This window comes from Flavobacterium cerinum, from assembly GCF_004028155.1.
Taxonomy (GTDB): Bacteria; Bacteroidota; Bacteroidia; order Flavobacteriales; family Flavobacteriaceae; genus Flavobacterium; species Flavobacterium cerinum.
Window position 1 is genome coordinate 57,672 of the sequence record NZ_SBII01000002.1, and the last position, 57,671, is coordinate 115,342.

Below are 57,671 nucleotides of genomic sequence, written 5' to 3' on the forward strand. Positions count from 1 at the left end.
TACATTTGTATATGATAAAGATGCAAAAGGAACGTTTTGGGATAAAATGGTACCGTTAGGTGCTATGTGGGGAGATGATCCAACTGTAAATAGTCCTGTTAAACGTCCTTATCCTAAATTAAAGGAAACAGTAATTAATCCTAAAGCACCTTTTTATAGTACAGAAACCTTAGGTTGGGGAGGACGATTAAGCGGTCCTAATGATGGAGCGGTTGCAGAATATGCTGTTGATATTACTACAGGTGAAAAATATTCTAAACTACCATTATCATCTTGTATGAGTTGTCATAGTCCTGCTCAGTATAAATTTAAATCATTTTTGTTACCGTCACTACCACCTACCTCAGATACTTTACATGTTTATTCACCAGGAAGCAAGGAGTGGAATAGATGGTTTAGAAGTGATTCTGGTAATGTACCTTTTGATTCTGGTGAAATAGCATTGGACTATGATATGGTTATGGCATTTAAATCGATTAAAGCATATTCAAAAGCACAAAAGCCTGCAGCGCAAAAATCATCAGAAAAAGCAGTACTATCTGCTGAAGATAATATATCTGAAAAAAACATGGATGCTTTTGAAAAATACAGATCACGTACTGAAAGAAAATAACAACGACATTAATTTCGGTTAATATTTTGATTGTAAACTGCTCTTCTGATATAATTATCAGAAGAGCTTCTTATTTTAGGTCATTAGATTTATATCTTAATAAAAACATACATTTGTAGTGTATTGACTATTTACAAAACATAATTTTATGGATTATGATAAATTTATTTTCTGCCTCGAAGCTGTTCCCGATGTAGAGATAGAAACTACTACCGAAGTTGTTAAAAATTTAGAGCAGCTTGCCTTTGATCAGGGAATAGACAGTATTTATAAAACCTGTGATTCTATTGAAGGACTGGAAGAGAGCCAGAATGTGTTGCTGTATGAAGACCATAATTTTAAAAATTATGAGATTATTTATCTGGTAATGCAAGGCGAAGGGAATAACATCTGCCTGAATAATTACTACTATAGTATTGAAGAAATTGCAGAACTTTTTGAAGGGAAAATGACGGGTAAGATCCTGCATTTTGCCAATGAAAAGATTCTTGATTTATCACCCGAAGAAGCGCAATACTTTTTAGATGTAACCGGTGCACGTGCCATATCGGGATACGGAACAACATTCAGGAACATAACCAGCAGCAATCTTGATAAAGCTTTTTTTAGCTTGTTTGAGGATGAAGATGATGTGTTAGAAATTGTAGAAGAGTTACACCAAAAACATTATGCTCTTTGTAAGCTTCTGGATTTCAGACTGTATTATTAATGTCGAATTTTATAGTTTTTAATTCGGCAAAAAACTCATCTTTAGTGTATGCTTTTTCCTATTTTTCTATTTCAAAGGGAATTTTACTTTTTTCCAGTTTAAAAATATCTCTTCTGTCCGGCAGGTCTTTATTAAATACTGATTTAAACGAGACCAAATCTTTAATAGTTACCGGTGTTCCTTTGTATTCTGAGTTAGGATATGATCCCGTTATATATTTCCTGATATCGTCATCTAATTTTATCTTACCATCTAAAACGGCTTGTGCCATTAATGTTCCTGTAAATATTTTAGTTACAGAGGCAATTTCAAACAAGGTAGTGTTGTTGGCCTTATTTCCTTTTCCTTTGTCAATTTCACCATAATGCCTGGTATAGGTTTTACCGTCTTTTACAATTCCAATGGAAACGGAATTTGTTTTGGATTCCTTTAGCAATGCTTTAGCATTTTCATCCATAACTGCATAAATCTGCTTTTCTGTTAGCATCTTGTTTTGTTGTGCTAAGCAAGAGTATCCTATGCTCAATAAAAAAATAAAAAATATCTTTTTCATGCAGGTACGTGTTTCTCATAAAGACGGTAATAATTTTACTATGTTACGTATATAAACTATTTTAAATACAAAAGCCCCTAACGAGTAGAGGCTTTTGTATTGCAAAACTATAGATGTTTAGTTCTTCATAATTTTTTTAGTGAAAGATGAACCTTCAGTAGTAGTGCCTTTAAGGAAATAAGTTCCTGTTACTAACTCGCTGATATCAATATTCTCACTGTTAGCAGTCGTTAAAACTTTTTGACCTGTAATAGTATAGATTGCTGCTTCTGATAATTCTACATTGGCTGGCAACACTATAGATACAGTGTTTTGCGCTGGATTTGGATATACTGAATAAGATACATTTTCAAAAGGCTTTGTGCTTAAACCCCCTGTTGTAATTACAAAATTATCATAGTATGCACTTCCGCCATAGTTGTTGTGTAGCATATTAATACCGGCAGCATTTAGCTTTGTAAAATTTTCAATGGTATTTTGCAGTACATTGTTAACGTAGTACTTGATCTCATTTGTAGTAACATGGATTTTAATATTAACCCATGTGTCTGGAGTCCATTCGGCTTCTGCATAATCAAACCCGTAATCGGCATTTTTGATTACGTAGATCATTCCTCTGTTTTCGATCCCTACGCCGGCTACAGGTACATATTCTTCATCAGCATTAATAGCAAATATTGTAAATTCAAAATCAGCGCCATTCTTTTCAGTAGCTAATACATCATAAGAAATAGTAAAATTGGTATAATCCAGAGGTGCTGCAAAAGTTTTAGAAGCTCCAAAAATTGGCATCCACTGATCGCCGAAACTAGGCTCATAAGCATTTTTAAAAGAAAAAGTACCAGTAGAAGCTTTCTCGTTACTGATTACCTGATTTAAAAGAAAGCCATCAGCTCCTTCTGTAACTTCCCAATTATTTTGTTGATGTAGGGTGCCTAACTGATATCCTTCTGATGTTTCAAAAGAAATCGATTGCTGTGCAAATGCTGCTGTTGACACTACTGCCAATACTAAAGAGTAAATGTTCTTCATTTATTTAAAATTTAAATATTTATACAATATTATTGATTCATTACTGGCTTGGCGAATATTTTTTGTTAATTAACATTCGTATATTTTCTTGTTAAGTATTGATATTACTGGTGTTTTTATTAATTAGAGGTTCTGAGAAACGTAATGATTTAATATATGGTCGTTTGGCTATTTTAGCACTATTTTAGATAAAATGTAAAATGGCTGCAAGTAGGCAGCCATTTTATAAAAACTATTTCCATCATTTGCGGTTTATTAAAATATAACTAGAACTTATTTCAATTCGAATATTGCCTGTATCTCTACACTCGATGCGAGAGGAAGAGAAATAGCGCCTATTGTGGCACGGGTATGCATACCGCTTTCGCCAAAAATTTCAACCAATAGGTTAGAGGCTTCATTCATAACTACTGCATGACGGGTATAGTTGTCATCGGTATAAAAAAAGCCTGTAAGCTGTACTGCCTGTTTTACGTTGTTGAGGTCACCTCCAGCCGCTTGCTTCAGTATACTTAATATATTAAGCAAAGTTTGTTTTGTTGCTTCTTTGGCCTGTTCTTCGGTAACCTGAGTTCCTATTTTACCAGGGTGTTCTATCTTACCGTTTTTTAAGGCTACCTGATTGATGAATACCAGATTCCCCGAAATTTTATACAGCTTATAATTACCTACTGGTTTTGGTGTTTCGGGAAGAGTTATATTTAATTCTTTTAAACGTGCTTCGATGTCTATTTTAGGTGTTTCCTGAGTAACTATATTATTGTTGGTTTTTCCAAGAGATGCCTGTACAAGATTATACCCTTTTGCGGCTTTTGCTAAAGCATATCCTTGTAGGGATGCAATGTGAAGTTCACCTTTAGACGGACGTTCAGACCCTGGTGCGCCAGCCAGAGATGTGGTGCCAAAAGCAGTATTACCCTGCGGTATGGTTTTGTCAATTTCTCCTGTACCCATGATGCCTGTAGGAACTAATAGCATTCCGTGGATGGCGAGAGTATTCCAAAAAGACAATATAGCTGCTTCACGTCCTGCACCGCTCCCAGCCGACATAAAGACACTTGCCGGTTTTCCTTCCAGTTTATGGTTTGTCCATAAGTCGATAGTCTGATCAAGGAAATTACGCATATCGGTACTCATGTTTCCAAAATGGACAGGAGACCCAAACGCAATACCATCATAATCTTTCAGCTCATCTGCAGTAGCATAAGGAATAGTGTCGAAAGGTTTTGCATCTTTATCTGTTCTTGGTTTTACATGCGGAACCTGTTTTAGTACAGCTGTAGCACCGGGGAATTTTTCAATGCCTTCTGCGACTGCTTTTGCCAGTTTATAAGTGCCACCGTTAGTAGTATTAAAAAGTACTAATACGCATATGTTTGATTGTTCTTTATTCATGGCTTTTTGTGCTTTTAAAAGAGGACTGTTAAACAACGTCAATGCTATAACTAAGTATTTTGCAAGATTTAAGATCATGAGATTTATAATTCTAAAATTTTAATTATACAAAGTTAGATATTACAAAATGTCGGATAATGTCTATATTTGACATTAACATGTTAATTAACGACAATGGAAACTTCCCGATTTTGCCACCTCACTGTTGATGAGATTAAAAAAACAGCTTATGTGTGGCATGAGCCCGACTGGAAGTTTACCAATGAGTGGCATTCGCATAAAATGGGACAGCTCATTTTTGTGGAAAAAGGAGTTCAGTACCTTTATACCCCAACCAAAACATATCTTTTACCTACGCATCATTGTGCCTGGGTACCATCAGGAATGATGCACAAAACATTTGCTCCGTCTGGTCAGGTGTACCTGCGCTGCATTTTTATAAATGATGTGCCTGAAGATCCATTTTTTAATGAACTCACTATTTTTCATACGCCCAAGATTATACAAGAAATGGTATTGTATACTGAGCGATGGTCACGATTGGAAAACTATGATGCTGGAGAGTTTGATTTTATAAAAGCACTCATAGGAATATTGCCTGCAACTTTTAAATCATCTATACCACTAATACTTCCGGCACCACAAAACCCAAGGATCGTAAACATCATCAATTATCTTACAGCAAATATAGGAGAGGATATTAAGATAACAGAACTGGCAGATCATTTCAATATGTCGGCACGTACAATGGAACGCCTGTTTAAAAGTGATCTTGGAATGAATATCTCTAAGTATATTAAACTGTTTAAGATTATCAAGGCGGTAGAATTGCTTTCTGTGCCCGGTGAAAATGTAAAGAGCGTGGCCGGTAAAGTAGGGTATAACAGCGTTTCTACCTTCAGTAATACTTTTAGCAGTGTGCTGGGTATTCGGCCAAATGATATGGTCGTGAAATAATAACCGTGTTTACTTTGCTTCTTTCCAAAATGGTTTTGCTTTCAGATTTTTTGGATTCCAGTTTCTTTCATTTTTAAAATAGTTCTGTAAGGTAATTACAGTATTTGGATCACCTAAAAGATAAGCAATACCCTCACCTTCAAAATCAGGAAGCAGTGACACTATTTTATTTTTTATAGTTTCAGGGTCTAACGGATTGATTACATAATAATCTAATGGAAAGCTGTCATCTATATCGGGGAAAATATCCCGTTGATTATAGGTATAGATGAAACTAAATACTTTTTTGTTTAGAGGAAGATTGCGATTGATCTCATACAAATGAGATAGTGATGTAATGTCTCCTATCATCAGGTAATAATCAGCACTATCATCTAATAATAGTTTTCCTCTTGGTGGTTTAAAATATACTGTGTCGCCTTTTTCAAGTGTCCTTACCCAGTTGGCACCTTTTCCATTGGAGAAAGTACAAATGGCTACATCAATAATTTGATGTATAGGTTCGTAGTTCCAAATGGTGTATTTCCTGTCGTCTATGTTTGGCTGTGTATTAGGGTCACCCAGAAAAATGTCCATAGTAAAGCCTGGAATATACTCTAATTGTTTAAAGTCGTCACTTTGTATCCTTAAGTGATAGACATGTCTGTTAACCTGATGTATATGTATTAATTTTCCTTGCTGTATACTGATGATATCTTCGTGCATAATTATTCATTTAATACAGCAAAGATTGCTATACTAGGAAAGACAAACATTGATATAGGTCAAAATCAGATCTTTGATTTTAATCTGCTTAGTGTTTCCTGAGAAATGTTGAGGTAAGAAGCAACCATCTTATTAGGAAGACGTTGTACTACATCCGGTTTCTGGCTCAGCAGCTGTTTGTAACGCTCTTTGGCATCCATAGTGATGAACGACATCAGGCGGTTTGTATTGGTAACATAAGCCATTTCCAAATAATAGCGGTAGAACTTTTCCCAGGAAGGTATTGTTTCCAACAGATAATGAAAATCATCCTGAGTTATGTACAGTAGCTCGGTTTCTTCCAGAGCCTGAATAAATTCCAAAGAAGGCTCTTTGGTAATAAAACTTACCATTCCGGTAGCAAAGTTATTTTCAAAAGCGAGATAGCGTGTAGCGTCGTGTCCTTCTTCGTTAATGAAGAATATGCGTAAACAACCTTTGCCAACGAAGAACATCCGTTGGCTGGTTTGCCCATGAGTAACCAAAAGTTCGTTTCTTTTTGGTGTCAGTGGCTTGAAATAAGATAGTATGGTTTTCAGCTCATCGTCTGTGACCGTTATCTTATTTCGTATGTAGTCTTCAATTTGATCGTACATCGGCTATGGTATAATCCTGAACAAATTTACGATAATGAATAATATCAGCGATATAGAGTACAATGAGTTGATGCGTTTTTGCAAAAGTAATGATCTCCGGCAATCGTGCCATCGAGCCATCTTCATTCATTAGTTCACACAATACGGCCTGTGGTTTTAGTCTGGCTAGCTTTACCATATCTACGCTGGCTTCGGTATGCCCGTTCCTTGCCAGTACGCCTTTATTGTTAGCACGTAAAGGAAAAATATGACCCGGTCTGGAAAGATCTTCCGGTGTCGCATAATCGTTACAGGCAGCCTGTATGGTTCTTATCCTGTCGGATGCCGAAATGCCTGAGGTTACACCTTCTCTTGCTTCTATACTTACTGTAAAAGGAGTCTGGAAATTACTGGTGTTTTCTTCCACCATGTAAGGTAAGTCTAAGGCATCTGCTTTTTCATTGGTTAGGCATAAACATACAATACCGCTGCATTCCCTTATCATTAAAGCCATATCTTTTACGGTCATGTTTTCGGCAGCAAAGACCAGATCGCCTTCGTTCTCTCTATTCTCATCATCGGTTATTATAATTCCTTTTCCTGCTCTTAGCGCAGCGATGGCATTTTCTACGCGTTCTTTACTGTCTCTTCCGGAGAAGGATAACGGACTGATTAAATTTTCGATCATTATTTTGAAGAGATTAGCTTTTCGGATAATTTTCTTGCATTCGGGATAATAAGGAATGCGGCAACATAAGCAACCGGAAGCATTACCGTCCAAGCTTTAAGAAATTTAAGGAACCAATCCTCGCCAAAACCATAGTTACGCATCAGTCCTACAAAAGCCATGATGAGTGTCATCGGTAGTACAACCAGTAATGTGTAGATGTACTTAAAATACTTTTTTTTCATTTTTATGGATATTTATTATTGATGATGCAAAGTTGTACCATCCTTGGGGGGTAAACATTGATGTAGGTCAAAAAACGATTTGGGCATGATATTGCTTTTCTTTTCTTATTTTTGATAAAAAAATATGAGGAAAATATTACTTTTCTTAGTGTTGCTGCCACTCTCTGTATTTTCACAGAATTGTTCCTGTGAAGACAATTTCGAATGGCTTAAAAAAACATTCGAAGAAAACGATGCCGGATTTCAATATGTTATAGACATGAAGGGAGATGGTGCCTATACTCAGCTTAACGATGAGTACAGGAAGAAAGTAAAGGCGATTACTAAAGACGATGAATGTGTGAATACACTAAAAGAATGGTTGTTGTTTTTTAGATCAGGACATTTATCGTTAAATGTTGCTGGGAGTAGAGGGAATACTGAACTGCCGGATGCTAAACAAATCATTGAGAAATATAAAGGTTGGGAACAATATTCGATCTCAGAAAAAGAGTTTAAAAAATACCTCTCATTACTAAAAGAACCTGGCTTTGAAGGGATATGGATAAGTGAACCTTATACGATTGGGATAATTAAACGTGAGAAAGAATACATAGGTTTTGTAATGAACAGTAATGATCCTTATTGGAAAAATAACCAAATTAAGCTTAGAATTAAACCAAACAAATCAGGAGACGGGTTTGAAGCGGTTTATTATATGAAAGATCATTCTATAATGAATGTCAGGAAAATAGATAAAGTTGGGAATAACACTATGTTCTTTGACTGGATATCTTTTAAGAGGCTATATCCAGAATATACCGATACTAAATCTGTAAAAGAGTATCTTGAACTTAATACATCTTCAAATCCAGTTGCAAAACAGATTTCTAAAAATACATTTTTACTGCGGATACCTTCTTTTTCTGAGAAGAAAAGAAAAATGATTGACAGTCTTATTGTTAGTAATCGCGATATGATCTCAAGATGTGAAAATCTTATTATTGATATAAGAAATAATGGAGGAGGCAGTGATAGCAGTTTCCAGAAGTTGATCCCTTATTTGTATACAAACCCGATTCGATCTATTGGAGTGGATTATTTATCAACACCGCTTAACAATAAGAGAATGGACTATTTTATTGCTTCGGATGATTTCACAGAAACTGATAAAAAATGGGCACGTAAAGGCTTAGTCAAGCTAAATAATAACCTTGGTAAATTTGTGAACCTTGAGGACAGCGATGAAGTACAGGTAAGTAAATTAGATAAGATTTCGGAGTATCCAAAAAATGTAGCGATTCTTATTAATGAAAATAATGGCAGTACAGCTGAAGAGTTTTTACTATTAGCTAAACAAAGTAAAAAGGTGAAGCTTTTTGGAACAACAACAGCTGGTGTCTTGGATATTTCGAATATGAATTTTGTAGATTCTCCTTGTAAGACATTGCAGTTGGGTTACGGACTTTCGCGAAGCAGAAGAATACCGGATATAGCTATTGATACAAAAGGGATTCAACCGGATTATTACATTGACAAAACAATTCCAAGTGAAGACTGGATTGATTTTACGGAAAAAATACTTTTAAATGAATAACTTTGATATATTCGTTTGATAAAAAGGCTCAGTTTTTAACTGAGCTTTTTTAATTAAAGTAGACTCTTAATTTGGTTTCTTCCAGAGGCTAATCTTTTTTTAATACAAAGTACTATCTTTGAATGTAATGAAAGAAACCCAGTTTACATATTGTAAAAAACTGTTGCTGAAATTGCTGCTCTTAACGGCATTATTTTGCAGTGTATTTACATTTTCAATCAATACAGGGATTTCATCAACGACATTACAAAAAATAAACACAGAGCTTTTTTCTCCGGATATTAAAGTAATTTCCAAACGTGTTATTTCCTATAAATATGCTTTACGGCAGATTGGTCTTAGTGCTTTTGATACCTTTTACACTCCAAAATGGGCAAATCTTACTATAGCTCATAATATGCTTGAAAAAGTAAAGTTTTATGAAACTTTAAAGAACTGTTATTGTATAGAGTTGTTTATTCGTTTTACACCTACTAAAACTACTTCTCAAACTTTAGATGATGAGGTTTTTGTACTACTGGGATAGTCATATCCTATTAGCCGGTTTAACGGCTGTTCAAGTACTACAAAAACAGTATATGCTGCGTGTCGCGGGATATCAATCATTTTATTTATATGATAAATTTCAAAAAACTATTGAGACTGTTGTGGCTCATCGTTTTCATGATTTTGGCAAGTGTAGGAGTTGGTCTCGGTGGAGGCGTTCCACTTCCTTTATCAGCTAGAAAAAGGGATGCAACGGAGGTTCAGACTGAACTGCCCGAATCAGATAAAAAGGCAACTAAAATTGCAGAATTTAAGAGAAAAGAATAAATAGTAATTAATAAAAAAGCGCATCAATCGAAGCGCTTTTTTATTAAAGGATATCCAGTGTTCTTTCCAGTGCCATACCTCTCGAGCCTTTTATTAATAAGGTTTTGTCGGTTGGCTTTATAGTAGAGAAGTACTCTTTAAAATCTTCATAGCTGGAGTAAAAATGCAAATGTGGTGATTCAACTTTATTGGAATAAAAGTCTTTTCCAACAAAATATACTTCTATTTTATTTTCATGAATCAATGAATTGACAATTTTATGATGTTCTTCCAGGCTTTCATTACCCAATTCAAACATATCTCCCAGGATAGCTATTTTAGAACCTTCCAGATGGGTAAAGTTTTTTATAGCTGCCTGCATGCTGCTTGGATTGGCATTATAGGCATCCAGTATTATTTTATTACCATCTTTTTCTAATAGCTGCGATCTGTTGTTCGTAGGGAAATAACTCTCAATAGCATCTTTTATTTTAGCTTCACTGATCTTGAAATGTAGACCTATCGCTATAGCTGCACTTATATTGGTAGCGTTATAGACGCCAATAAGGTTTGAATGAATATCTACACCATTATATTTTACGGTAACCATAGGATCAGCCTTTATGCTTTCAATATGTATGTCGCAGTTATAGTTATCTGCAGCAAATGTAAAACGTGATAGGTGTTGTGTTTTTTCTTTTTGTATCTCATCATCAAGGTTTACAAAAGCCGTTTTAATATTTTGTGACAGGTAGTCATAAAGTTCGCTTTTACCTTTTATAACGCCCTCAAAGCCTCCAAAACCTTCAAGATGTGCTTTGCCAAAGTTTGTAATATAGCCAAAGTTAGGTTCTGCAATTGTACACAAAAAAGCAATTTCCTTCTGATGGTTAGCACCCATCTCTACGATACCTATTTCGGTGTCTTTAGTAAAAGACAATAGGGTAAGAGGTACACCGATATGATTGTTGAGGTTGCCTATAGTGGCTGTTGTGTTATACTTTTTAGAAAGTACAACGTTAATAAGTTCTTTGGTTGTGGTTTTACCGTTACTTCCGGTAAGGGCAATAATTGGCAGACCGAGTATTCTTCGATGATGAAGTGCCAGCTGCTGCATTGCTTCAAGGCTATTGTTTACCAATAGCATGTTGTCATTGCTTTTGTACTCAGGGTTGTCTATTACAACATATTTTGCTCCTTTTTCCAGTGCTTGTTGAGCAAATGTATTGGCATCAAAATTATCTCCTTTAAGAGCAAAAAATATAGAGGCGGGTGTTATTTTTCGGGTATCAGTTGTTACACCGCTGCACTGCAAAAAGTACTTGTAAAGTTGTTCGGTTTCCATAAGGTGTATAAAAAATAAAAGCCCTAAGATAGGGCTTTTATTGTATTCTATAATTTTTGAAACTTAATTAGTTTCTTGCTTTCTTTTTACCAGATTTAGGTCCTACTTTAGACATTGCACATCTAAAACCGATGTAGTCTGTAGCCATATCTTGTGGGTAATATCTTCTTTGAGCAGGATCTAACCAGTAAGCTCTGTCTCTCCAAGAACCACCTTTGTAAACTCTAACATTGTCGTTTACTAATGTTGTTCTTTTTGAAGATTTGTCATACTGTCTAACCATGTTACCTAAACTATCTTTAGTTACAAGGTGTTTAGGAGAGTCATACATTCTGTGCTCATCTTTCTCAGCGCCTTTTTCTTCTTCAGTACCACCAAAGTCATAATAACGAGTTGATTGTCTGTCACCATCTCTGTAGTTTCTGTTATCACTCTTAGTGTAGTTCTGTCTTAAGTAAGTATCATCAGTAGATATTTGCTCTTGAGATATTTGTCCAGGTAAGTTTCTGTATTGTATTTTACCGTTACTTAGAGTATCATACTCAATGTTATCAGCAGTTACAATTTCAGCTCTTCCGTCTTCACCAATTTTGTTTTTCATGTATACGTTACCCCTGTAGTAGTTAAAGTCGTTAGACTCATCATCAACTATAGGACGGTAAACGTCAGCTACCCATTCTGCAACGTTACCTGCCATGTCATAAAGACCAAAGTCGTTTGGTGGGTAAGTTTTTGCCGGAGCTGTAATGTCAGCATTGTCATCAGACCATCCTGCAATTCCTCCGTAGTCACCTTTACCTTGTTTAAAGTTGGCAAGCTGATCACCTTTGCTTGTTCTTTTACCACTACGTGTGTAAGAACCTTTCCAAGGATATTTCTTGTCACCTCTATATAGGTTATACTCACGATTACCTACAAGTGCAACTGCAGCATATTCCCATTCAGCTTCTGTTGGAAGTCTGTATTCCGGAAGGATGATACCAGATGTTCTTTGAGCATAAACGTTAGTTGCTCCTTCTTTAGCAGCAAGTTTATTTCTTTGTCCTTTTAAAACAATTTCTTCATTACCGCCATAACTTTTAGTAGGGCTTTCTAAATAAGCCTCAGTACTGAAAGTTGTTTCAGCTGTTACGTCAACAACTTTAGCATCTCTTTTAAGGTAGCCTTCTTTCTCAAGTACTCCTTCATTTACACGGTCTGTTCTCCATTTACTGAATTCTACAGCCTGTATCCAGTTAACACCTACTACTGGGAAATTAGAATAAGCCGGATGTCTAAGGTAGTTATTGGTCATAGTTTCATTATAACCTAATGCACTTCTCCAAACAAGAGTATCTGGCAAAGCTCCTACGTATATGTTTTTGTAGTTCTCTTCTGTTGGAGGGAAAACCCTCTTAAGCCAGTCAAGATACTCCATGTACATCACATTGGTAACTTCTGTTTCATCCATATAGAAAGACTGAACGTGCTGCTGCGTAGGAGTATTATTCCAATCGTGCATAACATCGTCCTGAACTCTACCCATAGTAAATGTTCCACCTTCCACTTCTACAAGACCCGGTGCTGCAGCTTGCTGCTTGTACTTGGAATTGTGTTGGAAGCCACCTTTTTTGTCGTTGATTTTCCAGCCCGTAGCCGTGGAATTACCATTAGACCCCTTTTTACTGCAAGCAGTAAAACCAAATGTTATCGCTAGAGCGAGTAACAATTTTAAAGCCGTGATTTTGTTAACTTTCATCTTTCAGTAGGTAAATAAATTTCGTGGCGCAATATAATAATTAACCGTTAAACCGCAACACGTTTTTAAAAATTTTAATAAAATTATAAAATAATGTTAAATGTGTCTTACTGTAACGGTGTATTTGAAGTAATATTGCATTTTGGTTCTTAAAAAAACTTTTGTATTCTTGTAATATATTGCGCGTATCTGCGTTCTTTCAATGATGAAAAACAGATTACTCTTTTTTGCTTTACTATTTACTTTTTTGTCTTTTGGACAACAAAAGGGAGAGATTCTTTTGAATTGGGTTGATAATGTGAAATCCAGTGTTGGAGATGTTGAGATTATTATTCCTCAGTTTCAGGCGCAATATATGGATTTTAACCCTACAAGCAAGGAGTTGCTGTTTTCTTATTCTTTTCCTGTTTCTACATTTATTAAGGAAAATTCACTTCAAATTACCAATATAGTATACGAAAGCATCACCCGTGAACAATTGAAGCAGCTTTCGGTTGCCAGATTGCCTATCGCCGTTAATGCTAAAATAAGTACAATGACTGCCAGAGGTGATATTTATGCGGTTATTTCGCTTTCTCCTATTGTTAAAGAAGGCAGCAGTTATAAAAGAGTAAAATCGTTTTCCTATTCTTATGCTTCCGGTGGAGCACCTATAACTGTAAAAGGGATTAACGATTTTGATGTGCTTTCAAATTCTGTGCTTGCTTCCGGCGAATGGCATCGTTTTTATGTTGAAAAGTCTGGTGTGTATAAAATCAGCCGTGCTTTTTTGCAGCAATTAGGCTTCAATGTGAATGCTGATCCCCGTAATATTAAAATATATGGTAATGGAGGCAGAATGCTGCCGTTAAAAAATAGTATACCCTATCCTTCTGATCTCACTGAAAATGCTATAACATTAATAGGTGAACAGGATGGTGTATTTGATGCAACAGATTATATTTTGTTTTATGCCGAGGGTGTTGATAACTGGAATGAAGAAAGCGGTACACATTGTAATTTATATGCAGATCGTTCTTATTATTATATAACTTCACAAGGTAGTTCGGGAAAAAGAATAAGTACTATGGGCCAGCCGTCGGCACCTTCTACAGTTACTGTAACTTCTTTTGATGAATATCAGTATCATGAAAAAGACCTTATTAATATAGCAAGGCTGGGCAGGAAATGGCACGGTGAGGCTTTTAATGTTAATAATACTCAGGATTTTGAGTTTGTAATTCCTGATGTTGAGCCTTCTCCGGCTACTATAACGGTTACAGGAGCAGGGATTGCTCTGGCATCAACTTCTATGGCTGTGGCGGTTAATGGACAGGCTTTAGGGGTGATGAACTTTACTAAGCCAGGGGAAACGAGTCTTGCTACTGAAGATATTGTAGAAGGGACTTATACTCCTACAGGAAGTACATTAACTGTAAAGCTTACATATAACAATAATGGTGTGCCAGGATCTAATGCATGGCTGGATTATATTATTATAAAGGCAAAAAGAAAATTATTGGGTACGGGTAAGCAATTTAGATTTCAGTATAATGCTTCAGCTACTACAATGGGGGTTGCACAGTATATTGTAGGAAATGCTTCAGGAATAAGTGAAGTGTGGGATATTACAGATCTTTATAATGTGTCTAAAGCTGTTAATACAGGTGCTCAGGCTCAGTTAGTGTTTAAGGCAGGACTTGGAGAGTTGAGGAAATATATTACGGTAGTGCCGTCGGATTATTATACACCTTTACGTGAAGCGCAGGCTCGTGTTGCAAATCAAAATATTAAAGGAACAATTTTTAATAACTCAGCAGGACAATTTCAGGATATTGATTATTTGATCGTGACTCCTGCAAACCTTAGTTCTTCTGCAGAAAGGCTGGCTAATTTGCATCGCACACAGTCCGGACTTAATGTTAAGGTGATTAATCTGGAAAGCATATATAATGAGTTTTCTTCGGGAAAGCAAGATATAGCGGCGATACGTAATTTGGTTAAGTACATCTATAATAATGCTACATCTGCGGATGCAAAAATTAAATATGTGAATCTTTTTGGGGACGCTTCTTTTGATTATAAAAACAGGATTCCCAACAATAATAATATTGTTCCTGCAATGCAAGGGTATTTTGCGTTCTCTAAAATTACGGCAAAGGATTTAAATTATAGCACGGCTGTTACTTTTGTAACAGATGATTTCTATGGGCTTATGGATCCTATTGAAGGGAATATGCAGATTTTGGATACATATGCAGAAGGGCTTGATGTAGCTGTTGGGAGGATGCTTGTGAATGATAAAAAGCGGGCGGATGAAATGGTTAATAAAGTAGTAGCGTATAAATCTGCCGATTCCTATGGAAGGTGGAGAAATGAATTCACAGTGCTTGTTGATGATCTTGATGGAAATGGCTCGACAGGATTTATACCACAAATGGATGCTATGACTATTTTGCTTAACGGAGCAAGACCTTTTGTGAACGTAAGGAAGTTTTATTCTGATGCTTATGTTCAGGAATCTTCGGCTGGTGGGCAGCGTTATCCACAGGCAAAAGAACAATTTTTAAGAGCTGTTAATTATGGCTCATTAGTTATTAACTATTTAGGGCATGGTGGTGAAGATGGTTTAGCGGGTGAGCGTCTTTATGAAAAGACCGATGCTGTTAATCTTAATAATAAAAATAAGTATCCGCTATTTATTACTGCGACTTGTGAGCTTACAAAGTTTGATAATCCTTATAGGCCAACGGTTGGAGAATATACGTATTGGAATCCAGCCGGCGGGGCAATATCAATGATAACAACAACAAGAGCGCTTTATATTAGCGATGCGGAAACTTTTAATCCGCGAATTGTTTCAGAGTTATATGCGTATGGTAAGACGGAATTTCCAACCATGAGTGAGGCTTTACGTAGGTCAAAATTAGGTCAAAGTAAAAATTTAAGAATGATATGCTTAATAGGTGACCCTGCTTTAAAACTCGCGATCCCGAAGCCAGAAATACTACTTACACATATTAATGATATTCCTATAGCAGATTTTACAGGTGCCCTAAATTCTCTTGCTTATGTTAAGCTTGGCGGGCGTGTTGTAAATGGTGGTGCTACAATAACAAACTATAATGGGGAGTTAGAAGTTACCGTTTTTGATAAGCCAATAGATAGAATTACTTTGGGTAATGATGGTGTTACAGATGGTAATGGTGTTATTAAAACTAAGTTTAAAACATTGGGAGAAACCATATTTAGAGGTAATGCTTCAGTAACTAATGGTTTGTTTGAGTTTGGTTTTGTGGTTCCAAGGGATATCCGTATTCCAATTGGAGAAGGGCGTGTGAGTTTTTATTCTAAAAAATCGAATGTGCTGGAAGATCAGCAGGGTTATAATACGATAGTGAAAATAGGAGGGATTAACCCAAATGCAGTAGCTGATAATATTGCGCCTACTGTGAAATTATATATGAATGATGAGTCGTTTGTCTCGGGAGGTATTACAAATGATTCTCCTATATTGCTTGCTTTTTTAGAAGATGAGCATGGTATTAATACAGCGAGCGGCATTGGACACGATATTATTGGTATTCTTGACGGAGATGAAAATAATCCGTTTATCTTAAATGATTATTATGAAACCGAACTTGATAATTACAAAAAAGGTACATTGCGCTTTCCTTTTAGTAATCTTGCAAAAGGTTTGCATACACTGACTTTTAAAGCTTGGGATGTTTATAATAACCTTGTTACTGCCGAGATACAATTTGTAGTAGTGGGTGATGATGCGCTCCAGCTTGAGAAAGTATTGAATTATCCTAATCCTTTTGTGAGTTATACTGAATTTTGGTTTACACATAACAGACCATTTGAGCCTTTGGATGTGCAGGTTCAGATATTTACTGTAACAGGTAAAGTGGTTAAAACAATTAACCAGTCGGTAACTACCGATGGGTTTCTGTGCCGTGATATAAAATGGGATGGAAAAGATGATTTTGGAGATCGTATCGGTAAGGGAGTTTATGTGTATAAACTCACTGTAAAGTCGACTACGACAAATAAAACCGCAGAAAAATACGAAAAACTTGTATTGCTGTAAAAAACATTATATTTGTGACCTTAAAATTTTCAAAAAAAGAATGAAAAAGTTAATCTTGATTGCCCTTTGCCTTTTAGGAATACAATTGGCAAAAGCCCAAAATGAGCGTGTAATTACTACAGGAGTTCCGTTTTTAACAATAGCCGCAGATGCAAGGGCAGCAGGTATGGGAGACCAGGGTGTCGCTACCTCTACCGACGTGTTTTCACAGCAGTGGAATCCGGCAAAATATGCTTTTGCGTTGAAAGAGCACGGACTGTCGTTTAGTTATACTCCTTATCTTACAGATATTGCTAATGATATATCGTTAGGTCAGGTTACTTATTACAATAGATTTAATGAAAGAAGTGCTTTTGCAGGTAGCCTTCGTTATTTTGGTTTAGGAGATATCGAATTAAGACAAACCGGGGATCCTAATGAGATTCCTGTAACAAGATCTCCAAACGAGTTGGCGGTAGACCTTTCTTATTCGCTAAAATTAGATGAACAATTCTCTATGGCTATCGCCGGGCGTTATATTCGTTCTAACTTAAAAATTCCTGAAGCAGCAGGTGGTGGAGATGCAAGTGCAGCAAGTACATTTGCTTTTGATATCGCAGCGTTTTATCAGTCTGAAGAGATTGCCTTCAATGATTTTAATGGTCGTTACAGATTGGGTATGAACTTACAGAACCTTGGTCCTAAGCTTAGTTATGACAATGATCCGGAATTAAGTTCGAACTTTCTTCCTGCTAACATGAGATTAGGTGGTGGTTTTGATTTTATCTTTGATGAATACAACAAACTTGCAGTTAACTTAGAACTTACAAAATTATTGGTTCCTACGCCTCAAAAGCTAACAGATAAGAACGGTGACGGTGTTGTCGATAATATTGACAGAGGAATTATCAATCAGGAGTATAACGATATTAACTGGACATCGGGTATTTTTAAATCATTTGGAGATGCGCCTGATGGTTTCCGTGAAGAGTTAAAAGAACTTACCTACTCTGTAGGTGCGGAGTATACTTATCAGGATGCTTTTGCTTTCCGTCTTGGATATTTTAATGAAGACAAAACAAAAGGAGCCCGTAAGTTTTTCTCTTTAGGAGCAGGATTTAGATATACGGTTGTTAAAATAGATGTTTCTTATTTATTCTCTGCTTCTCAGGTAAGAAATCCATTAGAAAACACACTGCGTTTCTCACTTACATTCAATTTTGGAGACGATTACGACGAATATTAGTAGATATATAACAGGTCTTTTTTTAAAAGGAACTGGTTTAAGATAAAAAGCAAAGGGGTTTTTCGAAATCCCTTTGCTTTTTTTGTGCGATAATAACAAATGCCTTCGCAGTAGCTTAAAAAATAACAAAATACTTGGCCTAAATTTTTTAGTTATTGAAGGAAGTCTTATTTTTGCATTTCGCAAATTTGTGTGAGGAAACTTTTTGCGTTTTAAAAAACATTTTTTAAAAATCACATCAGCAACAATAATTTAGCAAATGAAAGAAATAACAAAAGAGGTTTATCTGAAGTGGTATGAGGATATGCAGTTTTGGAGAAAATTTGAAGATAAACTAGCGGCTTTATACATTCAGCAAAAAGTTAGAGGTTTCCTTCACTTATATAATGGTCAGGAAGCAGTACTTGCAGGAGCATTACATGCAATGGATTTGTCTAAAGATAAAATGATTACTGCTTACCGTAACCACGTTCAGCCAATAGGTATGGGCGTAGACCCAAGAAGAATTATGGCAGAGCTTTTAGGTAAAGCTACAGGTACTTCTAAAGGTCTTGGGGGTTCTATGCATATTTTCTCTAAAGAACATGGCTTTTATGGTGGTCACGGAATTGTTGGAGCACAAATACCAGTAGGTGCCGGTATGGCATTTGCGGATAAATATTTTAATACCGGTGGTGTAACGTTAACTTATTTTGGTGACGGTGCCGCACGTCAGGGATCACTTCATGAAGCATTCAACATGGCTATGCTGTGGAAACTTCCTGTTGTATTTATTGTAGAGAATAATGGTTATGCAATGGGTACTTCGGTAGAACGTACTGCTAACCATACAGATATATGGAAACTGGGACTTGGTTATGAAATGCCATGCGGACCGGTAGACGGAATGAATCCTATCAAAGTAGCAGAAGCAATGCATGAAGCTATGGATAGAGCAAGAAGAGGAGACGGTCCTACGTTCCTTGAAATGAAAACATACCGTTACAGAGGTCACTCAATGAGTGATGCTCAACACTACAGAACTAAAGAAGAGGTAGAAGAGTACAGAAAAATTGACCCTATTACCCAAATTCTTGATATCATTAAAGATAAGAACTATGCTACTGAAGCAGAAATTGAAGCTATGGATCAAAGGGTAAAAGACCTTGTTGACGAATGCGAAAAATTTGCTGAAGAGTCTCCATACCCTGATGCAAACGTTATGTATGACGTTGTTTACGATCAGGAGAATTATCCATTTTTACCTCATAAACTACAATAACCATGGCGAAAATTATTACAATGCCGCGATTAAGCGACACCATGACCGAAGGTACTGTGGCTACGTGGCTTAAAAAAGTGGGTGATACGATTAAAGAAGGTGATATCCTTGCAGAAATCGAAACCGATAAAGCAACTATGGAATTTGAAGCTTTTGATGCAGGTGTGTTATTGCATATAGGTATTCATGAGGGAGAATCTGCTCCGGTAGATTCAGTTTTAGCTATTATTGGTAAAGAAGGAGAAGATATCTCTTCACTACTTAGCGGTAATGCTGCTCCGGCACAAGAAGCTAAAAAAGAAGAAGTAAAAGAATCTGCTGCAGAAACTAAAGTAGAAGAGAAAACAGTTGCTCCGGCTGCTGCTTCAGAATTGCCTAAAGGAGTTATCGTTGTTACTATGCCTCGTCTTAGTGATACCATGACCGAAGGTACTGTCGCTACATGGCTTAAAAAAGAAGGTGATGTAATTAAAGAAGGAGATATCCTAGCTGAAATTGAAACCGATAAAGCAACAATGGAGTTTGAATCATTCAACGCCGGTACACTTCTTAAGATAGGTATACAGGAAGGACAATCTGCTCCTGTTGATAGTCTTCTTGCTATCATTGGCCCTGCGGGTACAGATGTTTCCGGGATTACTGGTAAAGAAGGAAGCGCTCCTGCTGCTGAAGCAAAAACTGACGCTCCTAAAGAAGATAAAAAAGAAGAGGCAGTAACTTCAAATGCTGAAGAAACTGTTTCTGCTAACGATGGTGGAAGAATATTTGCTTCGCCGCTTGCCCGTAAAATAGCTCAGGATAAAGGTGTAAGCCTTAACCAGGTTAAAGGATCTGGTGAGAACGGACGTATCGTTAAAAAAGATATAGAAAATTATACACCACAGACAGCACAGGCACAACCTGCTGCTCCTGCTGTAGGTGCACCACAAGCTACTGCACAGGTAAAACCATTTGTTCCTGCCGGAGAGGTAAGTACAGAAGAAGTGAAAAACTCACAGATGCGTAAAACAATTGCGCGCCGTCTTGCCGAATCTAAGTTTACTGCTCCTGAATACAGCCTTACTATAGAGCTGGATATGGATAATGCTATTGCTTCTAGAGGTGTTATTAATGCCGTTCCGGATACTAAAGTGTCGTTTAACGATTTAGTAGTTAAGGCATGTGCTATGGCCTTAAGAAAACATCCGCAGGTAAATACACAGTGGAAAGATGATGTAACTGTTTACAACCATCATATAAGTATTGGTGTTGCTGTAGCTGTTGAAGAGGGACTTGTTGTACCGGTACTTAAGTTTACAGACAATATGAGTCTTTCTCAAATTGGTACTGCTGTAAAAGACCTTGCTGGTAAAGCAAAGAGCAAAAAACTATCTCCTGCTGATATGGAAGGAAGTACCTTTACGGTTTCTAACCTTGGTATGTTTGGTATTCAGGAATTCACTTCTATTATTAATCAGCCTAATTCTGCTATTCTTTCAGTAGGTGCTATTATACAAAAGCCAGTTGTAAAGAATAACCAGATAGTTGTAGGTAATGTAATGAAAGTTACACTAACGTGCGACCATAGAACAGTTGATGGCGCAACAGGAGCACAATTCCTGCAAACGCTTAAACAATATATTGAAAATCCAGTAACTATGCTGGCATAATTGCCCTTATAGTTTGGTAAATAAATACCCGTCCTGATGATTTCAGGGCGGGTATTTTGTTTAATTTATCATTCCACTTTTAGTATATTATTGCTGTGGAATATTAATTGCGTTTAAAAGATTTAAAATCATTAGTTTATGATGTAATGGTTCACTTTTTGTACATTTTGATGTGGAAGATGAGGAGTATTATTTTTAGTGTTTAAATTTTAAGAGTAATACACCCTTGGATAACTTCTGCATCAAAAATAAAGTTCGGATATTTGCAGCTGCTAAAATTGAAGATCGCTTTTTGAATGACCGCGATTTAAAAATTCCATCTGCCCTTTTTTTACTATTTTAGCTAGGTAAAAAAACCAACCACAAATGAAAAAAGCATTACTATTTTCCATACTGTCACTTGGGTGTATAACACTGGTATCGGCCCAAAAAAAGAAAACTGCCGCAGCACCTTATAAGGTCGAAGAGAAATCTGTAGCAGCAACGCTTAAGTTTTTATCTTCTGACGACCTGAAAGGACGTGATACGGGTTCTGAGGGTGCGGAAATGGCAGCAAAATATCTTGAAGATGTACTGGCTAAAAATAATATAAAACCTTATTTCAAAACATATAGGGATACTATTACCAGTTACAGCAAACCTGCTTATAATATTGTTGGTTATCTTGAAGGAACAGATCCGGTACTGAAAAAAGAATTTGTTGTTATTGGGGCACATTACGATCATATCGGTATTACGGATAAACCGGTAAATGGTGATTATATTTATAACGGAGCTGATGACAATGCGACAGGTACTACTACCGTTACCGAACTTGTAAATTATTTTGGAAAAACTAAATCGAATAAGCGCAGCATACTGTTTTGCTTTTTTTCTGCTGAAGAAGTGGGGTTAATTGGATCGAAACACCTTGCGCAAAAATTAAAGGCTCAGAACTTTAATATTTACACCATGGTTAATTTTGAAATGACTGGTGTGCCGTTGGGTCATGATTTATTGGCCTTTATTACAGGCTACGGAAGAAGTAATATGGCGGATAAATTTAATGAATATGGCGGCCAGAAATTAATAGGCTCAAATGAGTTTGAAATGAAATACCAGTTGTTCAGGCAGTCTGATAATTATCCGTTCTTCTTAGAATTCAATATTCCTGCACACACACTCAGTACTACTGAAATGTCTACATTTAAATTTTATCATGAGCTGGGTGATGAGTTTGGAGCTATGGATACAGCTCACATGACAAATTTTGTTCAGGTAATGCTGCCTGTAGTTGAAAAAATGGTCAATACACCAACACATGAAATTGTACTTAAAAAATAAATGAAAAATATAATTATTACTGGAACCAGCAGAGGCATTGGCTATGAGCTGGCACTACAATTTGCAAATGCCGGACACAATGTACTGGCTGTGTCAAGAAAAATACCCCAGGCTCTTGTAGAGAACAAAAATATTTCATGCCTAGGCATAGATCTTTCATCGGGTGACGGACTTACCCAAATTAAAGATTTTATTGAAAATACATGGCAGACCGTAGATGTTGTTATTCATAATGCAGGAGCAATACTTCTAAAGCCTTTTGCAGAAATAACAGCCGATGAGTTTGAGTACATTTATAAAGTAAATGTATTTGGAGTAGCTGCGCTAAATAGGGTAGTACTGCCATTTATGCAGTCGGGCAGCCATGTTGTAACCATAAGCAGTATGGGTGGAGTACAGGGAACAGTTAAGTTTAGCGGGTTATCTGCCTACAGTTCAAGTAAAGGGGCTGTAATAACGCTTTCTGAACTGCTTGCTGAAGAATATCGTGAAAAAGGTATTGCGTTTAATGTATTAGCGCTGGGTGCGGTAAATACAGAGATGCTTCAGGAGGCTTTTCCCGGCTATCAGGCACCACTATCTCCCAAGGAAATGAGCGATTATATCTATAACTTTGCGCTAACAGGTAATACTTATTTTAATGGTAAAGTATTGCAGGTTTCGTCTACCACGCCTTAGAACAATAATTAAGTGAAGCATATCCTTGCCCCTTATTTGCCGGAACACGCCACAGATACAGTTTTCGAACTGATAAAGCTGTATGGAGTAAACCTAAAAATAGTGAATGAGCGCATAACCCGTCATGGCGATTACAGGCGGGATGGGAATGGATATCACCAGATAACTGTAAACTCAAGCCTTAATAAGTATCGTTTTTTAATAACACTTATTCATGAGATTGCACACCTGGCAGCTTTCGAGAAATATGGGCGCAGTATAAAACCGCATGGTGACGAATGGAAATCAACTTTTCAGAAATTAATGGTGCCTTTTATAAGACCCGAAATATTTCCTAATCAATTATTGCCGCTGCTTGCCAGGCATTTTAAAAACCCAAAAGCGAGCAGTGATACAGATGCTACATTGTCTATTGCTTTAAAACAATTTGACGAAAGGTCGGAAAAGAATTATATATTTGAATTACCCTATGGGAGCAGTTTCAGGATACATAATGGCAAAGTATTTAAGAAAGGTGCACAAAGGGTAAAACGTTTTGAATGTTTGGAAGTTAGCACCGGTAGAATTTATCTTTTTAATCCTAATGCCGAGGTAGAATTACTTCCATAAAAACGTTAAATGAAAATTAAACGGTTTTGAGCTTCATTTTTTAAGTGGAACCTTTACTTGTAAATACAAATACAATGAACAAAAATTATTATGCGGTATTAATGGCGGGAGGCGTGGGTTCACGTTTTTGGCCAGTGAGCACTGCACAATTTCCTAAACAATTTCATGATATGCTGGGTACAGGCGAAACGCTTATCCAGAAAACGTTTAGCAGGCTTACAAAACTAATTCCTCAGGAAAATATACTTATACTTACTAACGAAATTTATAATGATATTGTACTGGAGCAGCTACCCGATGTAAAACAGGAACAGGTAGTGCTGGAACCGGCTATGCGCAATACAGCACCATGTATATTGTATGCATCTCTTAAAATCGAAAAGATGAACCCTGATGCCGTTATGGTGGTAGCTCCAAGCGATCATTGGATAGAAGATGAAGATGCCTTTGTAGAAAATTTACAGCGTGCATTTGACTGTGCTCAAAAAGAAGAGGTATTAATGACTCTTGGTATTAAACCAACTTTTCCTAACACAGGTTACGGATACATAGAATATGATCTTGAAAACACAAGACAGATAAAAAAGGTATCCCAGTTTAGAGAGAAGCCGGATTATGCCACAGCAAAATCTTTTTTGCAGAGTGGTAATTTTCTTTGGAATGCCGGTATTTTTATATGGAGTGTAAAATCGGTTACAAACGCTTTTAAAAAATTCCAACCGCAAATGTATCAGCTATTTATGAATGGATACAGTAATTACAATTCAGATACCGAAAAAGACTTTATTGAAGAAAATTATGGTAAGTCGGATAATATATCCATAGATTATGCCATAATGGAAAGCGCTGTAAATGTATATGTACTTCCTGCTACATTTGATTGGAATGATCTTGGAACATGGGGTTCACTGCATGATAAACTGGATAAAGATGAAAATGGAAATACAGTTGTAAATGCAAATGTGTTTCTTGAAAATGCCACACATAATATCATACGATCAGAAAAAGGTAAAACAGTAATTATTGATGGGTTAAATAATTACATCATTGTTGATAAGGAAGATATTCTGCTTATTTATCCAAAAGAAAAAGAGCAGGAGATAAAAAAAATAACCGAGATGGTTACAAATTCATCAAAAAACAACTAATCTGATAAGAATTTATGTTAAAATTAGTAAGTTAAAGCTGGAGTGTTTACATATTTAATACCTTTAGACTCACTAAACTAAACTGAATGCATAAAGAATTATCCTACCAAAAGGCGTTATTGCTTATAATAACGCTGTTTTTTTCATTGTGCACTTTTGCACAATTACCCGCCTTTACTTTTAATCTAACTTCGACTCCCGAAACCTGTTCGGGAAACGGTACACTAAATTTTACAGTTTCGGGAACTGTTCCAGGAGCAGCTGTAGGGTATGAAATTTATCTTTTACCCAATACTACAACACCGGTTAATCAAACTTCTGCTTCTTCATTGGTAGGTTTGGAAGCGGGTAATTATATGGTTAGGGCAACACAAAATTTAGCAGGGCAGACAAGTACCAATACACAAAATGCTACAATTGCGAATCAGGTTGCGCCACTTACTTTTGGGATTGCATTTACAAAGGTAAGATGTGGCAATGATGGAACAATAACGGCAACTGTACAAACAGGTTCAGCAGTTTCTTATGAAATTATTGCAGGCCCGGTTACTAAACCACTGCAGCCATTACCTCTGTTTAGTGGTCTTCCGGCAGGTTTGTATCAGGTTAGGGCTTATAATGCCTGTGGCGACGCAACTGTTGTTAGTGTTCAGGTAGACCAGGCAACTACTTCGGTTATTATACAGCCGGTAGGTTTTCCAGGAAGTGCATTGCCTTCCTGTAATACAATTAATGTACAACATCAATATCTTACTACTACCGGAAATATAATTTTCTTTCCGCTTACATTCCAGTATACCGTGTTTCCTCCCGGTGGTGGTGCTCCTATTGTTGTTACTACTGTAGTGAATTCTGGGGTTCTTGTGAATGATATAATTACAGCTATCCCCTTTTATCATAACCAGCTTTATTCATATAATCTTAAAATAACTGATGCCTGTGGAAATGTTTATAACAGGAATAACAATGAAGTAGATCAAAAACTTACTATATCGGCCGATTCTTCAGAGTCAGGCTGTAACGAGCACCTTTTTGTAGTGAAGCCTAAAAATTATATGCCTCCCTATACCTTAGAATTCACTAGCTTTCCTGCGGGATTTGTTCCGGGTAATTTAAATCCAAACCATCCGGTGTTTTCCACTGATGATGTTATTTATGGAGGGAATGGTAATTCTGCTCCCTTAGGGAATTATACCGTAAAAATAACTGATGCCTGTAGTAGGATCGCTACTGCAGCATTTGAAGTTAAGGAAATACCTGTGGAGCCTATTCAATCGAGTCAGGCTACAGGATGTACCGCTAGTGATGGAAGTATTTCGATTATAATTCCGGGTAGAACGATTACTAATGTAGTAATGACTACTGCTCCGGTCGCTTACCCTAATCCATTGCCCGATGTTGTCGGTTCAAATATATCAGTAGATAATTTTGTGTTATCAGGCTTGCCCTTGGGCACGTATACCTTTATAGTTACAGATGTTTGTGGTGATGTTTACACAGTGGTGATTGAAATTGTGTTTTCTCCGCCGGTAGCTTCTCTCACAATACTGCAGCGTCAGGGTTGTGAGTTAGGATTCGGTTCAGTAAGAGTATCAGGAGGAGAACCTCTTACTAATATTAAAATAACAGCTGCACCGGCTGGTTTTACACAGCCACTTCCTTATAATGGTGCTTCAAATTTATCTCAGGGTGTTTTTTACATGAACTCGCTGCCTGCAGGTTCTTATACTTTTGAGAGTATTAGTGCATGCGGTATACCAATTGCAAAGCAAGTTACTGTTGCAGGATCTATAACCCTAACAAATGAAATTTCGCTTGCACCCAATTGCGGTATGTTTGGTGTGAATTTAAATTTTGTTAGTAATGCCAATTATATACAAACTTTTTGGCTGCAAAAGTTTAATCCCGCAGAAGGAACGTGGGAGCATCCCACTACCGGTGTTAATTACCCGGAAGGAGGAGCGGCAACAAATAATAATTCATACTCTTTAATAAATGGTACTTTAAATAATAATATTAATAGTATAGGTCATTTCAGGGTAGTTAAAACATTCTTTATTTACGATAATGGTTCCAATGCAAATGCTAGATGCGTACAAACGCTGTATGAATTTGATTTTGATGGAGGACCTGCAATTATAGATGCTTATAGCTTTCCGTGTGCTAATAGTGTTTCGGATGTAGTTATAGTTGCGATTGGGGCAGCACCGCTTATTTATAAAATTATCGAGAAAAATGGCGCGCCTTTTCTTGTGAACAATAATCAGTCTAATGTTTTTACAGGTCTTGAAATTGGAACTTATAAGTTCGAGATTACAGATAAATGTGGAGAGAAAAGAACCAGAATTCTGGACATTAGTGAACTAAACCCTATTGCTATAAAGGCAGATGGGTTTTGTGAAGGAGAAAATAGTACATTATCAGTACCAGAATTTTCATTCTTAACATATAAATGGTGGAAGCAAGGCGCTCCGGGTACTATATTAAGTACTACGGGTACACTACCATTTCCAGCATATAATTCTAATGTTAGTGCAGGAACATATATCTGTAGTATAGTATCCGGCAATCCTGATTCATGTATGAATCAGGTGTTGGAATTTACTCTGGATAATAATATAGTACCTAACGCAGGTGCAGATAATAACGTGATTTACTGTAATACAGGGATGCCATTGGATTTAAAAACATTTCTTGCAGCTACCGCAGAAGATGGAGGCTCATGGCAGGATGTAAATGCAACAGGAGCTTTAACAGGCAGTACACTTACTACATTAGGGCTAGGAGCAGGAATATATCAGTTTAAATACATTGTAACAGGGTTATGTAATGCTATTGATGAAGCAATAATTACACTCGATGTGAAAGATATACCGGCGTTGCCTGTAATAACAGGAACAACACCTGTTTGTGAGGGAGGCAATGTTCAATTAACCGCAGTAGCAGTTCCGGGTGCAGTATACGAATGGACAGGTCCAAACGGATTCACATCAGCATTGCAAAATCCTCTTATTCCAAATGCAACGGTACAGGCAACAGGTACTTATTCGCTTAAAATAAAAAATAATATTTGTGTATCTCCGGTAGCTAATGTAGACGTAATTGTGAATGCAGCAGCCCGTGCAGGAGAAGATGATACTGTGGTGGTATGTAATGATGGAAATGCTGTAGATCTGACCGATTTTCTTAACGGTTCAAATAATAATAACGGAGTATGGGAAGATGTAAGTGCTACCGGAGCTTTAACCGGAAGTACATTCAATCCATCTGCTGTAGCAGCCGGAAGCTATCAGTTTAAGTATACGGTTACAAATGTGTGTAATACCACAGATGAAGCTATAATAACAATTCAGTTGAATGATATACCGCTTGCTCCTGCTATAGATGCAATTGCACCGGTATGTGAAGGAAGCAATGTACAGTTTAACACTACAGCTGTTACTGATGCTGTTTACAAATGGAGCGGTCCTAACGGGTTTATATCTGCAGAACAAAATCCATTATTAACAGGAGCTGGTCTTGCTGCAAATGGAACATACTCGCTTATTGTAGAAGTAAATGGGTGTGCGTCTCCTGTTGCTGTTATTCCTGTAACAATTAAGGCAGCACCGCAGTTTACGATAGAAGGTAATACACTGCTGTGTGATGGCCAAACATCATCGCTTACCGTTGTTCCTGGTAATTTTACAGGTAACGCAGCTTATAAATGGTATTACAATGAAGGGCTTCTGGAAGATATTACAGCAGCGTCGATAGAAATTCAGGAAACGGGTACATATAAAGTTATCGTAGAAAATAATGATTGTACAACTACCCGCGAGATAGTGGTTGCACCAAACGATAATCCTTTCGAAATAATTATCGATTCCGGTTGTGTTAACTATGATTATATGTTGTGGGTAGCAAACCTTTCAGATATTCAGGGAGCGGTTGTAACATGGACAGGTCCGGCAGGTTTCAACTTTACAGGAACAGAGGCTAATATTACTAACCTGCCTTCTGGCAACTATACGGCAACTATAACAAATGACGAAGGCTGTACTGCCATAGCTACACTGCCTATAGATAATACATCATGTATCATACCACGAGGTATATCACCTAATGGAGATGGTATGAACGACTATTTCGATCTGTCTAATCTTGATGTTATAGAGATCAAGATATTTAACAGATACGGACTTGAAGTATATGAGTCTAAAAATTATAAGAAGGAATGGTACGGTCAATCAAGCAAAGGGACATTACCTACGGGTACTTACTATTATGTAATTACCCTGTCTGCAGGTAAAAAAGTTACCGGTTGGGTGTACCTTCAAAGAGAGATAAAGTAGTAAAACAAAAAAAGCTTAGAGAAATCTAAGCTTTTTTTTATTATTTTTTATGATGATGGTCTTCTTCTTCATTTTCTGCAAGCAGATTTTCACGAACCTTTTTAAACAGATCTGATGAATACACAAACTCTACAATAGATTTATTTCTTGTTTCCAGTATCTGTTCGTTATCCCCTTCCCATTCTTTGATCCCGTTTTTAAGGAAAACGATTTTTTCGCCTATCTGTAAAACAGAGTTCATATCGTGGGTATTAATTACGGTTGTGATGTTGTATTCTCTTGTAATCTCCTGGATAAGTTTATCGATAACGATAGATGTCTCCGGGTCAAGCCCTGAGTTAGGCTCATCGCAAAAAAGATACTTAGGGTTATTTACAATAGCTCTCGCAATAGCTACCCTTTTCTGCATACCACCGGAAAGTTCATTTGGGAACTTACTGTTGGCATCTTTAAGGTTTACCCTGTCCAGTACTGCATTTACCCTTTCTTTTATTTCTTTACCTCTTTTATTGGTAAACATTTTTAATGGAAAGCCTACATTATCCTCTACACTCATAGAGTCAAAAAGCGCACTTCCCTGAAAAACCATACCTATTTCTGTACGCAACGCCCTTTTTTCATCAGGAGTGAGTTCAGAGTAAATTCTGCCGTCAAAAGAAATCGTTCCGGAATCCGGAGTATGGATGCCTAATAACGTTTTAAGCATAACTGTTTTACCGGAACCGCTTCGCCCAATGATCAGGTTTGTTTTACCGGTTTCAAAAGTGGTGGAAATTCCGTTTAATATCTTCGCTTCACCAAACGACTTTTCTATGTCTTTAACTTCTATCATGCGCTTAAAAGTAATTGCGTTATAATATAGTTCACTAAAATAATGGAAACACTCGTCCAAACAAAGGATGTTGTACTTGCTTTACCTACTTCTAGTGCGCCACCTTTCATATAATATCCGTGGAATGAAGGAATTGTTGCCAGTAAAAAGCCGAATATAAATGTTTTAAAGAAAGCATAAAACACATGGAACGGTATAAAATCTGTTTGTAATCCCTGTAAAAACTGGTCGCTGGCAACAAATCCGCCATAAACGCCTGCAAGCCATCCGCCAAGAATACCTAAAAACATAGACATCGAGATAACAAACGGATATAAAAGGAATGCAACAATTTTAGGGAATACAAGGTAGTTCAGTGAGTTAACACCCATAACTTCCAATGCATCTATCTGCTCTGTAACCCTCATGGTACCTATACTCGATGTAATGTAAGAACCGGCACGCCCGGCCATAATTATTGAAATAAAGGTGGGTGCAAATTCTAATATTACCGACTGCCTTGTTGCAAATGCAATAAGCGATTTAGGTATAATAGGGTTCGTAAGGTTAAGCGCTGTTTGTATGGCAACAACACCACCTATAAAAAATGAAATAAAGGCCACAATGCCCAGCGAGCCTATAATAAGGTCGTCTATTTCTTTGAAAATCAAAGGCTTCATTACCTTCCACTTAGTAAGTTTATTAAAAACCTCCTTCAGCATAAGGAAATAGCGGCCTATTTGGTGTAGTGCTCTTATCATTTAGACTCAAAAATATTGGCTAAATTACCGAATTGTAGCCAGTAATCGTTAATAGTTAATAGTTTTTTAATACAACTTCAGGTTAAAAGAGTTTCTCTTTCATCTTCTTCCAGCGGTAACTGCGGATAAATTTTGCCTGCTCGTTAGTAACAAGCAATCCCTTACCCGATTGTTTCGCTTTAAGGAAACCGTTAATATAGTCAATAAAGAGAAGCGGTTTCTTTTTTCTCATAGCAAGTTTCGCTCCCGCAATGGCGGTTATTATAAAACCATAACCAATAGAGTAGAATGCTTCCCCTTGTTTATAGCGTGCAGCCTTATTATAATTGGCACCTGTGGGTTTAAGGTGCTTTACTTTCAGGCGTTGTACCGTAACCACTTTCCAACCATAAAATTTAGCCAGCAGCTCGTCTACAGTATCCCAGCCCATAGCAGCACGCAAGCCCCCCATTTGTAAAAACAGTTCTTTACGATAGGCTTTAAAGGCTCCACGGATATGGTCTTTATCGGTAAGGTTTTCAAGTATCCAGTCACCATTTTTTTCTATGTAAGCAAAACCTCCGGCCATGCCCACTTTCTCATCACTCTTAAAAGCGTTAAGCACAGTTTCAAAATAATCAGGAGGAAGGATAAGGTCGGCGTCCAGTTTTACAATAATATCATACTCTTTATCAATTACCTCATATCCTGCCTGAAATGCCTGTATAACCTTACTGCCGGGCATATGCACCGCATCCGATTTTTTGTTTACCAATGAGATCCATGGATGTTTTTCTGCAAAAGCAGTAACTATGGCAGCAGTACCATCGGTAGAATTATCATTTACCACAATAGTTTTAGAAGGAAGCACCGTTTGTTCTGCGAGCGATTGCAGTGTAAGTGCCATAAAGGCTTCTTCGTTGTGCGCGGGAATGATCGTGTAGTATTTCATGGTTTGTGCCGAAAATGAATACAAATATCTCTATTTTTGTGCTATTAGAAAAGCGGAACCATTGAATAAGAAAGTTTTTGTTGTATTAGTAACCTATAATGGGGCTTATTGGATCGATAAGAATATAACTTCGTTGTTAAATTCCCGTTATCCGGTGAGCATAATTGCAATAGACAACAATTCTACCGATGATTCTGTCGCACTTCTTAAAAAATATCCTGGGGTGGATCTGATACAGTCTCCCGATAATTTAGGATTCGGCAAAGCCAATAATATTGGTGTGAAAAAAGCACTTGATCTTGGAGCAGATTATGTTTTTCTTTTAAATCAGGATGCATGGGTGTTTGAAGATACTGTTTCCGGTCTTATTGAAAAAATGGAACAAACGGAAGGTTTCGGAATAATGAGCCCAATGCATTTTTCCGGTGATGGTACAACTCTCGATAAAAGCTTTGAGACCTATTTTAAGCGAAAAGCAAGTAGAGTAGCCTCTCAAAATATTACTGTTGTATCTTTTGTAAATGCCGCTGCCTGGATGATAAGTAGTGAATGCATTGAAAAAGTAGGTTACTTTGAGTCCTTATTTGGGCATTATGGAGAAGACCGTAATTATTGCGACAGGGTAAGCTATCATAAACTCTTAATTGGTATTGATGAAAATTCCAAAATTTGCCATGATAGGGTAATTGTCCGTAATTTTAAGAAGGATGTAATCCAGTCAAAATATAAAATACTTACTTCACTACTCAATATCAATGCAGGTTTGTCTAAAAGTTACCTGCAGGGGCTAAAGGAAGTTTTTGGCTTGCCAAAATATTTTCTAAAGGCTTATGGTCTTGGCAAGTCAGTGAACATGTTTTTTAGCCTGCTTGGCTATTATATGCGATGGGTAGGTGATAGGAACACAATAAAAACAGCTCGTAATAATGCGAAATAATGGATAAAAAAGCATCTGTAAAACAGATTTTTCTCTATTCTCTTATTAATTATTTGGGTACGGCGATAGGTATTGTATCTACCGTTTTAATATATCCTAAAGATAAAGAGCTGCTGGGGACTATACGCTATATTGATAACATCTCTCAGCTATTGTTTCCTATAATGGTATTAGGTGCATCCCATGCGCTTATAAAATTTTATCCGGCACTGGACGAGCATAAGAGGAGACAGCTTTTTAATTACAGCATACTTTCTATATGTGTAATAAGCGTTATGGTGCTTGCCGGAGTTATGCTCTATACGGGTATTAGCAACGACAAAAATGATTACCTGTTTTATTTTGCTTTTCCCATAGCGGTATCGCTTGCATTTGTGGAACTCTTTAGGAAACAGGCTCAGGACCTCCAAAAGCTTGCAGTGCCTACATTGTATGAAAAGATAATCCCTAAAATTGCATTACCACTTGTTTTCCTTATGTTTCTTAATCACGTAATAGGAGCAGTAGAATCCATGCTGTATTATACAATATGTTACATTGTGGTTTTTGTACTAACTGCTATTTATCTCTTTAAACATTTTAAACCTGGATTTAATTACCGTTTTAAAACACTTTTTGGCGAAATTTCCAGGCGTGATTATTTTAGGTACAGCCTCTATGCTTTTGCAGGAAGCCTTGGTTCTTTACTGGCTTTCAGGATAGACGGCATTGTTATCTTTAATCTTATTTCTGAAGAAGCTAATGGTACTTTCACCATTGGTGTAAGCCTTGCTTCTGTGCTTCAAATTCCGGCAGTGGGTATGTTTGCGCTCTATGCACCTATAGTCTCAAAACATCTTAAGCTCGGGAATTTTGATGAGCTTAATACGAAATACAAAGAAGTAGCAAAGTTGCTTTTCTTTATAGGAGCAGTGTTGTTTAGTTGTATCGTCTTAGGAATTGACGATCTTTTCCACCTTATGCCTACATACGATAAGATTAAAGACAGTATTCCGATTGTGCTGATCTTGGGCTTTAGTGTGCTTATAAACATGGCTACGGGCTTTAATGGCGAAATTATTACCTATTCTAAATACTATAGGTTTAATTTAATAACCATATTGCTGCTCATCTTCCTGAATGTCTCACTAAACCTCTATTTTATCTATTATACAAATCTTGGTATTGTTGGCGTGGCTTATGCTTCTTTTCTTTCGATGACTTTATTCAATATCTCGAAATTGGTCTTTATTCATAAGAAGTTCGGATTGCTTCCATTTGATGCCAATTTTGGTAAACTGGCATTGGTATTTATCGCATCAGGCGTTGCAATTTATTTCCTGCCAAATTCTGAATCTCATTTTATAAACCTCGTTTATAAGACAGGACTCTCCTTGGCAATTAACATAACAGCCATATACAAATTAAGGCTCATCTTCCAGGTAAACCAATGGATAGATAAAGCCTTAAAAGTTATAAGAAAATAAGATATATCAGTATTTAAAGGCTGTTGAGTTTTTAAATACTGATTCTATTTTTGTAATTACATTTTGTATACAAAAGCATTGATGTTCATACCAGATCCAACTGATGCAAATAATACAACATCACCTTTGTTCAATTGCTGATTCTTTAAATGGTTTTTAACCATTAAATCATACAGCGTTGGTATAGTCGCTACACTGCTGTTGCCTAATTTACCAATGCACATAGGCATAACATGTTCAGTAGGCGTGAGGTCATATAGTTTAAAGAAACGCTGAACGATAGCCTCATCCATCTTTTCATTAGCCTGGTGAATAAGTATCTTTTTAAGATCTTTAATATCTATACCGCTGTTATCTAAACATTCCTTCATTGCAAGAGGTACCTGCTTTAAGGCAAACTCATATATTTTACGGCCGTGCATTTTTATATAACGCACATCATCATCATGACCATGACTGGTGTTAAATGAGTTGCCAAAATAAAGAAAGTAAGCTTCATCATAAGTAAATGAGGCTGTTTCATGGGCAAGTATACCACCTTCTTCTTCACTGGCTTCTATAATTGTTGCTCCGGCACCGTCAGAATAAATCATAGTATCCCTATCGTGCGGGTCTACAACACGAGAAAGTGTTTCTGCTCCAATTACAAGGCATTTTTTTGCCATGCCAGCTTTTATATATGCCTGTGCCTGTATAACGCCTTCAACCCATCCAGGGCATCCAAACAATATATCATAGGCAACGCATTTAGGATTTTTAATCTTAAGATTATGCTTTACCCTTGCCGCAAGACAGGGCACCATATCACCTTGTATAGCACCACTCTTTACATTACCAAAGTTGTGGGCCATAATAATATAGTCAAGCGTTTCAGGGTCTATGCCCGAATCTTTAATGGCCTTTTCGGCTGCAAAAAAGGCTATATCTGAAGTTAACAGATTATCTTCCACATAACGGCGCTCTTCAATGCCGGTGATCTGCTTAAACTTTTCAGTAATTATTTCGTTAGAATAATTAAGCGGAGTGCCATCGTCATTTAGGAATACATGCTTTGCGAAGTCAAGATTTGTGACGGTTCGGTTAGGTATATAACTGCCTGAACCTGTAATTCTGATACTCATGTTCTCCTGTAATTTTAAAGCTAAGTTAAACATTTAAATGATATACGGAAGTCAAAACTGCTATGCGTGCATATTATTTAAATAAAAACTGCATATTTGTTATAAATTTTCCGAAAGTCTTAATTTATAGGGGTCGATAATTTTATTTTCATAATGGTAGCTATAGATAATGCACGCGTTTTTATTTTTTCTGCATTAGCTCCTGAGAATAAACTATTTGTGGTTTCTTCAAAATGTTTCAGCCAGGTAGCAAAGTGTTCGTCAGTAAGTTTTTCTTTGCTGTTAAGGCCTAAATGTACCTGCATTACATTGTTGCGGTAGCCGCCTGTATGAAAAATACTAAGTTCCCAAAAATCTGTAATTATTGGCAAATGTTCTTCCAGGTTAATTCCGGCAACATCGGTAAAAATATAATTAATGGTGTCGTCTTTTAGTAGTCTGTTATAAAACTCTCTCATTAATACTTCGAGATCGGCACGTGTTTCAATATCTTTCATGATAATGGTATTTGCTGTAAATGTCACAAATTAGCGCTAATTGATATATGACATATATCATGCCATGAATAATTTTTTAAAGCGTTGCAATTTATATGATTTACATTAAAAAAGAAAAGGCTGCCATTTGGCAGCCTTTGTATTAGTTTTCCATGTAAGCCTCAATTGGCGCACAAGAACAAACAAGGTTCCTGTCTCCATAGGCATCATCAACCCTGCGTACACCAGGCCAGAATTTGTTCTCATGAAGATACTCCATCGGGAATGCCGCTTTTTCTCTTGTATAAGGTAAATCCCAGTTATCAGTAGTAAGCATTGCTAATGTATGTGGTGAATTTTTCAATACATTGTTTTTATCATCGGCTGTAGCCTCTTCAATTTCCTTACGGATAGAGATCATAGCATCACAAAAACGGTCCAGCTCTTCAAGGTTTTCACTTTCAGTAGGCTCGATCATTAATGTTCCTGCAACCGGGAAAGATACGGTAGGAGCATGGAAACCATAATCCATCAAACGTTTTGCGATATCCGTTACCTCAATTCCGTTAGCTTTAAATGGACGGCATTCAATGATCATTTCGTGAGCAGCTCTTCCCATTTCTCCACTGTAAAGTGTGTCAAAGTGACCGCTTAATCTTTCTTTAATGTAGTTTGCGTTTAATATAGCATGCTGAGTAGAACTCTTAAGTCCTTCTTCACCAAGCATAGTAATGTAGCCGTAAGAGATAAGGCAAACCAGTGCAGAACCCCAAGGAGCTGCAGAGATCGCTGTGATCGCTGTACTACCACCTGTAGGTATAACCGGGTTTGTAGGTAAGAACGGAACTAAATGTTCTGCAACACAAATTGGTCCAACACCTGGTCCACCACCACCGTGAGGGATAGCAAATGTTTTGTGAAGGTTAAGGTGGCAAACGTCTGCACCAATAGTTGCAGGGTTTGTTAAACCTACCTGTGCATTCATGTTAGCACCATCCATATAAACCTGACCGCCATTTTCATGGATCATTTTTGTGATCTCGATAATAGAAGCCTCATATACACCATGTGTAGAAGGGTAAGTTACCATTAAACACGCAAGGTTGTCTTTATATTGTATTGCTTTTGCTCTTAAATCTTCAACGTCGATATTTCCGTTTTCAGATGTTTTTGTAACTACAACCTGCATACCTGCCATAGTAGCGGTAGCCGGGTTAGTTCCGTGAGCAGAAGCTGGTATAAGTGCAATGTTTCTGTGGTGATCACCACGAGACTGGTGGTAGGCACGGATAACCATTAATCCGGCATATTCACCTTGTGCACCAGAGTTTGGCTGTAATGTAGTACCGGCAAAACCAGTAATAACATTAAGCTGCTCCTCTAATTTTTTAAGCATTGCCTGATATCCCTGTGCCTGCTCAAGTGGAGCAAACGGGTGAAGGTTGTTCCAGTTTGGCATACTTAGCGGCAGCATTTCTGATGCAGCATTTAGCTTCATGGTACAAGATCCAAGAGAGATCATAGAGTGGTTAAGGGCAAGGTCAAGACGCTCCAGTTTTTTAATGTAGCGCATTATTGCCGTTTCACTATGGTATTTGTTAAACACATCGTGTGTAAGGAATGTGCTTGTTCTGTTTAATGAAGCAGGAATAGTGTTTACGTCTCCAAGAGCAGATACCGTTTCGGCAGTTGTTCCGGTAGCTTCAGCAAATACAGCAAGTATATCGTTAACGTCTTTTGTAGAAGTAGTTTCGTTAAAAGAGATCGATACAGTATCGTTATCTACATAGTAGAAGTTAATTTCTTTTTTCTCGGCAGCAGCTTTTACTTTAGCAGCATCCGCTTTTACAAGGATAGTGTCAAAGAAAGAAGTGTTAGTCTGAGTAATACCCATTTTGCTAAGTGCTCCTGCAGTTGTAGTTGCAGAGCGGTGTACTTTGTCTGCAATGTACCCTAATCCCTGCGGACCATGGTAAACAGCATACATACCTGCCATAACAGCAAGAAGTACCTGAGCGGTACAAATGTTAGAGGTAGCTTTTTCACGCTTAATGTGCTGCTCACGTGTTTGAAGTGCCATACGTAATGCGCGGTTACCGTTAGCATCAACCGTTACACCAATGATCCTTCCCGGCATACTTCTTTTGTACTCTTCTTTAGTAGCAAAGAATGCAGCGTGAGGTCCACCGTAACCCATTGGGATACCAAAACGTTGTGTAGTACCTACAACAACATCAGCACCCATTTCTCCAGGAGAAGTAAGTTTTACTAAGCTCAATATATCTGCAGCAACTGCGATCTTGATTTCGTTTTCTTTCGCTTTAGAGATAAAAGCAGCATAGTCATAAACCTGGCCGTATTTACCTGGATACTGTAGTATAGCACCAAAGAAATCGTTACCAAATTCAAATGTTTCGTGATTACCTATTATAAGCTCAACACCAATTGGTGTAGAACGTGTTTGAAGTACCGAAAGTGTTTGTGGCAATATCTCTTCAGAAACGAAGAATTTATTAGCATTGCTTTTCTTTTTGTCACGTGTACGCACATCAAACAAAAGGGCCATAGCCTCTGCAGCTGCTGTACTTTCGTCAAGAAGAGAAGCATTTGCTATCTCCATGCCTGTAAGCTCTATAACCGTAGTTTGGTAGTTTAACAATGCTTCAAGACGCCCTTGAGCGATCTCTGCCTGGTAAGGCGTATAAGCAGTATACCATCCAGGGTTTTCAAAAATGTTTCTCTGGATAGGTGCAGGTACAATAGCAGGGTGGTAACCCAAACCGATGTAAGACCTGTAAATTTTATTCTTATTACCTAATTGCTGAATATGGTTAGCATATTCGTATTCTGTCATTGCAGGCTCCAGGTTTAATGGTGCCTTAAGACGGATATCATCCGGTAGTGTTTCGTATATCAGTTGGTCAATAGATTCGACACCAATGGTCTTGAACATGTGTTGCAGGTCGTTCTCTCTCGGGCCAATGTGTCTTAAAGCAAAAGCATCTGTTCTCATGTGTTTCGTGTGCGTTGTTTTTAGAGGCACAAAATTAGTTATTTATATTGAAATTTTAATGCCTTTTTTCATTGGAATTTTGTGATATTTTCAGCTTAAATCCGTTGTTGTTAAGAGATTGATTATTTTTGTGATATGAAGACCCTAAAACGCCTCTTTAACATCTATATCTACGGTAGTATGCATGTAGGGTTATCTGTATTTGCCTTAGTGCTAATGACCAACCATATGCTGTACCTCCCTTTTAACCCGGCTGTTGCTGTTTTTGCGTTTTGCGGTACGATGTTCAGTTATAATTTTATGAAGTACGAAAGTGTCATCAGGCATAAAAAACCGCTAAACAATCACCTTAAGGTAATATTTAGTTTAACTGCTGTGGCATTTTTAGGAGCCTGTATAAGTTTTTTGTTTTTAGAAAGAGTAACACAAATAACTGCTGTTGCCTTCTTCGGGCTCACAGCACTTTATACCGTTCCGTTTTTTCCTAACACAAAAAACCTGCGAAACTGGAGCGGAATTAAGATCTATATCGTTGCATTATGCTGGGCGGGAATAACTATAGTACTCCCTTTAATGGATGCCAATGTGCCCATTACCACCGATGCCTACCTGAAATTTGGACAGCGATTCCTACTGGTCATTGTACTTATATTGATTTTTGAGATCATCGATCTAAGTGAAGATGATCCGTTCCTTAAAACAGTACCTCAGCAAATTGGCGTAAAGAGAACCAAATGGCTCAACTTGTGTTTACTGGTGCCTCTTTTCTTTTTGGAGTTCTTTAAAAGCACGGTAGATCCCCGCCAGCTTGTTGCAAATTTCTGCCTTGCCGTTACGGCAGCACTTTTTACCATTTATGCGCACCCAAACCGCAATAAATATTATACGCTGTTTTGGGTAGAGAGTATCCCTATATTTTGGTTAGGATTAGTAATACTCGTTAACTATTTATAACCGGCTAAGTGCTTTCTGCAAATCACCATATATAAATTTAAAGCCATTATCGGTTAGTCGTTTTGGTATCACGTTTCTGCTTTTTAATACCAGTTCGGTTTCTGTGCCTATTACCCCTGCACCAATTTTTAAAAGGCTTTCGCCGATAGGAATTCCAAAAGGTGCATTTACCCTCTCACGGATGGCTTTCATAAAATCCCTGTTTGGAATAGGGGTAGGAGAGACTACATTTACCACACCTTCCATTTCCTTGTTAAGAATATAATCTATTGCACGGGCAAAATCTTTTTCGTGTATCCAGCTCACAAATTGTTTTCCACTGCCTTGTTTTCCACCAAAGCCCAATTGTGCCAAGCGTTTTAACGGAATAAAAGCACCGCCTTTTTTACCCAATACTATAGAAGTTCGCAAAGCTGTCTTTTTGGTATTCGGAGTTTCAGTCTGGAAAAAAGCTTTCTCCCAAACTTTAGCCACATTCATAGAGAAATCATGACCAATTTCGCCATTTACCTCATCCATTTGTTTATCGGTAGAATGCCTGTAGATGGTAGCTGTAGAAGAGTTAAGCCAGTATTTTGGAGGATATGTACATTGTAATACTGCTTTATTGAGTATCACAGTACTGTCTATTCGTGATGCCATAATCTCGTTTTTGTTCTTTTCGGTATAACGGCAGTCTACAGATTTTCCTGCCAGATTGACCAGAACATCAGCATTTTCCAGTTCAGCTTCCCATCCTGTTAGGCTTTTAGCATCCCAGTGAAGATATCGAACGTTCTTTTTAGCGGTAGATTTTCCTCGTGTTAACACTACAATGTCTTCCACTTTATTCTCAAAATGACTTATAAGTGCCTGACCTAAAAATCCAGTTCCGGCAGCAATGACTAATTTTTTCATGTTATTTGGTACAGGTTATTATGTAATATCCAAAATTGTTCATTTGTGCCCCGGATAATAAAGCAAACAATGAACCTTTAAGATTTTTGATACTTTGAGGTTTTAGATGCTCTTTTTTAAGAAGCTTTTTTATGATAAATCCACCAATGGCAAAGGGAACATGTAAAACTGAAGGAGCTACATGCATAGATATATCTTCAATATTAATGTTTTTAAAGCCGATATCTTCCAGCATCTTTTTTACATTGTGAACATCGCCTAGTTTTTCAAGGCTCCAGCCATCACAAAGGTTTTTATAGCAGTATACTCCGCCAATGCATAATTGCTGCATTTCTTTTTTAAGAAAAGCATCAGCAACGACCAGTTTGGCACCGGGTTTAAGTATACGGAACGCTTCACTGAATGATACTTTGCTGTGCCCAGAATGGCAAAAGCTTTCGATAGCAAGAGCGCCGTCAAAACTTTCATTTTCAAAAGAGGTATTGTTGTAGTCTTCTTTTTTTATTGTGCCGTTAAGACCTTTAAGTATTTTGTTTCCTTCTGCTGCCTGAAACTCAGATAGTGTTACCCCGGTAATATTCAAACCTGCATATTTTTTTAATCCGTAGCGCATGGTACCTCCCATGCCACATCCAAGATCACATAACCTTTTATTTCCGTTAATATCCAAACGGTTATATACCTGCCTGTTCATTTCGTTAAGCATACTATCTCTTTTAAAAGGGTTAGTTTGTAACGGGCTGTAGTAACCAAAATGCATATTAAAATCTTTGCTCCAAAACTCATAATCTTCGGTAGCCTCATTGTAAAAATCGGCAGTTTCAATAGTATTTGTTTCTTTAGCAATTTGGTTTGATTCGAAATAAATTGAAGTACTCATGACAAGTGATTTAAAGGTTATAGTATCCGATAAGGTTGTATATTAATAATAAAGTATATACCACAGCAAATAATACAAACAGTATATTCATACAATAGCTGCCTATTTTAAAATGTAGTTTTTTGGGGATATCATACATAGGGTAGTAGGCTATTTGCGTTGCTACTTTACCTACCCAGTAGGCGGCAATCAAGGCAGTTATGGCAACAGCCAATGCAGTTTGGTTCTTAAGGTCATCTGTTAGCAAAATGGCTATGAGTCCAAAACTAAAGTTGAGACCCTGAATATATCTGCCATAAGTTTTGGCAATTTCCTGATTTAAAGGTTTTAGTTTTTTTACATCATTATACCAGTCAAATACTTGGTGACGTATGTAAGGATAAATAAGCGCTGTAAATATTTGACCTATACCACCTAGTATAATCAGCCAATTGGGGATAGTAAAGTTCATAATTTGTTTATTTAAGGTTGATTGTTTTATTTTTAATATTGAAGTTTCAGAAAATATTGAAACATACAATTAAATTTTTTTACTTCATGATCTTCATGACCAGTTTACCTAGCCAGTTGTCTTTAAATTCGGTTGCTTTTTCTAGCATATTGTCGGCTTTAAGTACAAAGTCATATAGTTTGGTTGTCTGCTCTGTAAAATGTTTTGCCTCATCTGTTTTGTTTTCTTTCACAGCAGATGATACTTCTTTTAAAACCTTAAGTGCTGGTTTAATTTCGCGCTTGCTGCGTTCCTGTGCAATTTTTACAGCCAGCTCATCAAGGTCTTTTTCGGCAATAAAAAACTCTTTGCGTTCTCCTTGCTTAAACTCTTTGTATACAATTCCCCAATCCATTAAGGCACGAAGGTTCATACTGGCATTTCCGCGTGATATTTGCAGTTCTTCCATAACGTCTTCCATAGAAAGCGGTTCGGGAGCAATCATAAGCAACGCATGTATTTGAGCCATCGTTTTATTGATGCCCCATTGAGAACCTAATGCTCCCCAGGTTTGTACAAACTTATTTTTTGCTTCCTTGAATTCCATACATCAAATGTATAACATTATTTCTAAACTTTCAAAAATAAATGAAAGTTATTTCTAGTTGATTGAAAATCAGGTAAAAATACCTATTTGTAGGGATGTTTTAATGCTGAGATTTGTATGAGATTTGTTTTGTAAATAAGTACTTATGGAAGTAGAAGTGTCAGATAAACTAATAGCGGTTACTACTATGCTTTTCATACTAAGCATGATAAGTGAAAGGATAATTACTTTCATAAAATTATGGTGTGTAAAAGGGAGGTCATTTTTGTTTATTGTAGTTTCTGATGACGTAGATACAAGTATAAGAGCAGTGAATCCTGCCGAGGAAGCAAAAAGATCGAGAAGTATATTAGCTATTAATCTTACAGTCAGCTTTCTTATTGCCTTGCTGTCAAAAGCCAGCCTGTTTGATATGTTTTCATTTTCAGACGCTCACCCTGAAATTTGGAATAACCTTTTTAGCTGGCAAAACGAAACGTTTTCTTTTAGCTTTGAATCAGTTGCAAGGCTACTTTCCATAATTTTTGGTTGTGCCCTTACCGGATCTTTCATCAGTCTGGGTTCAAAATTTTGGCATGATTTGCTTGATTTACTATTGCAGGTTAAAGATTTAAAAAAGAATCTTAATGAACAGGCTGGTACAGGTTTAAAGCTTGGTGAGAGAGCAAATGAAATTAAACAAGAAAAGGAAGTTATAAAAGCAGCTATTTCTCCTTATAAAAAGCAGTTGATACAAATTGAAAATATAGTAAAAGTGCTTACAAACGATAGTGGCGAGGAGACTATTTTAGAAGTGTATGTAAAAGGGGATTTTGATGCTCAATTAATACCTAAAGCTATATTTTACAAAGATCTGCACAACAAAGAAAAAAGTATAAGAGTCGAAATTCTAAAAGGAGCCAATCCGGAAATTCAAAGTGATCTCTGGCCTGCAGATGCTATTGCTAATATCTGGCCTTATAAAGGAAACACAGGGAGTAATGGAGGTAAAGTGTATGATAAGACTACGGGAGAAGAATACTTTATGACTTGCTTTCATGTTGTTAAGTCACCATCACACAACTGGAGTGATAAATATCCCAATACAGACATTTCTATTAAAAATATAGATAACGGTACAATCTGCGGTACAATAAAATTTACCTGCAGGAATACCAAAGTTGATGTTAGTATTGTAAAACCCAATGAAAAAACCAATCTAAAAAGTACAATACCGGGTATTGGAACACCTTATTTTTCGCGAAATATAGGAGGAGACGATGTGGCATACAAAACTAAGGTGAAAAAATATGGTGTTACAACAAAATTTACCGAAGGCTATATTTTTGATGATGATGCTCCGGTAGAGATTAGTTATCTCGATGGAAGCTCAGTAATATTTAATAGCCTGATCATAATTAAATCATTACATACAGAACGATTTTCAGACAAAGGAGATTCAGGCTCATTTATAATAGATGAGTACAACTATCTTATAGGGATGTTAGTAGGTGGATCCGGAGATAAAAGTTATGTAATGCGAATAAACGAGATTTTTGATATAACCAACACTAAAATAAATCGATTATGAAAAATTTTACATTTATCCTACCATTCATTTTTATGGGATGTTGTCTTTGCAATGCTCAAAATAATGTTATCACTTTTGTTTATGAAAATAATACACATCGGGTAAAAGAAATGCCATCGAAAGCAGATTTTTCCACAGATATTCGTGTAGTACAGGAAGGTACGTGTGCGGGATTTAAGATTACAAAAGTTAACAGGGCTGATACTTTTACAATAACAACTTCAGGTTCGGAATTTGTTATCAGTGGTATTCCTGAAACTTCAGAAGAGATAAAAATAAATGTTACCTGTAATGGAACATCGCCAAAAAATGAGCTAACGATAAAGCGTGTGACTAAAGAAAAAGATACGGAAGAAGTCCCTGTTCCAGATCAAAATCAAGGCAAAGGAAATACTAAGTATGATTCAGAGTACAATTATTTATTAAGTACAAATCCCGATTTTAATAATCGTGCAGTTATTTACGATAGGAAAAAGAATTTAGCCCGTTATTTTTTTAATAAAGATGGTATTCTACTTAGTATGGCTCCTGTAAATATTGATGCAAATGATTATTATGAAGTGAGTATGATTGTACCGAAAGTCGACCAAAATAAATATTATATGACAATGGACTGTGAATATAATCCTAGTGATTTATCACAAAGAATAACGGCCATTATTGATAAAGCAGGCAGTCAGAGTGGGGGAGATTCGCAAATTGAGTATGTGAAAATTACACAAACATTCAGTCCATGTACAGATAATGCAAAAATATTATTTTATAAAGATGGCGTTGAAATGGCAAATCATTATGATATTAAAAAGATCAATTCGCTCCATCATTATGAATTGGCAGCTTCTTTTGTCTCTACAGATTTAATAAACCCTGAATTTGATGTTTTCCCTTTAAACGCTACTCAAAACACTATCAGGGAAATCAATAATTCTAAAAGGACAATGGTTACTTTTAATGTTATATTTTATTGGAAACCAACAATAGAGTGGATAAAGAAATTATCTAAAAATAAGGAAAACGATGATTCCAATGTTACAGATGGTCGTGATGTATATAAAGAGGCTACATTTTGGGAGCGTTTAAATCCAACTTTTGGAGTTGCTTTAAATAACGCATGGGATGAAAACTTTTTTATGGGTGGTACTTTTGAATTTGCACGTGGAGGAAATCTTACTGCCGGCTGGCATTATGGTAAAGTAACACAGCTTTCTGATGAGAATTTTAAACTGGGACAGGATGTTTTTACAGGTGCTAAAGATGATATAAAAGTTACCGATGCCTGGAAGTGGGGCTTCTATTTCGGGATAACGCTGGATGCAAGAATATTTAATAGCCTTTTTGCAAGAAATTAATCTAATGGATTCTATTTCATATTATAAATCAAAACCCCAAAAGTCATAAACTCTTGGGGTTTCTTTTAATAGTCTAATAATCCAGATATCTATAACAGTCCTGCTCTTTTAAGCAATGCTTCTGGTTTTGGTTCCTGTCCGCGGAAACGTTTGTACAAAACCATAGGGTGCTCTGTACCTCCTTTAGACAATACATTGTCTTTAAATTTGGTTGCCGTTTCTTTGTCGAAAATACCTTTCTCCTGGAAGTATTCAAAAGCGTCGGCATCCAATACCTCAGCCCATTTGTAACTGTAGTAACCTGATGAATAACCACCCTGGAAGATATGTGAGAAAGCTGTACTCATAGCATTTTCGGGCACTTCAGGGTAAAGCTGTGTCGAAGCAAATTGCTCGTTTTCGAATGCTTTTAAGTCGGTTATACCACTTGGGTCGGCACTATGCCATCCCATGTCTAATAAACCAAAGCTAAGCTGGCGCATGGTAGCAATACCTTCCTGGAAACTTGCACTTTCTTTTATCTTAGTAATGTATTCCATTGGTATAACCTCACCTGTTTGATAGTGGTGGGCAAACAGTGCTAAAGCCTCAGGCTCATAACACCAGTTTTCCATTACCTGACTTGGGAGTTCAACAAAATCCCAAAATACACTTGTACCCGAAAGACTTGGGTAAACCGTATCGGCAAGCATACCATGTAATGCGTGTCCAAATTCATGGAATAATGTAGTCACCTCGTTAAAAGTAAGCAGTGATGGTTTGGTTTCAGTTGGCTTGGTGAAATTGCACACGATAGATACGTGCGGCCTTTCGTTTACAGCGTCTTTTACATATTGTGACTTGAACGATGTCATCCATGCCCCATTGCGTTTTCCTTTACGCGGAAAGAAATCGGAATAGAAGATAGCCACAAGATTATCGCTCTCGTCTTTTACCTCATAAGTAGTAACATCTTTGTGGTACTTGTCAATATCCTGAACCTCATTAAATTTTAATCCGTAAAGTTTCCCGGCAATGGTAAAAGCACCGTTAAGTACGTTTTCCAGTTTAAAGTAAGGCTTCAGTTTTTCATCATCAAGATTGAAAAGTTTTTGCTTTAGCTTTTCAGAATAGTAAGCACCATCCCATTTTTCCAATTGTTCTATGCCATCCAGTTCTTTGGCAAATGCTGTAAGTTCAGCAAATTCTCTTTGGGCAGCCGGTTTGGCTTTCGCTAAAAGATCCTGTAAAAAGGTTTTTACCTTTGTCGGACTCTCAGCCATGCGCTCTTCCAGTACAAAATCAGCATGCGATGCATAACCTAATAATTGGGCGCGGTCATGACGAAGTTTGGCAATCTTTAAAACGATCTCTCGGTTATCAAATTCATTGTTCTGGAAAGCTCTTGCGCCAAAGGCGATAGCCAATTCTTTACGCAGTTCACGATTATCGGCATAGGTCATAAACGGGACGTAACTAGGATAATCTAAAGTAAAGATCCAGCCTTCTTTATCATGGCTTGCAGCAATTTCACGGGCAGCTTCTATAGTTCCTTCAGGTAATCCCGAAAGATCAGCTTCATTCGTGATGTGCAGTTGGTAAGCATTGGTTTCTGCTAATACATTCTCGCCAAATTCCAGGCTTAGTTTAGATAGCTCTTTGTCAATTTCACGAAGCTTGCTCTTTTTGTCCTCTTGCAGGTTAGCACCATTACGGGAAAAACTTTTGTAGTTTTTATCCAATAAGGTTATTTGCTCTGGCGTAAGCCCTAAAGTATTTTTTTTGTTATATACCGCTTTAACTCTTTCGAATAGCGCAGTATTAAGGCGAATGTCATTGCCAAATTCTGATAAAAGCGGAGAAACTTCTAAAGCGATCTTTTGGATATCGTCATTTGTTTCTGCCGAATGCAGGTTAAAGAAAATGTTTGACGTACGATCTAAAACATCACCGCTAAAAGACATGGCAGCAATGGTGTTTTCAAAGGTTGGTTCCTCCGGGTTGACAACAATAGTATCAATTTCTTTACGGGCAATTTCTATTCCTGTTATAAAAGCAGGTAAAAAGTCTTCGGTTTTTATGCTGCTAAAAGGAGCAGTGTCGTGTTTTGTAGTAAACTTTTGAGTAAGTGCGTTCATTGTTTTAAATTTTTTCAGGATGCCTAATCGGTTAAAAAAATGCCTTGATAATGCTGGGTCATTAGCATCATCAAGGCAATTATATAGTGTTATTATGTTTATTTGGTTTCGGCATCATAGCTTTACCAAAGCTACAAAACTAATTTTTATTTTTCAGGCTGTCCGATGCTTTGTTTACAGCATCCTTAAGGCTTAATTTATATGCTATTATTTTAGCTTGAACCAGTTTGTCATGGCTGCCTAAAATTTGTGCTGCAAGTATACCCGCATTTTTAGCACCATTTAGTGCTACTGTAGCTACAGGAACTCCCCCTGGCATTTGCAGGATAGAAAGGACACTGTCCCATCCGTCAATAGAGTTGCTCGATTTTACCGGTACACCAATAATCGGTAGAGGAGACATTGAAGCTACCATTCCAGGAAGATGCGCCGCGCCGCCAGCACCCGCAATAATAACAGAAATACCGCGCATGTGAGCACTTGTGCTGTATTCAAAAAGTTTCTCAGGTGTACGGTGAGCCGATACAATATCTACCTCGGTTTCAATGTTGAACTCTTTTAATATGTCTATGGCTTCCTGCATTACCGGCATATCCGATATACTGCCCATTATGATTCCTACTTTCATTTTTCTTGTTGTTGGTTGAGGTTGTCCGTTAAACTGCCAATTCTATATACTTATTACTTTGATCGTGTTTTTCACTTCCTCTGCAATTCTTCTTGCTTCGGCAATGTCTTCATTTACTATGGTAACGTGACCCATTTTTCTAAAAGGCCTTGTTTGTTTTTTTCCATAAATGTGAGGTGTCACACCGTTAAGACCTAATATCTTCTCAATGTTTTGATACACTACATTTCCGGAATAGCCTTCGGCACCTACAAGGTTTACCATAATACCTGCTGCTTTACTGTCGGTGTTGCCTAACGGCAGGTCTAATATAGCACGAAGGTGCTGCTCAAACTGCGAAGTGTAGCTAGCCTCAATAGAGTAGTGTCCGCTGTTATGTGGTCGTGGCGCTACTTCGTTTACCAAAATTTCATCATCTTCAGTCTGGAACATTTCCACAGCTAATAAACCTACATGGTTAAAATGCTCAGAAACCTGTAATGCAATGGCACGGGCTTTATCGGCAACGGCATCATCAATACGTGCAGGGCATATTACATATTCCACCTGATTGGCTTCTGGGTGAAATTCCATTTCTACAACAGGATATGTTTTTATTTCTCCCGATGGATTTCTTGTAACAATTACTGCAAGCTCATTTTTAAACGGCACCATGGTCTCAGCAATACACTGTACTTCCGGCAGGCCGTTAAAGCTTTCGGCAGTACGTATTACTTTAACACCATTACCGTCATAACCGCCTTCGGTACTTTTCCATACAAATGGCATAGTAACCACTTCATTTTCTACAGCCAGTTTAAGATCGTTTAACGATTCAAATCTTTTGTAGTCGGCAGTTGGTATATTGTTTTTAGCGTAAAAATCTTTTTGAGTTCCCTTATTCTGGATCAGGTTTAGGGTTTTTGGTGAAGGATATACCTTAATACCTTCAGTTTCCAGTTTTTCAAGAGCGGCAACATTTACGTGTTCGATCTCAAAAGTAAGTACATCTACCTGTTTGCCAAAGTTATAAACGGTATCAAAGTCCATAAGGTCGCCCTGAAAGAATTTGTTACTGCCTATTTTACAAGGTGCTTCATCACTAGGATCCAGCACATAGGTTTGAATGTCAAATTTACGGGTGTCAGTTAGCAGCATTTTGCCTAACTGGCCGCCACCTAATATTCCTAACTTAAAATCAGAAGAAAAATAATTCATTATCATGCTTTTGTTTGCAGTGGCAAAGATACTTAAAGCCGTAAAATTATGCCACGATTAGCGCATGTTTTATCTAATACTCCTTTGTTTGCTGGGTGTTCGGACTCTCTTTTTATAGTAAATTTAGTATTTAACCCGTTCAGGTATGTAAAATTATATTCGTATTTTAGAGGATAAATACTGGGGCGACTGCTTTGTCCTGAGAGAAAATGTAGCATTATGAGATTATCTGTTGAAAGAAAACCGATCAAAGTTGTTCCTGATCCAAAGCGAGTTATCGCACGTTTTTTTTATAATGGTGAAGAGCGGGCATTAGAACTGATACGAAAAATACTGGCACTGGATAAAGAAGAAACTTTCGGACTTGTATCACCGCTGCTTCAGGATTTTTCTAAAAGACACAGGAACATAACCCGTAAACTATTGCGCCATTGCGAACGTGTAAAACAGGATATTATAAAAGCAGGAGGTGAGCTGGACAAGATGGACGAATACACCAAGCTTTTAATTGGTGCTTATTTTACCCATGAATATTCCATAGAGTCGGCGGCATTTTTTAATCCGTCTATTGTAGCAGATCCAGATCAGTCCAATCTCGAAGTAGGGCAGCTGCGGGTTATCATTAGCTTTAGGGCTGTGGGTGAAGGCCATGTTTCATCGGTAGCATTTAGAAGGGCAATTATAGATAAGCATAATGATATCGTTGTTATTCCGTCAAGTAACTATATTGACGAGGCCGAAAAGATACATAATGTAACCTATCAAAAAAGACAGTTCCTTAAAAAAGCTCAGGAGGCCGATATTAATGGGGATTTTTTAACTTCGGTTTCCACCAAGCTCGATGACCGTTTTAATTATGATCAATTAAAAGACCTTATCATTGAAGCGAGAACGAAAACAACCGATGAGCATATACTACGACAGTACAATCTTGTTCTGGCATTGTCTGACAGTTACCGTAGGATAACTTTTTCTAAAGATACCGATATTAGCGACAGGGTAATTTTTCCCATATCCGATTTTGAAAGAAAAGGGATCGAAGACGCCCGTTTCGTTAAATTTATCGATGAGACCGGGCGCACTATTTACTATGCCACTTATACGGCTTATGATGGTGTTCATATAATGCCAAAGCTTTTAAAGACCACCGATTTTTATGAATTTAAAACCAGTCCGTTACACGGGGCAGGAGCCAAAAATAAAAACCTGGCACTTTTTCCAAGAAAGATAAACGGTAAGTATGCTATGCTTTCGCGTATAGACGGTTGGAACAATTATCTTATGTACAGCGATAATATTAATGAATGGGAAGATCCTATAAAAATACAGGAACCGGAATATCCGTGGGAGTTTGTACAGATTGGGAATTGCGGATCACCTATAGAAACCGAATGCGGATGGCTGGTTATAACCCATGCTGTCGGCTCTATGCGTCGCTATAGTATAGGTGCTTCTTTGTTGGATTTAGATAATCCTCAAATAGAAATTGGCAGGCTTAAAGATCCATTGATCGTTCCAAATCCGGATGAACGTGAAGGGTATGTGCCTAATGTGGTGTATTCCTGTGGATCGATAGTTCACAATGACGAATTAATTCTGCCGTATGGCCTATCCGATTACAGTTCAGGTTTTGCAACAGTAAACCTTAAAGTTTTATTGGATCGTTTAAAAAGTGGAGGATAGCCTTTAATTAAAAACTTTTAAGCAGGATACGTACACCAACCAGGATAAGACACCCGGCCAGGACTTTTATTATAGTCTGTCCTTTTATTTTATGTGAAAAATAAGCACCCAGCTGAGCACCAGGAATAACACCTAAGCAAAGAAACATAACCATGCTAAAAACTCCGGGTTCGCTGTAGGTACCGTTCGTGTAATGAACAATAACACTTACTGTAGCCATTATCGCCAGTATAAAATGTGAGGTTGCAGTAGCGATGTAAACAGGGAACTTTAACCAGTTTACCATAGCCGGTACGTGAATAATACCACCGCCAATACCTAATAGAGGAGAAATATATCCTACCAGTATGCTTATAATAATACCATGCTGCTGATTGTAGGAGTACTCATATCTTACATTCTGCTTGTCTATTAAAACATGGTGTTTCAGTCCTTTTATTTGTTTCGCAATGTTTTGTACCGTTACATTTTTATTCCTGTAAAAAAGATAGGCTGATAATGCGATCAATAAAATACCGAAAATGATATTGAATAATTTTTGTGGGATATACTGCAGCGTTACCACTCCCAGTATAGATCCCGGGATTGTGAAAACAGCAAATACCAATCCGGCTTTATAATCAATCCTTCCTGAATTAGCGTAAGCGAAAGATCCCGATATGGCATTTACAGCAACAACTGCTATAGATATAGCTGTTGTTGTTTCGGGCGAAAGCCCCGGATAAAATAATATAAGGAGAGGTACAAGTATAAAACCGCCGCCTGCGCCAATGAGTGTACCAAATGTTCCAATGATGAAGCCTGCTAAGACCAGGAGTAAATTACTGTCCATGTATTTTAAAATTCGGGTGATGCAAAAGTAACTATTAATGGTTATGTTAAACTTCTGATGAAAAATAAAATTATCAACCGGTAAACTGTTGTTTTTTAAAGCAGCACGTAATAATAGTAATTATCTTTGCAGTACATAAAAAGGCAATAAATAATGGAACAGAAAGATGCCGATGTTACTGCATCGGGCTTTTTTGCTAAGAATCCGGTATTAAAAATAAAAGAATTCCTCTCTTTTTTAAGCATACGTTTTGGACTCATCTTTGCATTGAACATGCAAATTACCATAATATACTATTGGGTATACCATATCACCAGCGACAAGCTTGCACTTGGTTTTGTAGGTCTTGCCGAAGTTATTCCTGCAGTAGGCTGCTCACTTTTCGCAGGTCATTTTGTAGACCTCAATGAAAAACGCAAAATGGTACTGTTCTGTATTACGGGGTATACACTGCTCGCCGTTTGTCTTTTTACCCTCACCACTTCTTTTTCGTTAGATAGGCTGGGTGTAGATAAAACACTTTATTTTATTTATTTCTTTGTTTTTTGCGGAGGTATCATCCGTTCGTTCATGGGACCGTCTGTGTTTTCGTTATTCGGACTCATTGTACCACGTAAACATTTTGCCAATGCTACAAGCTGGGGAAGTATGGCATGGCAAACAGGATCGATGCTTGGGCCTTTAGCAGCCGGACTGGCTATTGCTTTAGACGGTATAATTGCCGGAATGTTCTCGGTGTTTGTAATATTATTACTGTTGTTCATCCCGATATTATCTATCAGCACCAAACCGATACTTAAAATAGAAAAAGAGCCTATTTTAAAAAGCCTTTCGCAGGGAATACGGTTTGTTATAAAAACCCCGGCATTGTTGGGCGCTCAAATGCTTGATATGTTCTCGGTACTTTTTGGTGGTGCGGTAGCATTACTTCCCGTATACCAAAAAGAGATACTTCATGTAGATGAGGTTGGTTTCGGACTGTTGAGGTCGGCGCCCGGAGTAGGGGCGTTATTAACGCTTGGCATCCTGGCTTTTCTTCCGTTAAAAACTTATCCCGGCAGAAAACTCTTTATAGCAGTAACAGGTTTTGCACTTTGCATTATCGGATTCGGACTCTCGACCAACTTTATTCTCTCATTTGCTTTCCTATTGCTTTCCGGTATGTTCGATGCTGTGAGCGTAGTAGTGCGCAGTACCATTCTTCAATTAGTAACACCCGATCATATGCGTGGACGTGTAGCCTCGGTGAATACTATATTCGTCAGCTCATCTAATGAATTGGGTGATTTTGAAAGTGGTGTTATGGCACACTGGCTGGGTACGGTACGAGCTGTGGTTACTGGCGGTTGTATCACTCTGGGTGTAATTGCTATTACTTTCTTTAGTGCGCCGCAGTTAAGAAGATTTGGCTTTGATGACGAAGAAGACGTGAAAAAAGAGTAGTTTTTGTTATTGTGTACGAAGTTTAAGTATTTGAAACAGCCATCAACTCTTAGATATTTTATCTTTTATTTCATCGGCTAAAATCATAATATCTCTCCAGCTTTTAGAAGTTCTGACAGAAAAAATGTTCCATTCATCAGTATTATCAAGTAAAAGTACTTTATCACGTAATATTATACTTTTATCCATTACTTCTTTAGTTATGTATCCTGCTAAATTTAGCTTTTCTAAATTTCCACGATACAAAAAAGAGTGAGCTCCTATAATAAATTCTTCAAATATTCTATATTCAATTTCTTCATCGCTTTTATTTAAAAGAAAAATTCCGCAATCATTTATTGTATCGATATAAAGGTCATATGATTTATCTAATGGAATTTCCATATTTATTGTTCTCTTATAGATTGTTGGATAATTTAAAGCCCCTGTACAAACTCGTATCTCTGAATTTTTTTTAAAATGTCTTTTGCAGCAGCTTTGTAAGCAGCAGTGTGTTTCATCGAATCTTCGGTAAGAATACGGCTTAACTCTGGGTACAGCCAATCTTCCTTTTTGCCCAAAATAAAAAGAGCCCTCATGGAATAAGCTTTTGAGGCAACTTTTACTTTCTCATTTATAAGCCAGTCAAAACAGGCTTCCATGATTTGCTGTAAATGATTGCCATTTAAAAATCCGGGATTCTTTTCGTTGTGCTGTGCTGCAAACATGCATATTTTGGAGATAGATCGTACTGCACCATCCTGTTTGAAGGTGGAAAGTGAATTGCAAAAGGTATCGGTATAATCTGTCAGCCATTCTATTTTCGCCTGTAAAACCAGTTCGAGCGTCCAGCAGGCTTTGTGGTGAATTTTGTCTTTTGTATTAAAAGCAATTTCTAACAGGTCAGGAAACAGGCTGGGGTTGTTAAACACCTCGCCCGACAATACATCTCTTATTGGGCGGTGAGCCGTACTGTTAACGATGTTGTTATAAAATTGCTGGTTCATTTTAAGATTTATCCTTTTAGGCAGTGCAAATATCAAAAAAAATGGAAGCATATAGCTACTATTTGTAAATTAATCGGCGGTACAGCCTAATTTACAGAGTTTAAGTGCTTTGGTGATTATTTTAGTTTTATTCTCGAAAGATAACCACGCAATACTGTGTAAAGCATCTTCTTGGTATTTTAAAGAACTTTCATATTTAACTGCAGAATTATTTAATGCGCTCATGTAAGATGTTTCACATCTTTTTTCGCATGGTTTTTTTGCTGTAAGTTTCTGCTCTAAAGCTATGATATCAGTCAGGTCGTAAAGCGTTGACATTTTTAAAACAATATAAAACTGATCATTCTCTTTGCGGGTTAATTCATATTTTTCCTTGACGCCTAACCAGGCAGTATTAGCTTCATTAAGATCTTTAAAGTTTGTTCGATTAATCTCCGTTGTCAGCCATTTTAAAAAAAGAGCTTCATTGTCAAGAATATCAAAATCATCATGAAAGTTAAGTTTTGATATAAACTCATTACCTGCTTTTTCGAAAGCAAGATAAGAAGATGGCTTTAGCATCTTTTCATAGTGCTGCTGTAAATCAAGATTTGTATTGGCTTTAACGTGTGTTTGTCTTATTGGTAAACAAATCATTAATAAAGATATGCATAGTGATTTCATTAGTATCTTGATTATTTATTAGGATGCAAATAAATAGTTATACTTCCAATATTCTTGTTAAAATTTAGTTAATGAAATAATGAATGGTAAATCTTGATTAATAGATTGTAGTTGTAAAATAAAGCGGGGACACAAAGATCCCCGCTTCACCCAAAAAAACTATAGCTAAATTTTAATGAAAACATCTTAAGACCTCAGTCTGCTTATCTAATCCGTAAGCTTATATGAGCAATGTTTTATTAAGCCGCCAAATTACTTAAATACCCTGTGACTGCTGCTTTAAATACCCGGACAAAGTGTGACTGAATATTTTTATTTATATAGCAGGGTTTAGGTGTAATGAATTGATTAATAATGTTTTTAATGAAATTATTAGTATTTGTATATGCATGACTTCTTAATTCAGTTGTGACATTATTCCGGATTATAGCGAAAGTAGAGATTGTAACAAATAAAAAACCTGCAGGTATGAACCGCAGGTTTTTCGTAGATATAATTGTTTGGTTGAATGTTCTGATTCGTTATTCTCACTACTGATGGGTGAGCCCGATTTTATCTTTTCTGTAGCTGATAAAATGGCAGAATAGATTACAAGGGTCGAATTTACTTGATTGTTAGATGATAGCATTTCATATTAAGATTGTTTTAACATTCATAAATTTATTAGAAAATGAGCCTTTAGATGTAAAGAGCTGATTGGTAATTAGTATATTTGCAAATTATTCCAAATTTTAAGTAAACTGTGATACAGATTCACGATAAGTATTTTGTGCCTTTTATTACTGCTGAAGAGATTGATGCAGTAATTGGCAGGATGGCCCGTCAGGTCCAGGAAGACCTAAAAGGCGAGACTCCTATATTCTTAGGAGTACTTAATGGTTCATTTATGGTAGTGTCAGATTTTGTAAAGAAATACACACACAACTGCGAAATTAGTTTTGTAAAGATGTCTTCTTATACAGGGATGTCAACTACAAACGATGTAAAGCAGCTTATAGGGCTTAATCAAAGCCTTGAAGGCCGCACTGTGGTAGTTATAGAAGACATTGTAGATACCGGAAACACTATAGAAGAACTTAAAAAGATATTAGAAGGGCATAATCTTAAACAACTTAAGATTGCAACCCTGTTCTTTAAGCCTGAAGCCTACACTAAAGACATTGTGCTGGATTATATCGGCTTTGAGATTCCGGATAAGTTTATCGTTGGTTATGGTCTTGACTATGACGAATTGGGGCGTAACTTACCCGAGATTTATCAATTACAACAATAACAACCTTAATATAAAATGATCAACATTGTACTGTTTGGAAAGCCGGGTGCAGGTAAAGGCACGCAGGCCGAATTTTTAAAAACAAAATACAACCTTACGCATATCTCTACAGGTGACGTTTTTCGTTACAATCTGAAGAATAATACACCACTTGGTCTTGAAGCCAAAGGTTTTATCGATAAAGGTGAACTTGTGCCGGATGCACTTACAATAAAAATGTTACAGGATGAGGTAGAAAAGAACCCTGATACTAAAGGATTTCTTTTTGATGGTTTCCCAAGAACTACTGCACAGGCTGATGCGCTTGATGCATTTCTTACATCTAAAGGATGGGGTGTTACCGCTACTATCGCATTAGAAGCAGATGATGAAATACTGGTTGAACGTCTTCTTGAAAGAGGAAAAACCAGCGGAAGAGCGGATGATCAGGACGAAAACCTTATCAGGAACCGTTACCAGGAATATAACGAAAAAACAGCGCCACTCATAGAGTACTATAAAGCTCAGGATAAATTCCATGCAGTAAACGGTATTGGAGAGATATCTGAAATTACAGGTCGGTTAAGTTCAGTAATCGACACCTTTTAATCTAAAACACCACAGTTGGAAATAGCCATAATATTTTTCCTTATTCTTTTAAATGGTGTTTTCTCTATGTCAGAGATCGCTTTGATATCTGCCAGGAAAAACCGCCTCGAATCCGCTGCCAAGAAAGGTAATGCCAGCGCACAAACTGCACTGGATCTTGCCAATTCGCCTAATAAATTCCTTTCTACGGTACAAATAGGCATTACGCTTATAGGTATCTTAACGGGTATTTATAGTGGAGATAAGGTAACAGGCGATGTTAAACTGTTTGTTGAAGGATTTGCAACTTTAAAGCCCTATTCAGATCAGATAGCCGTAGGTATTGTAGTCGTGATATTAACGTTTTTCTCTTTAGTTTTAGGGGAGCTCCTTCCTAAAAGGATAGGTCTTAATTACCCTGAAACAATAGCTAAAACGGTAGCAGTACCAATGAAGTACATTTCGATAATTACAGCACCTTTTATTTGGCTGTTAACTTCTTCTACCGATTTTTTGTTGAAGATACTGGGCATTCGCCCAACGGCAGATGGTAAAGTAACCGAAGAAGAGATTAAGGCTATAATTAAAGAAGGTACTGAAGGCGGCGAAGTTCAGGAAATTGAACACGATATCATGGAACGTGTATTCCATATTGGCGACCGTAAGGTAAACTCGCTGATGACTCATAGAAAATCCGTAGCTTATTTGTCTACTACGTCTACTAATGAGGGCATACGCGAAATAATGTTAGGAGAACTACACTCGGTATATCCGGTGTGTGAAGGTAATAATCTTGACGATGTAATTGGTGTGGTGTTGCTTAAAGACATCTTTGCTAA

The 57,671-nt window shown here is 37.1% G+C and carries 51 protein-coding genes (2 of these 51 cut by a window edge); 25 read left to right on the forward strand and 26 right to left on the reverse strand.

The genetic code is table 11. The features are described from left to right. Together EPI11_RS03190 and EPI11_RS03195 are read left to right on the forward strand one after the other, a co-directional pair. Positions 1-613, forward strand: partial view of a hypothetical protein gene (locus tag EPI11_RS03190; protein WP_128388513.1) — the end only. The gene continues 830 nt to the left of window position 1, outside the view; 613 of the gene's 1,443 nt are visible here — the last part of the coding sequence; the start codon falls outside the window, past its left edge; the stop codon is at positions 611-613. A gap of 148 nt (positions 614-761) precedes the next feature. Next, complete coding sequence (locus EPI11_RS03195; protein ID WP_128388514.1) at positions 762-1,322, forward strand: DUF6642 family protein; 561 nt, start codon at positions 762-764, stop codon at positions 1,320-1,322. A gap of 58 nt (positions 1,323-1,380) precedes the next feature. On the opposite strand, the gene EPI11_RS03200 is transcribed toward EPI11_RS03195, so the two are convergent. From EPI11_RS03200 to wrbA, 3 genes are all read right to left on the reverse strand, one after another. After that, positions 1,381-1,875 carry a serine hydrolase domain-containing protein gene (locus tag EPI11_RS03200; protein WP_128388515.1) on the reverse strand — a complete coding sequence of 165 codons (495 nt, stop codon included), beginning with the start codon at positions 1,873-1,875 and terminating at the stop codon, positions 1,381-1,383. Between the two features lie 117 nt (positions 1,876-1,992). Next, the gene (locus tag EPI11_RS03205) at positions 1,993-2,907 is read right to left on the reverse strand and encodes a T9SS type A sorting domain-containing protein (RefSeq protein ID WP_128388516.1); all 915 of its coding nucleotides are present in this window, start codon (positions 2,905-2,907) and stop codon (positions 1,993-1,995) included. Between the two features lie 273 nt (positions 2,908-3,180). Then, on the reverse strand, positions 3,181-4,377 hold the full coding sequence (gene wrbA / locus EPI11_RS03210; protein ID WP_394343628.1) for an NAD(P)H:quinone oxidoreductase: 1,197 nt from the start codon (positions 4,375-4,377) through the stop codon (positions 3,181-3,183). A 99-nt stretch (positions 4,378-4,476) separates the two neighbouring features. Between wrbA and EPI11_RS03215 the strand changes: the two genes are divergently transcribed. Next, positions 4,477-5,259, forward strand: coding sequence for a helix-turn-helix domain-containing protein (locus tag EPI11_RS03215; RefSeq protein WP_128388517.1), 783 nt, complete (start codon positions 4,477-4,479; stop codon positions 5,257-5,259). A 9-nt stretch (positions 5,260-5,268) separates the two neighbouring features. Here EPI11_RS03215 and EPI11_RS03220 read toward each other — a convergent pair whose 3' ends face one another. From EPI11_RS03220 to EPI11_RS03235, 4 genes are all read right to left on the reverse strand, one after another. Beyond that, on the reverse strand, positions 5,269-5,964 hold the full coding sequence (locus EPI11_RS03220) for a siderophore-interacting protein (RefSeq protein WP_128388518.1): 696 nt from the start codon (positions 5,962-5,964) through the stop codon (positions 5,269-5,271). Between the two features lie 65 nt (positions 5,965-6,029). Then, positions 6,030-6,599, reverse strand: a complete 570-nt coding sequence (locus EPI11_RS03225) for a Crp/Fnr family transcriptional regulator (protein WP_128388519.1) — start codon at positions 6,597-6,599, stop codon at positions 6,030-6,032. Then, positions 6,583-7,266: a 3,4-dihydroxy-2-butanone-4-phosphate synthase gene (gene ribB / locus EPI11_RS03230; protein WP_128388520.1), complete on the reverse strand. Its 684-nt coding sequence runs from the start codon at positions 7,264-7,266 to the stop codon at positions 6,583-6,585. The genes EPI11_RS03225 and ribB overlap by 17 nt, the downstream gene beginning before the upstream one ends. Continuing rightward, positions 7,266-7,490, reverse strand: a complete 225-nt coding sequence (locus EPI11_RS03235; protein ID WP_128388521.1) for a DUF2798 domain-containing protein — start codon at positions 7,488-7,490, stop codon at positions 7,266-7,268. Before EPI11_RS03235 ends, ribB begins: the two co-directional genes overlap by 1 nt. Before the next feature lie 124 nt (positions 7,491-7,614). Between EPI11_RS03235 and EPI11_RS03240 the strand changes: the two genes are divergently transcribed. From EPI11_RS03240 to EPI11_RS03250, 3 genes are all read left to right on the forward strand, one after another. Continuing rightward, positions 7,615-9,066, forward strand: a complete 1,452-nt coding sequence (locus EPI11_RS03240) for a S41 family peptidase (protein ID WP_128388522.1) — start codon at positions 7,615-7,617, stop codon at positions 9,064-9,066. Between the two features lie 127 nt (positions 9,067-9,193). After that, positions 9,194-9,592 carry a hypothetical protein gene (locus EPI11_RS03245; RefSeq protein ID WP_128388523.1) on the forward strand — a complete coding sequence of 133 codons (399 nt, stop codon included), beginning with the start codon at positions 9,194-9,196 and terminating at the stop codon, positions 9,590-9,592. An 89-nt stretch (positions 9,593-9,681) separates the two neighbouring features. Then, the gene (locus tag EPI11_RS03250; protein WP_128388524.1) at positions 9,682-9,879 is read left to right on the forward strand and encodes a hypothetical protein; all 198 of its coding nucleotides are present in this window, start codon (positions 9,682-9,684) and stop codon (positions 9,877-9,879) included. Positions 9,880-9,922: 43 nt separating this feature from the next. Here EPI11_RS03250 and EPI11_RS03255 read toward each other — a convergent pair whose 3' ends face one another. Continuing rightward, positions 9,923-11,203, reverse strand: coding sequence for a UDP-N-acetylmuramoyl-tripeptide--D-alanyl-D-alanine ligase (locus tag EPI11_RS03255; RefSeq protein WP_128388525.1), 1,281 nt, complete (start codon positions 11,201-11,203; stop codon positions 9,923-9,925). A 67-nt stretch (positions 11,204-11,270) separates the two neighbouring features. Beyond that, entirely contained in the window at positions 11,271-12,941 is a 1,671-nt protein-coding gene (gldJ, locus tag EPI11_RS03260; RefSeq protein WP_128388526.1) for a gliding motility lipoprotein GldJ, read from the reverse strand. A 202-nt stretch (positions 12,942-13,143) separates the two neighbouring features. Here gldJ and porU point away from each other — a divergent pair, with 202 nt between their 5' ends. The 9 genes from porU (at position 13,144) to EPI11_RS19130 (ending at position 29,240) form a co-directional block, all read left to right on the forward strand. Further along, complete coding sequence (porU, locus tag EPI11_RS03265; RefSeq protein ID WP_317125629.1) at positions 13,144-17,013, forward strand: type IX secretion system sortase PorU; 3,870 nt, start codon at positions 13,144-13,146, stop codon at positions 17,011-17,013. 40 nt (positions 17,014-17,053) lie between these two features. Continuing rightward, positions 17,054-18,238 (forward strand): type IX secretion system outer membrane channel protein PorV, encoded by a 1,185-nt coding sequence (porV, locus tag EPI11_RS03270; RefSeq protein WP_128388528.1) that lies wholly within the window; start codon positions 17,054-17,056, stop codon positions 18,236-18,238. A gap of 259 nt (positions 18,239-18,497) precedes the next feature. Further along, positions 18,498-19,499 carry a pyruvate dehydrogenase (acetyl-transferring) E1 component subunit alpha gene (pdhA, locus tag EPI11_RS03275; RefSeq protein WP_128388529.1) on the forward strand — a complete coding sequence of 334 codons (1,002 nt, stop codon included), beginning with the start codon at positions 18,498-18,500 and terminating at the stop codon, positions 19,497-19,499. A gap of 2 nt (positions 19,500-19,501) precedes the next feature. Continuing rightward, on the forward strand, positions 19,502-21,148 hold the full coding sequence (locus tag EPI11_RS03280; protein ID WP_128388530.1) for a pyruvate dehydrogenase complex dihydrolipoamide acetyltransferase: 1,647 nt from the start codon (positions 19,502-19,504) through the stop codon (positions 21,146-21,148). Positions 21,149-21,514: 366 nt separating this feature from the next. After that, on the forward strand, positions 21,515-22,471 hold the full coding sequence (locus tag EPI11_RS03285) for a M28 family peptidase (RefSeq protein ID WP_128388531.1): 957 nt from the start codon (positions 21,515-21,517) through the stop codon (positions 22,469-22,471). Further along, complete coding sequence (locus EPI11_RS03290) at positions 22,472-23,149, forward strand: SDR family NAD(P)-dependent oxidoreductase (protein WP_128388532.1); 678 nt, start codon at positions 22,472-22,474, stop codon at positions 23,147-23,149. 12 nt (positions 23,150-23,161) lie between these two features. Further along, the gene (locus EPI11_RS03295; protein WP_128388533.1) at positions 23,162-23,758 is read left to right on the forward strand and encodes a SprT-like domain-containing protein; all 597 of its coding nucleotides are present in this window, start codon (positions 23,162-23,164) and stop codon (positions 23,756-23,758) included. A gap of 74 nt (positions 23,759-23,832) precedes the next feature. Then, positions 23,833-24,906: a mannose-1-phosphate guanylyltransferase gene (locus EPI11_RS03300; RefSeq protein ID WP_128388534.1), complete on the forward strand. Its 1,074-nt coding sequence runs from the start codon at positions 23,833-23,835 to the stop codon at positions 24,904-24,906. An 86-nt stretch (positions 24,907-24,992) separates the two neighbouring features. Then, positions 24,993-29,240, forward strand: a complete 4,248-nt coding sequence (locus tag EPI11_RS19130; protein ID WP_128388535.1) for a T9SS type B sorting domain-containing protein — start codon at positions 24,993-24,995, stop codon at positions 29,238-29,240. A gap of 40 nt (positions 29,241-29,280) precedes the next feature. On the opposite strand, the gene EPI11_RS03310 is transcribed toward EPI11_RS19130, so the two are convergent. The 3 genes from EPI11_RS03310 to EPI11_RS03320 all read right to left on the reverse strand — a co-directional run bounded on the left by EPI11_RS03310 (position 29,281) and on the right by EPI11_RS03320 (position 31,743). Continuing rightward, the gene (locus EPI11_RS03310) at positions 29,281-30,072 is read right to left on the reverse strand and encodes an ABC transporter ATP-binding protein (protein ID WP_128388536.1); all 792 of its coding nucleotides are present in this window, start codon (positions 30,070-30,072) and stop codon (positions 29,281-29,283) included. Continuing rightward, positions 30,069-30,812: an MlaE family ABC transporter permease gene (locus tag EPI11_RS03315; RefSeq protein ID WP_128388537.1), complete on the reverse strand. Its 744-nt coding sequence runs from the start codon at positions 30,810-30,812 to the stop codon at positions 30,069-30,071. The genes EPI11_RS03310 and EPI11_RS03315 overlap by 4 nt, the downstream gene beginning before the upstream one ends. A gap of 82 nt (positions 30,813-30,894) precedes the next feature. Further along, on the reverse strand, positions 30,895-31,743 hold the full coding sequence (locus tag EPI11_RS03320; protein ID WP_128388538.1) for a glycosyltransferase: 849 nt from the start codon (positions 31,741-31,743) through the stop codon (positions 30,895-30,897). 61 nt (positions 31,744-31,804) lie between these two features. On the opposite strand from EPI11_RS03320, the gene EPI11_RS03325 reads away from it, so the two are divergent. Together EPI11_RS03325 and EPI11_RS03330 are read left to right on the forward strand one after the other, a co-directional pair. Beyond that, the gene (locus tag EPI11_RS03325; RefSeq protein ID WP_128388539.1) at positions 31,805-32,680 is read left to right on the forward strand and encodes a glycosyltransferase family 2 protein; all 876 of its coding nucleotides are present in this window, start codon (positions 31,805-31,807) and stop codon (positions 32,678-32,680) included. Further along, positions 32,680-34,146 carry a lipopolysaccharide biosynthesis protein gene (locus EPI11_RS03330; RefSeq protein WP_128388540.1) on the forward strand — a complete coding sequence of 489 codons (1,467 nt, stop codon included), beginning with the start codon at positions 32,680-32,682 and terminating at the stop codon, positions 34,144-34,146. The genes EPI11_RS03325 and EPI11_RS03330 overlap by 1 nt, the downstream gene beginning before the upstream one ends. 56 nt (positions 34,147-34,202) lie before the next feature. On the opposite strand, the gene EPI11_RS03335 is transcribed toward EPI11_RS03330, so the two are convergent. From EPI11_RS03335 to gcvP, 3 genes are all read right to left on the reverse strand, one after another. Then, entirely contained in the window at positions 34,203-35,267 is a 1,065-nt protein-coding gene (locus EPI11_RS03335; protein ID WP_128388541.1) for a 3-oxoacyl-ACP synthase III family protein, read from the reverse strand. 119 nt (positions 35,268-35,386) lie between these two features. Next, positions 35,387-35,764: a group III truncated hemoglobin gene (locus tag EPI11_RS03340; RefSeq protein ID WP_128388542.1), complete on the reverse strand. Its 378-nt coding sequence runs from the start codon at positions 35,762-35,764 to the stop codon at positions 35,387-35,389. A 142-nt stretch (positions 35,765-35,906) separates the two neighbouring features. After that, positions 35,907-38,756 (reverse strand): aminomethyl-transferring glycine dehydrogenase, encoded by a 2,850-nt coding sequence (gcvP, locus tag EPI11_RS03345; RefSeq protein WP_128388543.1) that lies wholly within the window; start codon positions 38,754-38,756, stop codon positions 35,907-35,909. Between the two features lie 135 nt (positions 38,757-38,891). Here gcvP and EPI11_RS03350 point away from each other — a divergent pair, with 135 nt between their 5' ends. Next, complete coding sequence (locus EPI11_RS03350) at positions 38,892-39,710, forward strand: UbiA prenyltransferase family protein (RefSeq protein ID WP_128388544.1); 819 nt, start codon at positions 38,892-38,894, stop codon at positions 39,708-39,710. Here the strand turns inward: EPI11_RS03350 and EPI11_RS03355 are convergent. The 4 genes from EPI11_RS03355 to EPI11_RS03370 form a co-directional block, all read right to left on the reverse strand. Continuing rightward, positions 39,705-40,607, reverse strand: a complete 903-nt coding sequence (locus tag EPI11_RS03355) for a TIGR01777 family oxidoreductase (protein WP_128388545.1) — start codon at positions 40,605-40,607, stop codon at positions 39,705-39,707. The two genes, EPI11_RS03350 and EPI11_RS03355, sit on opposite strands and share 6 nt — an antisense overlap. A gap of 1 nt (position 40,608) precedes the next feature. Further along, positions 40,609-41,487, reverse strand: a complete 879-nt coding sequence (locus EPI11_RS03360) for an SAM-dependent methyltransferase (protein ID WP_128388546.1) — start codon at positions 41,485-41,487, stop codon at positions 40,609-40,611. A 10-nt stretch (positions 41,488-41,497) separates the two neighbouring features. Continuing rightward, on the reverse strand, positions 41,498-41,938 hold the full coding sequence (locus tag EPI11_RS03365) for a hypothetical protein (protein ID WP_128388547.1): 441 nt from the start codon (positions 41,936-41,938) through the stop codon (positions 41,498-41,500). A 79-nt stretch (positions 41,939-42,017) separates the two neighbouring features. Next, positions 42,018-42,524 carry a GbsR/MarR family transcriptional regulator gene (locus tag EPI11_RS03370; RefSeq protein ID WP_128388548.1) on the reverse strand — a complete coding sequence of 169 codons (507 nt, stop codon included), beginning with the start codon at positions 42,522-42,524 and terminating at the stop codon, positions 42,018-42,020. Positions 42,525-42,669: 145 nt separating this feature from the next. Between EPI11_RS03370 and EPI11_RS03375 the strand changes: the two genes are divergently transcribed. Together EPI11_RS03375 and EPI11_RS03380 are read left to right on the forward strand one after the other, a co-directional pair. Next, entirely contained in the window at positions 42,670-44,094 is a 1,425-nt protein-coding gene (locus tag EPI11_RS03375; RefSeq protein ID WP_128388549.1) for a hypothetical protein, read from the forward strand. After that, positions 44,091-45,443 (forward strand): hypothetical protein, encoded by a 1,353-nt coding sequence (locus EPI11_RS03380; protein WP_128388550.1) that lies wholly within the window; start codon positions 44,091-44,093, stop codon positions 45,441-45,443. The genes EPI11_RS03375 and EPI11_RS03380 overlap by 4 nt, the downstream gene beginning before the upstream one ends. 89 nt (positions 45,444-45,532) lie before the next feature. Here EPI11_RS03380 and EPI11_RS03385 read toward each other — a convergent pair whose 3' ends face one another. The 3 genes from EPI11_RS03385 to EPI11_RS03395 all read right to left on the reverse strand — a co-directional run bounded on the left by EPI11_RS03385 (position 45,533) and on the right by EPI11_RS03395 (position 49,385). Further along, positions 45,533-47,560, reverse strand: a complete 2,028-nt coding sequence (locus EPI11_RS03385; protein ID WP_128388551.1) for a M3 family metallopeptidase — start codon at positions 47,558-47,560, stop codon at positions 45,533-45,535. 139 nt (positions 47,561-47,699) lie between these two features. Beyond that, positions 47,700-48,188 carry a 5-(carboxyamino)imidazole ribonucleotide mutase gene (gene purE, locus EPI11_RS03390; RefSeq protein WP_128388552.1) on the reverse strand — a complete coding sequence of 163 codons (489 nt, stop codon included), beginning with the start codon at positions 48,186-48,188 and terminating at the stop codon, positions 47,700-47,702. A gap of 42 nt (positions 48,189-48,230) precedes the next feature. Then, a complete protein-coding gene (locus EPI11_RS03395) occupies positions 48,231-49,385 on the reverse strand; it encodes a 5-(carboxyamino)imidazole ribonucleotide synthase (RefSeq protein WP_128388553.1) in 1,155 nt (384 codons plus the stop codon). A gap of 219 nt (positions 49,386-49,604) precedes the next feature. Between EPI11_RS03395 and EPI11_RS03400 the strand changes: the two genes are divergently transcribed. Then, positions 49,605-51,068: a glycoside hydrolase family 130 protein gene (locus EPI11_RS03400; protein ID WP_128388554.1), complete on the forward strand. Its 1,464-nt coding sequence runs from the start codon at positions 49,605-49,607 to the stop codon at positions 51,066-51,068. A 7-nt stretch (positions 51,069-51,075) separates the two neighbouring features. Here EPI11_RS03400 and EPI11_RS03405 read toward each other — a convergent pair whose 3' ends face one another. After that, positions 51,076-51,900 (reverse strand): sulfite exporter TauE/SafE family protein, encoded by an 825-nt coding sequence (locus EPI11_RS03405; protein ID WP_128388555.1) that lies wholly within the window; start codon positions 51,898-51,900, stop codon positions 51,076-51,078. 153 nt (positions 51,901-52,053) lie between these two features. On the opposite strand from EPI11_RS03405, the gene EPI11_RS03410 reads away from it, so the two are divergent. Next, complete coding sequence (locus EPI11_RS03410; RefSeq protein WP_128388556.1) at positions 52,054-53,343, forward strand: MFS transporter; 1,290 nt, start codon at positions 52,054-52,056, stop codon at positions 53,341-53,343. 42 nt (positions 53,344-53,385) lie between these two features. Here EPI11_RS03410 and EPI11_RS03415 read toward each other — a convergent pair whose 3' ends face one another. Genes EPI11_RS03415 through EPI11_RS03425 form a run of 3 tightly spaced genes read right to left on the reverse strand, consistent with a single transcriptional unit; the run spans position 53,386 to position 54,992 of the window. Beyond that, the gene (locus tag EPI11_RS03415; RefSeq protein WP_128388557.1) at positions 53,386-53,727 is read right to left on the reverse strand and encodes a hypothetical protein; all 342 of its coding nucleotides are present in this window, start codon (positions 53,725-53,727) and stop codon (positions 53,386-53,388) included. Positions 53,728-53,759: 32 nt separating this feature from the next. After that, positions 53,760-54,380 (reverse strand): hypothetical protein, encoded by a 621-nt coding sequence (locus tag EPI11_RS03420; RefSeq protein ID WP_241657574.1) that lies wholly within the window; start codon positions 54,378-54,380, stop codon positions 53,760-53,762. Positions 54,381-54,398: 18 nt separating this feature from the next. Next, complete coding sequence (locus tag EPI11_RS03425) at positions 54,399-54,992, reverse strand: hypothetical protein (RefSeq protein ID WP_128388558.1); 594 nt, start codon at positions 54,990-54,992, stop codon at positions 54,399-54,401. 742 nt (positions 54,993-55,734) lie between these two features. Here EPI11_RS03425 and hpt point away from each other — a divergent pair. The 3 genes in view from hpt to EPI11_RS03440 are tightly spaced (at most 15 nt apart) and all read left to right on the forward strand, a layout consistent with a single transcriptional unit that may run on beyond the window. Continuing rightward, complete coding sequence (gene hpt, locus EPI11_RS03430; RefSeq protein ID WP_128388559.1) at positions 55,735-56,265, forward strand: hypoxanthine phosphoribosyltransferase; 531 nt, start codon at positions 55,735-55,737, stop codon at positions 56,263-56,265. A gap of 15 nt (positions 56,266-56,280) precedes the next feature. After that, a complete protein-coding gene (locus EPI11_RS03435) occupies positions 56,281-56,853 on the forward strand; it encodes an adenylate kinase (RefSeq protein ID WP_128388560.1) in 573 nt (190 codons plus the stop codon). Positions 56,854-56,868: 15 nt separating this feature from the next. Next, a protein-coding gene (locus EPI11_RS03440; RefSeq protein WP_128388561.1) for a hemolysin family protein crosses the window boundary here: on the forward strand, positions 56,869-57,671 show its 5' portion. 475 nt of this gene lie beyond the right edge of the window; 803 of the gene's 1,278 nt are visible here — the first part of the coding sequence; its start codon is at positions 56,869-56,871; its stop codon lies off the right edge, out of view.

Coding starts and splice junctions, on each gene's coding strand:
- EPI11_RS03350 (WP_128388544.1), top strand. CDS start 38,892: ATGAAGACCCTAAAACGCCTCTTTAACATCTATATCTACGGTAGTATG.
- porV (WP_128388528.1), top strand. CDS start 17,054: ATGAAAAAGTTAATCTTGATTGCCCTTTGCCTTTTAGGAATACAATTG.
- EPI11_RS03225 (WP_128388519.1), bottom strand. CDS start 6,599: ATGTACGATCAAATTGAAGACTACATACGAAATAAGATAACGGTCACA.
- EPI11_RS03290 (WP_128388532.1), top strand. CDS start 22,472: ATGAAAAATATAATTATTACTGGAACCAGCAGAGGCATTGGCTATGAG.
- EPI11_RS03330 (WP_128388540.1), top strand. CDS start 32,680: ATGGATAAAAAAGCATCTGTAAAACAGATTTTTCTCTATTCTCTTATT.
- EPI11_RS03340 (WP_128388542.1), bottom strand. CDS start 35,764: ATGAAAGATATTGAAACACGTGCCGATCTCGAAGTATTAATGAGAGAG.
- EPI11_RS03395 (WP_128388553.1), bottom strand. CDS start 49,385: ATGAATTATTTTTCTTCTGATTTTAAGTTAGGAATATTAGGTGGCGGC.
- EPI11_RS03375 (WP_128388549.1), top strand. CDS start 42,670: ATGGAAGTAGAAGTGTCAGATAAACTAATAGCGGTTACTACTATGCTT.
- gcvP (WP_128388543.1), bottom strand. CDS start 38,756: ATGAGAACAGATGCTTTTGCTTTAAGACACATTGGCCCGAGAGAGAAC.
- EPI11_RS03425 (WP_128388558.1), bottom strand. CDS start 54,992: ATGAAATCACTATGCATATCTTTATTAATGATTTGTTTACCAATAAGA.
- EPI11_RS03315 (WP_128388537.1), bottom strand. CDS start 30,812: ATGATAAGAGCACTACACCAAATAGGCCGCTATTTCCTTATGCTGAAG.
- EPI11_RS03200 (WP_128388515.1), bottom strand. CDS start 1,875: ATGAAAAAGATATTTTTTATTTTTTTATTGAGCATAGGATACTCTTGC.
- EPI11_RS03320 (WP_128388538.1), bottom strand. CDS start 31,743: ATGAAATACTACACGATCATTCCCGCGCACAACGAAGAAGCCTTTATG.
- EPI11_RS03240 (WP_128388522.1), top strand. CDS start 7,615: ATGAGGAAAATATTACTTTTCTTAGTGTTGCTGCCACTCTCTGTATTT.
- EPI11_RS03355 (WP_128388545.1), bottom strand. CDS start 40,607: ATGAAAAAATTAGTCATTGCTGCCGGAACTGGATTTTTAGGTCAGGCA.
- EPI11_RS03205 (WP_128388516.1), bottom strand. CDS start 2,907: ATGAAGAACATTTACTCTTTAGTATTGGCAGTAGTGTCAACAGCAGCA.
- EPI11_RS03385 (WP_128388551.1), bottom strand. CDS start 47,560: ATGAACGCACTTACTCAAAAGTTTACTACAAAACACGACACTGCTCCT.
- pdhA (WP_128388529.1), top strand. CDS start 18,498: ATGAAAGAAATAACAAAAGAGGTTTATCTGAAGTGGTATGAGGATATG.
- EPI11_RS03215 (WP_128388517.1), top strand. CDS start 4,477: ATGGAAACTTCCCGATTTTGCCACCTCACTGTTGATGAGATTAAAAAA.
- porU (WP_317125629.1), top strand. CDS start 13,144: ATGATGAAAAACAGATTACTCTTTTTTGCTTTACTATTTACTTTTTTG.
- EPI11_RS03415 (WP_128388557.1), bottom strand. CDS start 53,727: ATGGAAATTCCATTAGATAAATCATATGACCTTTATATCGATACAATA.
- EPI11_RS03360 (WP_128388546.1), bottom strand. CDS start 41,487: ATGAGTACTTCAATTTATTTCGAATCAAACCAAATTGCTAAAGAAACA.
- EPI11_RS03380 (WP_128388550.1), top strand. CDS start 44,091: ATGAAAAATTTTACATTTATCCTACCATTCATTTTTATGGGATGTTGT.
- EPI11_RS03400 (WP_128388554.1), top strand. CDS start 49,605: ATGAGATTATCTGTTGAAAGAAAACCGATCAAAGTTGTTCCTGATCCA.
- ribB (WP_128388520.1), bottom strand. CDS start 7,266: ATGATCGAAAATTTAATCAGTCCGTTATCCTTCTCCGGAAGAGACAGT.
- EPI11_RS03365 (WP_128388547.1), bottom strand. CDS start 41,938: ATGAACTTTACTATCCCCAATTGGCTGATTATACTAGGTGGTATAGGT.
- EPI11_RS03195 (WP_128388514.1), top strand. CDS start 762: ATGGATTATGATAAATTTATTTTCTGCCTCGAAGCTGTTCCCGATGTA.
- EPI11_RS03435 (WP_128388560.1), top strand. CDS start 56,281: ATGATCAACATTGTACTGTTTGGAAAGCCGGGTGCAGGTAAAGGCACG.
- EPI11_RS03300 (WP_128388534.1), top strand. CDS start 23,833: ATGAACAAAAATTATTATGCGGTATTAATGGCGGGAGGCGTGGGTTCA.
- EPI11_RS03310 (WP_128388536.1), bottom strand. CDS start 30,072: ATGATAGAAGTTAAAGACATAGAAAAGTCGTTTGGTGAAGCGAAGATA.
- EPI11_RS03405 (WP_128388555.1), bottom strand. CDS start 51,900: ATGGACAGTAATTTACTCCTGGTCTTAGCAGGCTTCATCATTGGAACA.
- EPI11_RS03335 (WP_128388541.1), bottom strand. CDS start 35,267: ATGAGTATCAGAATTACAGGTTCAGGCAGTTATATACCTAACCGAACC.
- EPI11_RS19130 (WP_128388535.1), top strand. CDS start 24,993: ATGCATAAAGAATTATCCTACCAAAAGGCGTTATTGCTTATAATAACG.
- gldJ (WP_128388526.1), bottom strand. CDS start 12,941: ATGAAAGTTAACAAAATCACGGCTTTAAAATTGTTACTCGCTCTAGCG.
- EPI11_RS03255 (WP_128388525.1), bottom strand. CDS start 11,203: ATGGAAACCGAACAACTTTACAAGTACTTTTTGCAGTGCAGCGGTGTA.
- EPI11_RS03280 (WP_128388530.1), top strand. CDS start 19,502: ATGGCGAAAATTATTACAATGCCGCGATTAAGCGACACCATGACCGAA.
- EPI11_RS03245 (WP_128388523.1), top strand. CDS start 9,194: ATGAAAGAAACCCAGTTTACATATTGTAAAAAACTGTTGCTGAAATTG.
- EPI11_RS03250 (WP_128388524.1), top strand. CDS start 9,682: ATGATAAATTTCAAAAAACTATTGAGACTGTTGTGGCTCATCGTTTTC.
- EPI11_RS03285 (WP_128388531.1), top strand. CDS start 21,515: ATGAAAAAAGCATTACTATTTTCCATACTGTCACTTGGGTGTATAACA.
- EPI11_RS03370 (WP_128388548.1), bottom strand. CDS start 42,524: ATGGAATTCAAGGAAGCAAAAAATAAGTTTGTACAAACCTGGGGAGCA.
- EPI11_RS03235 (WP_128388521.1), bottom strand. CDS start 7,490: ATGAAAAAAAAGTATTTTAAGTACATCTACACATTACTGGTTGTACTA.
- purE (WP_128388552.1), bottom strand. CDS start 48,188: ATGAAAGTAGGAATCATAATGGGCAGTATATCGGATATGCCGGTAATG.
- EPI11_RS03410 (WP_128388556.1), top strand. CDS start 52,054: ATGGAACAGAAAGATGCCGATGTTACTGCATCGGGCTTTTTTGCTAAG.
- EPI11_RS03420 (WP_241657574.1), bottom strand. CDS start 54,380: ATGCTTCCATTTTTTTTGATATTTGCACTGCCTAAAAGGATAAATCTT.
- EPI11_RS03220 (WP_128388518.1), bottom strand. CDS start 5,964: ATGCACGAAGATATCATCAGTATACAGCAAGGAAAATTAATACATATA.